Source organism: Kitasatospora sp. NPDC022785 (genome assembly GCF_055561295.1).
The window spans coordinates 221141-274268 of sequence record NZ_JBVHHB010000010.1; the positions used below are offsets into that span (position 1 = coordinate 221141).

The following is a 53128-nucleotide window of genomic DNA, read 5'->3' on the forward strand; positions in this document are numbered from 1 at the left end:
ATCTTGTTACCGGCGTCCTCGAAGGCGGCGTACTCGTCGTGGTCGTTGCCCCAGCCCCAGTTCGGGTCGTTCCAGGTGTCGCGGCGGACCTCGTTGCGCAGGTCGGCGCCGACGACCCGCTTGTTGCCCTGGTAGCGCTTGACGAGGAACAGCCAGTCGTTCTGCCACTGCTGGGTCGACTGACCGCTGTTCCAGCGCTCGTTGCCGTCCAGGCCGCAGCAGAAGCGGTAGCTGGTGGTGTGGTTGTTCAGGATGACGGCGAAGCCGTCGGCGGTGAGCGCCGCGACCACCGCGTCGAACACCTGCAGCGGGGTCTTGCCCTTGAGCTGCGGGTTGGCCGCGACGGCGGAGTCGGGCACGACGGTGGTGTCGTGGATCAGCGCGTTCGCGTACGGGAGGCGGATGCTGTTGAGGCCCAGCGCGTGGAAGTCGGCGAGGAGCTTCGCCATCGGCGCCCGGTCCAGGCCGAGCGGGATGTTGTGCGACACCTGCCGCGCCTGGTTGTCGGCCGGGTCGTTGACGTCCCCGCTGCCCTCCCAGGTGCCCTGGGCACCGGCCCAGTTACCGGCCTTCAGCTTGAAGCGGTCGCCGTTCGCGTCCACGATGTACCGGCCCCGGGTGCTGAGCGGGCCGGTCCAGGACGCGGCGAGCTGAGCGCCCGTCATCGGGGTGGGTGCGGCGACCGTGGCGGCGGTGGCCGCAAGGGGCGCCGCGACGGTGCCGGGGCTCCCCCCGATCAGGAGCCCGGCCGTGGCGAGCACGACGGGAACGAGGCGGGTGACGAATCCTCGGGCCGTGAGCGCCGATCTGTCGGATCTCATGGGTGGTCCCTCCCTTGGAGTGGGGTGAACGGTGCGGGTCGAGCGGGGTGGTGCCGGGTGGGGCGGGGTGCGGTCTGGGCGGGGTGCGGTCCGGGCGGGGACGGCCTCGGCAGGGACGGTCTGGGCGGGTGCGCTCAGCCCTTGAGGCCGCTGGTGGCGATGCCTTCGACGATGTGGCGCTGGGCGACGAGGAACATGGCCACCAGCGGTGCGATGGTCACGACGGCGCCGGCGAACAGGCCGGGCAGGTTGATGGTCTGCGAAGTGAGGAACGTCGACAGCGCGATCTGAGCGGTCCAGGCGGACGGGTCCTGGCCGATGACCAGGGGCCACAGAAAGGAGTTCCAGCTGTCGATGAAGGCCAGCGCGCCGAGGGAGGCGAGCATGGCGCCCGAGGACGGGAGCGCGATCCTGCGGTAGATGCCGAGCCAGCCGAGCCCGTCTAGCCGTCCGGCCTCCTCGATCTCGGCGGGGAACTGCAGGTAGAAGTTGCGGAACAGCAGTACCGCGAACGGGTTGAACAGCCCGGGTGCGATGACGCCCCAGAGGGTGTTGACCCCGCCCATCGAGCCGACCACGACGAAGGTCGGCACGAAGGTCACCGAGCCGGGGATCATCAGCGTGGCCACCACCAGGGCCAGCAGCACGCCGCGGCCGGGCACCGGGATCCGCGCGAGGGCGTATCCGGCGGCGGAGGCGAGGAGCGTGGAGACCGGGGCGGTGATCGAGGCGATCAGCAGGGAGTTCCCGAGCGCCTGGCCCATGTGGAGGGTGGGGTCGTCGAAGAGCGCGGTGAAGTTCTCCCAGTGCATGGTGGTGGGCCACCACGTCCAGTGCGGGGAGGTGAGGCCCCGGGAGTCCATGAGCGCGTTGCGCAGCATCAGGTAGAACGGGGCCAGGAAGACCAGCGTCAGCAGGCCCACCAGCGCGGCGCGCACGACCTGGCGCAGAGTGCTGCCGAGTGGCGTCGTCACGGCATGCTCACTCTCCCTTCCCGAATCCGGTGACGCGCCCCTGGATCAGGGTCACGCCGACGATCAGCGCGGTGAGGACGAACGCCCCTGCCGATCCGAGGCCGTAGTTCTGAGCACTCATCGCGGTGTTGTAGAGGTAGACCAGCGGAGTCTGTACGGGGGCGGTGCCCGTCCCGGAGAGGCCGCTGTTGAACAGGTTGTAGAACTCGTCGAAGGCCTGGAAGGCGGCGATGAACTGCAGCATCAGCACGGCGACGGAGGTGTTGCGCAGCATCGGCAGGGTGATCCGGCGCAGCCGCCGCCATCCGGTCGCACCGTCCAGCGCGGCGGCCTCGTTGATCTCCTGCGGGATCGCCTGCAGGCCGGCCAGGAAGAGCACCATGTAGAAGCCGACCTGGAGCCACAGCCGGACGGTCACCAGGACGATCCAGTACAGCGGGGGCGAGGTGGTCTGCAGCCACGGGACCGCGGACATCCCGAACCAGCCGCCGATCGTGTTGGCGATGCCCGCCGGCAGTCCGTTGAACAGGCACATCTTCCACAGCAGCGAGGCCGCGACGTAGGAGACGGCGGCGGGGATCAGGAAGGCGGTCCGCACCAGGGCCCGGCCGCGCCGGACGCGGTGCACCAGCAGGGCGAGGCCGAGCGAGGCGGCGAAGGTGACCGGGACGATGGCGACGGTGAACAGCAGGATCTGCACCAGCGAGGTCCGGAACCCGGCGTCGGAGAGCAGCTCCCGGTAGTTGTCCAGGCCGACCCAGTGGCCGAGGGCGATGGTGCCGCGGGCGTCGCTGAGGCTGAGCAGGAAGCTCCAGCCGATCGCGACGTACTTGAAGATCCCGAGGCCGAGCAGCATCGGCGCGGTGAGCAGGGCGAACGCTCCCCAGGCCCGGTGGTCGGCGCCGCGCCGGCGGGTCGGGGCGGGGCTCCGTGGCCGGGCTGGTGGGCGTCCGGCACGCTCGGAGCGCACGGTGGTGTCCGAGGGACTGTTCATCACGGGCGCTGCTTGTCCACGGCGGTCTGGGCCTGCCCGGCCGCGTCCGCCAGGAGCTGCGCGGGGTCGCCCTGCCCGGCGGCGATCTTGGTGGCAGCGGCGTTCAGCGGCGTGCTGACCGCGGTCTCCCAGGTGTTCGGGGTGGACCGGCCGTACTTGGCGGCGAGCTCGACGGTCTCCCTGGCGGTCCCCCGGGTGAGCTTGTCGGCGCCCGCGGTCACCGACTTCCGGGGCGGGATGTGGAAGCCGTAGCTCTCCGACCAGTCCTTCTGCAGCTCGGTCTGCTCGACCCAGAGCCACTGGACGAACTTCTTGGCCGCGTCCACGTTCTTGCCCTTGGCGTTGACGCAGCTGGTCCAGCCGCCCACCCGCACCGCCGGGGTGCCACCCGGCTTGAAGGCGGGCCAGGGCAGCACCCCGAAGTCGTCGCCGAGCGCCGTGCTGATCGCGGGCATAGCCCACAGGCCGCACCACTGCATGGGGACGACGTCCTGGGTGAACGCGGACGGGTCCCACCAGTCGGTGGTGAAGCCGAGCAGCAGGGACTGGTCGTCGTGCAGGCGCTTGAGTCCGGCGACCGCCTCGACCGCCTGCGGGGAGGCGTACGCCACCCTGCCGTCGGTCACCAGGTCACCGCCGTTGGAGAACACGGCGAGGACGGCGCTGTCGCCGATGCCGTCGTTGCCGAGGAACAGGCCCTTGGTGTTCTTGGTGGTGAGGGCCTTGGCGGCGGCGACCAGCGCGTCGAAGCTGTCCGGCGGGGTGATCCCGGCCTTGGCCAGGGCGCTCTTGCGGTAGTAGAGCATCATCACGTCGTCGATCATCTTGATGCCGTGAAGCTTGCCGTCGATCGTCACGTAGTCGAGGTCGCCCGGGTTGAAGTCGGCCTTGGCGCTTCCGTACAGGTCGTCCAGTGCGGCGATCTGGCCGCGCCGGGCCATCGCGGCACTGAGCTCGCCGATCTCGAAGACGTCGGGGGCGGCGTCGGTCAGCAGGGTCGCGTTGAGCTTGCTGGTGTAGTCGCCGGGCACCCAGGTGACCTTGACCGCGATGCCCGGGTGGGCCTTGGTGAAGGCGGCGGCGTAGCGGGTGAGGGCCTGCTGGGTGCCGGCCTCGCCGTAGGCGTGGGACCAGACGTTCAGGGTGGTCTTCGCGCCGGAGTCCCCGCCGGTCGGGCTGGTGCTGCAGCCGACCGCTACGCCGGCGGTGAACAGCAGCGAGCCGCCCAGGAATCCCCTTCGGCTAAGCTCTGCTCTGTGTGCGCTCATGTCGCATCCTCGTGGGTGGGGGTGGGAGATGGGTGTGTTCGGGTCTGGCCGGTGTCCGGTATCAGTGCTTGCAGGCAGTCGAGGACACTGGTCAGGCCGGTCTGTGGTGGTGGCGTCGGTGTCGGCGTCGCGGGGGTTGCGGGAAGCCGGCCCGGAGAAGCGGCTCCGGGCAGTCGTTACGGGAACAGCGCCTGGATGCCCACGATGGCGGCGCCGCGGGCCCACTCCTCCCAGGGCAGCGGGCGCAGGGTCAGCGGGCATTTCGCCGCCGCCTTGAAGCAGTGGCTGGTGTAGGCGTCCTTGATGTGGACTCCGAAGAGGTCGTAGGTGTCGAGCCCCTCCCCGCTGACGACGACGCGCTCCGGGCCCACCAGGTTCACCAGGGTGGCGATGCCGACGCCGATCGCGCGGCCTGCCCGGGCGAACGCCGCACCTGCGGCGGGGTCTCCGCTGCGGGCGAGGTCCACGACGCCGTCGAAGTCGAGGTCGGGGCGGCCCGTGTCGCGCCGGACGGCGTCCCGGATCGCGTCGCTCGACGCGATGGCCTCGACGCAGCCGACCGCCCCGCAGTGACAGCGCGGGCCCGACGGATCGACGCAGATGTGCCCGATCTCGCCGGCCACACCGTAGGCCCCGGTCACCAGCCGGCCGTTGACGACCAGTCCGGAGCCGATGCCGGCGCCGATGGTGACCAGCGCGAAGTAGTCGGTCCCGATGCCCTCCCCGAACCAGTACTCGGCGACGGTCAGGGCCTTGACGTCGTTCTCCACGGTCACGCTCAGCCCGGTCGACCGGGCCACCGTCTCGGCGAGCGGGATGTCGCGCCAGTCGGGCAGGACCGAGTACCGCACCCGGCCCCGGGGGCGGTCCACGTCCCCGGAGACCGCGATTCCGAGATGCCGGGTACGGCCACGGAACGCGGGGTCGCCGTCGAGGAGCTCGGCGACCATCTCGGTGAGCAGCGCGCACACGGCCTCCGGCCGGCGGTCGCCCAGCCGGTGGCCGGCGGTCGCCCGGACCTGGGCCCGCAGGTCGCAGACCGAACCGTAGAGCATGTCGGCGCTGATCTTCACGCCGAGGAAGAACTCGCGGTCCGGGGTGACCGCCAGCGGGTTGACCGGGCGCCCGGCCCCCGGAGCGGTCCGTTCCGGGGGCAGTTCGTGGAGGTAGCCGTCCTCGAGCAGAGGCCTGGCCGCCTTGGTGACGGCCGTCGAGGACAGACCCGTCCGGCGGGCCAGCTCGACCCTGCTGAGCGGGCTCTCGGCCAACAGCATGGCGAGGATCGTGGTTTCGGCCGGTGCGGTGACCAACGGCTGCGACTGGTTCGGAAACACGGGTGCAACGTACCGGCAAATAAATAACTTCGTCCAGTATTGATTTTGGCCAGCCCCGCTCCTACGCTCGCCCCACCTCCGTGCCTGTCCGAGATTCCTCAACTCCGAGGCCGGCGCCCGCTCCTGGCCTCCTTCCTGTCCGTGCTCCGCTCCGCACCCCTGGGACCGTCCGTGCTCGCCACACACTCGCCCGTATCCTTCGACGCCGCCCGCGGTCTCGCCGTCCTCCGCACCCCGAACAGCTTGTACGCGCTCCGCATCGGCGCCGACGGCAGCCCCCGCCACCTCCACTGGGGATCGGCGATCGACACCGACGCCCTGGGCGGCCTGCCCGCGGCCGCCTCACCCGCCGAGAGCAGCTTCGAGGCGGACCCGGCGCCGGACGAACTGGCCCCGCAGACCGGTGCACGGTTCGGGCCGGCCGGCCTCCAGGTGCGGTTCGCCGACGGCACCCGCGGCGCCCAGTGGTCCTTCGCCGGGCACACCGTCCGGGACGGGGAACTGCGCCTGCTCCTGGCCGACCGCCGCTACCCGCTGGCCGCCGCACTGTGCTACCGCGTCCGCCCCGGCAGTGACGTCGTCGAGCGCTGGGTGGAGCTCACCCACACCGGGGCCGGCGGCTCCGGCCCGATCGCCGTCGACCGGCTGGACTCGGCCGCCTGGACGGTGCCGGCCCTGCCCGACTACCGGCTCAGCCACCTGGCGGGCGGCTGGAACAGCGAGTTCCAGCTGCACCGTGACCGGCTCCCCGTCGCCGAGACCGTGCTCACCAGCCGCCGCGGCCTCACCAGCCACCACGCAGGCCCCTGGCTCGCCCTCGACGACGGCACCGCCGACGAGGACCGCGGCGAGGTCTGGAGCACCGCCCTGGCCTGGAGCGGAAGCTGGCGCGTCACCGTGCACCGCGACCCGGTCGGCCGGACCACCTGGACCGGCGGCTTCGGCCACGAGGGGCTCACCTGGACCCTGCAGCCCGGCGAGAGCCTGCACACCCCCGTCTTCGCCGGCCTCTACTCCGCCGGCGGCTTCGGCGCCGCCAGCCGCGCCTGGCACACGCACGTCCGCCACCACGTCCTGCCCGACCCCGACCGCGACCGGCCCGTCGTCTACAACTCGTGGGAGGCCACCGGCTTCGACGTCGGCCAGCCCGGCCAGCAGCGCCTGGCCCGGCTGGCCGCACGAGTGGGCGCCGAGCTCTTCGTCCTCGACGACGGATGGTTCGGCGGCCGTACCAGCGACCGGAGCGGCCTCGGCGACTGGACGCCCCGGCCCGAGGCGTTCCCCGACGGGCTGCGCCCGCTGGCTGACGAGGTGCACCGCCTGGGCATGGCCTTCGGCCTGTGGGTGGAGCCGGAGATGGTCAACCGCGACAGCGACCTCTACCGGGCCCACCCCGACTGGGTCGTCCACTCGCCCACCCGGGACGCCACCGAGCTGCGCAACCAGCTCATGCTGAACCTCGCCCGCCCCGAGGTCGAGGCCTGGGCCCACCGGACCCTGGACCGGCTGGTGCGCGACCACGACGTCGACTGGCTCAAGTGGGACGCCAACCGGGTCGTCACCGAAGCCGGATGGCCCGGCCACCCGGACCCCGACCGGCTGTGGATCGACCACACCCGCGCCGTGTACCGGATCATGGACCGCCTCCGCGCCGACCACCCCGGTCTGCGCATCGAGGCCTGCGCGGGCGGCGGCGGCCGGGTCGACCTCGGCGTCCTCGCCCGCACCGACCAGGCCTGGACCTCCGACAACACCGACCCCGTCGACCGGATCGGCATCCAGCACGGCTTCAGCCAGCTCTTCCCCGCCCAGGCGATGGCCGCGTGGGTCACCGACAGCCCCAACGTCGCCACCGGGCGCACCACCCCCCTGCGGTTCCGCTTCCACGTCGCCATGGCCGGCGCACTCGGCCTCGGCGGCGACCTGACCGGGTGGACCGACGCGGAGCTCGACGAGGCCGCCGACCTCGTGACCGCCTACAAGGAGATCCGCCCGCTGGTCCAGCACGGCCGCCAGCACCGCCTGACCGGCCCCGGCGGAGTGACGGCCGTGCACTACGCCGCCCAGGACGGCACCGAACACGCCGTCCTCGCCTGGCGCCCGCAGACCCGCTTCGGGCACCCGGCCGCCCCGCTGCGTCTGCCCGCCCTCGACACCGGCGCCGACTACCTCGACCTCGACACCGGGCTGATCCACCGCGGCGCGCTGCTGGTGGACCGCGGCATCGACCTGCGCCTGCCCGCCGGCGACCACGCCAGCCGCCTGATCCGGCTGCGCCGCACCGGCTGAGCCCCGCCCTCCCCCACTACCTTCTCCGACCGGCCCTCCCCCAGCCCCTTCTCCGACCCCCTCCCCGGAAGGACTCGAGCACCTTGGCCACCCCCCGCGTCCTGGTCGTCGGCATCGACGGCGTGCGCCTCGACCTGCTACCGCTGCTGGACACCCCCCACCTCGACGACCTCGCGAACGCCGGCTTCCTCGCGCCCGTCCACATCGACGACGACACGCCGACCATGTCGGGCCCCTGCTGGACCACGATCGTCACCGGTGTCGGCGTGGCCAAGCACGGCGTCTGGGGCAACAACTTCTCCGGGCACCGCCTCGACGTCTTCCCCGACTTCACCACCCGGCTGGCCGCCGAGCGCGGGCTGCGGACCTTCGCCGTCGGCGGCTGGGAACCCCTGTTCCTGGCCCGACAGGGCGGTCCGGTCTTCGCCGCGCCGAGCAGGCTCGCCTACATCGCCCCGCGTGAGGACACCCCGGAGGCCTGGGAGGAGTGCGACGAGAGCGTGACCGCCGAGGCCGTCCGGATTCTCGGCTCCGGCGAGGACCTCGCCGCGTCCTTCGTCTACCTCGGCGCCGTCGACGAGACCGCCCACTTCCTCGGCTGCGGCACCGAGTACCGGCGCGCCATCGAGGCCGCCGACCGGCGGCTCGGAGAGCTCCTCGCCGCCGTACGGGGCCGTCCCGACGCCGACTCCGAGGAGTGGACCGTCATCGTGGTGACCGATCACGGCCACCGCGAGGAAGGCGGCCACGGCGGCCGGAGCGATCAGGAGCGCACCGCCTGGATAGCCGCCTGCGGGCCCGGCATCACCCCGCTCACCCGGCCGGAAGGCCTCCGCCACGCCGATGTCGCCGCCCACGCCTACGCCGCCCTCGGCATCCCGGCCGACCCCCACTGGACCCTGGACGGAACCGCTCTCACCGTCAGCTGATCCGACCGAGGCGGGCCGAACCCGGCGGCCTCCCGACCTCGCCCAAATCCTCGGAGCGCCTGCTGCGTGAACAGCCTCCCCCGACGCCGATCACACCTGACGCCTCATCAGCCCTGGGCGGCAAGGGTCAGCATCGGTCCGAGCCCACCCGCACAGATGCGCGCATACCCGAGAGCTCGCGCAGACAGGCGTGCAGCGGACAGGGGCCGGGGGTCCGCTCAGACGACCAGGGCAGACACCGAGGCTCGGGTGGTGGCGGAGAGGAGAGCTTCGCGAGGTACCCGCGCTGCGGCGGCCAGGGCACGGCCCAGCGGATAGGCGTGCGCGGCTGACGGAAGTCGGCCGGGGCGACCGCTGAGTACCACGTCGATGGAGCCCAGGACGCCACGCCTTTCCCTGGTGCGGTCCAGTCGTCGCAGCACTTGGCGGGCGACTGCTTCCGCGCTGTCGTACAGGATGGTTCCGGCGGGCAGGCTCTGCAGAATCTCCGGAGCCACCAACGGGTAGTGCGTGCATCCCAGCACCACGGCGTCGCAGTTCCGGGGGGTTCGCTCGGCCGCGTCGGCGATCGCCTCCGCTGCGGCGGCCACGTCACCGTGGTCGATCGCTTCGGCCAGGCCGGGGCACGCGACCCGGGCGACTGGCACGCCGTTCGCGAAGTCTGCGATCAGCCGTTCCTGGTAGTCACTCGCGGTCGTCCGGACGGTCGCCCATACGGCGAGGTTCCGACCGGTCGCCGCGGCCGGCTTCACGGCGGGGACGGTCCCGATCACGGGAATGCGAGGCTCGAACCTCTCGCGCAGGGCGTCGATCGCGGTGACGGTGGCGGTATTGCAGGGCACCACGATGGCCTCCGCGCCGCGCTCCGTGGCCAGATCCGCGGCGGTGAGCAGACGGTCCGTGACGAAGGAGGCGGATTTGGGTCCCCAGGGGGCGCCCTCGGGATCCAGAAGCAGGAGCAGATCGAGGTCCGGGGCAAGATGCCGAAGCCAGCCGGCCGTATGGAGAAGGCCGAATCCCGAATCGATCAACGCCACCGTCATGGGGGCCAACGTACCAGTCGGGTCTCGCCGCACCCGTGGCGGCCAGGACCGTCAGGTCGGCAGCGTGATCGACTGCGCGTGGTGGAACACGTTCTTGTCGTCCCAGGTCTTCTTGGCCTTCTGCAGGCGCGCGTGGTTCTGCCCGCCATCGGAAGGCCGACGCCTCTGCCCGGCTCAGGGGCATGCGCCATGAGGTGGCGGCAGCGGAGCCACCCGCCCCCAGAGGTCGTCCGGAACAAGATCAGCAGGCACCCCGACACCTTGCCGACCAAGATCGCCAAGCGCACGACCTCCGGCTTGGCTCATTCTGAAGCGATCCGACTAAGTGTTATCGCCACCGAGGCCACCGGTCTCCTCTGGTGTCGGCGCACGAGGCGCCGACCGGCGGGACAGCAGGTGCGGTGTCAACAACCGCGGTGCCGCTCCCAGCCGCCGGGCGAAACCAGGGAAGTCCGTCTCCACTCATGCAATCCATACGTCGCAATCAGGGAGTGGCGGTTGTCGTGACCGTCGGGGTGATAGCAGCCGCGCTGAGCGCATGCGGTCCGGAGGCCGACGAGACGGCCGCAGGCAGGGCCGGTGTCGTGGCAGCAACGGCGACGGGCACCGGCCACTCGCCATCCGCAGCCGTCTCCTCGGCGGCGGTCGCGTCGCCTTCGGCACCCGAGCAGGCCGGCGCCACGACCTCGGCCACCCCGTCCCCGGCTGCGAGCACGGCGACCGCCGGCGCGTCGACCCTGCCGGCCACCAAGGCTCCTTCGAGCCCCGCCGCGGCGAAGGCCCCGAGCAAGCCGCCGACCGGCGCCGCACCGAGCCCCGTCACCAAGGCGCCGACCGCCGGCACAGCGCGACCCGACACCACGGCGCCGCCCAGGACCGTCCCGAACCCCGACACCTCGGCATCGGACTACTCGGCCGGCAGCGCCGAGGCGCTCTCGCTGCGGCTGATCAACGAGGAACGCGCCCGCAACGGCGTCCCGGCCCTGGTCGTCAAGGCCGACCTGACGGACTTCGCGGTGAAGTGGGCCCAGCACATGCGCGAGACCGGTTTCGCCCACTCGGCGAACGCCTCGGGTGCCGGTCCCAGCCTCACCGGCAGCCGGACGCTGACGGGGGAGTGCATCGTGATGTGGAGCGGCGCCTCCCTGACCGGGCAACAGGCCGCCGAGCAGTTCCAGAAGATGTGGACCGAGTCGCCCGGGCACCACGCGGCACAGATCAACCCCAAGTACAAGGAGATCGGCGTCGGCCTCTTCCACGACTCCACCGGCTGGTGGGGCGTGCACGAATTCGCCGGCTGAAGCCGCCGGGACGGGCCGGGCCGGCCGGGGTGAGGGCGACGTCCACGGTGCACGGTGAACCTCACAGGTCAGCACGGCCACCGAGAACCCGGGACGGCTGGTACCGGCGGCCCGCCTGGCCAGGGGGTCAGTCGGCCGGGTAGGTGCGGCCGATCTTGCCCTTCGGGTCGGCCCAGAAGTAGCCGGAGTGGCCGTGGTCGCCCGAGAGGTAGACCCGGATGGACGGGGACCCGTCGAACGTGTCGGGGCCGATGATCAGGTAACGGCTCGGCGGGTCAGGGACGTTGAGGAGTTACCGGCCGCCTTCAGGAGGTCGGGCAGGACGTTCCAGTCGTACTGGGCGAGGTCGACCGGCTGGTTCCGGCCGGCCACCGCTACCGCTGCCCGGCCCAAAATGGAGTGACCGTGTCGCGCCGGTAGGGGCTCCGCCAGGGGGCCGCAGAAGGTCATGGAGCAGGTGGAGGGCTGCCAGGACCGTGTGGTCCTGGATCTCGTCACGGTACCCGCGGCGCGGGTGGGGGGCGGCCGTGACGGTGGTGGCAGGGGTTGCGGCGGCGACGTAGACGGTGCCGACCGGTCGGCCGTCCTGCGGGGCCGGGCCGGCGACGCCGGTGGTGGCAAGGGCGTAGGTAGCACCAGTGACGGCGCGGACGCCTTCGGCCATCTGGGCGGCGACATCGGGGTACACGGCCCCGTGCGTGGCGAGGAGGGCGGCGTCGACGTGGAGCAGGTCTGCTTTGAGGTCGGTGTTGTAGGCGACGATCGCGCCGAGGAACGTCTGTCCAGCACCGGGCGCGTCCGCGAGCGCTGCGGCAAGCCGCCCGGCGGTCAGCGACTCCGCGACGGCGACGGTGTGCCCGGCGGCTGCCAGGGCCGCCGTGATCTGCCGGGCCAAGACCCCCGCGGAGTACGGTTCCGATTCTCCGGGCACAACCTGCTGCTGCCTGCCGGGCGGGTCGGCGGGTGGTTCTGGATCGGGCCAGTGCGGCATCGCAGTCAGTGGGGGTGGTCAGGCCTCGACGACGACACGCACGGTGTCCAGAGCAGGGTCGGCGCTGTCGGGGACGAGCATGCCCGCCGTGGTGCCGCTGCGCAGGTAGTCGAGGACGTCGACGGTGAGGCGTTCGCCCGGCAGGGCGGCGGGGATGCCGGGCGGGTAGGGGGTCAGCATCTCGGCGGCGATCCTTCCGGCGGCCTTCTCGACGGGCACCTGTTCGGTGGGGCCGAAGAACGCGTCACGCGGCAGCAGAGCCTGCTCCAGCCGCAGGTCCTGCGGGTCGGGGAGGTGGACGCGCGGTGCGGGGCGCAGGTCCTCGGCGATCGCGGCCAGTTCGGTCAGTCCGCGTAGGAGTGTCTCAGTGGTGGTGGTGTCGTCGGCGTGGGTGAGCTGGGCGCTGATGCGGCGGTGGTCGCAGATGTGCAGGGTGAGCTGGTGGTGGGAGCGCAGCCAGTCGCCGGCGCGGTAGCCGGTGGTGCCGAGGGCGGAGATGTCGATGATCACCTGGAGGGGGTCGAGGTCGGCGGCCAGAGAAGGGCCGCAGAAGTCGTGCCGGTCGTGGACGTGCAGGCCGTCGATCCGCTCGATCCGTGTCCGGACGCTGTCGTCGAGGGCGAGGGCGTGCTCGTAGAGGTCGCGGCCATGTTGCACCATCTGGCGGCGCCAGCCGTCCAGGGCGGCGTATACGAGGGTGGAGGGGCTAGTGGTGGCGAGCAGATCTTCGCGCTGCTTGAGGGTGGCCGCGTCGACGAGGTCACCCTGGAGGTGGAAGACGGAGCTCTGTTCCAGACCGGAGCCCATCTTGTGGACGGAGGTGACGCAGACGTCCGCGCCGGCGTCCATCGCCCAGCGCGGCAGGCGGGGGTGGAACGGCAGGTGCGCGCCCCAGGCTTCGTCCACGATCAGCGGCTTGCGGCGCTCGTGGCAGGCCGCGGCGATCGCTTCCAGGTCGGCGCACGTCCCGTACGGCGTGGGCGAGGTGACCAGAGCGCCTCGCACGTCCGGGTGCCGCTCGACGCCGGCGCGGAAGGTGTCGGCGGAGGGCGGGTGCGCCAGGTGCAGGTCCGGGTCCCACTGGGGTTCTACCCAGATGGGGCGGATGCCGGCCAGGATCAGTCCGGCGATGACCGACTTGTGGGCGTCCCGGCCGACCAGCAGCTCCTCGTGGGGGCCGGCGACGGCGAGCATCGCGGCCTTCACCGACAGGGAGCTGCCGCAGGTGGAGAAGAATGTGTGCTCCGCGCCGACGGCTTCGGCCATGAGCTCCTGCGCATGCTGGAGGATGCCGCGGGAGTCGAGGCGGTCGTCCAGGCCGCCGGTGGCCAGCACGTCCGCGCGGAACACGTCAGCGCCCAGAGCTTCGAGGACGCGGGGGTCGGCGCCGCGGCCCTGCTTGTGGCCGGGCGGGGTGAAGGTGGTCAGCGGGTTGGCGTGGAAGGCGGCGAGCGCTTCGAGCACCGGTGCCTGCGACTGGTCCATGCCGGGCGTGTGCCCGGCGCGCCGGCAGGGAAACGGGGGCACCCCACCAGCGGTGGGTGCCCCCGTTTCCCTGGCCGGACGGGGTCAGCTTCCGGGCCTGATCCGGCCGCGCCAGCCGCCTTCCTCCACGCCGCGCTCTTCGTGACGGACTTGAAGCGCCGCAGGTCGCCCTTCACCCTGCGGTCCACCATCCCCATGGCGTCGGCGGCCTTCTCGGCTACGCCCCCGGGCTCGAAGTCGATCGCCAGCCGGACCTGGGTCCGCTGCTCGTCCAGGCGCTCGAACGTGACGACGCCCATCTGCTGGACCTCGCCGCCCAGGGTGCGCCAGGCGATCTTCTGGTCGGGCAGCTGGTCGACGATCTCGGTGTCGAACTCGCGAGTCACCCCGGCGACCTTCGTCGTCCAGTGGTTGTGGCGCTCGTCCAGCTGGGTGACCTGCTCGACGCCCTCCATGAAGCGGGGGAAGTCCTCGAACTGCGTCCACTGGTTGTAGGCGGCGCTCAGGCGCCGACAGCCCCGGTATCAGACCTGGGTGGCGTGGGCGGGCGGTCCGCCGGTGGTGGCCGGCACTTCTGCGGGCTCGGCGGGGGCGGAGGCGGTGGTGGTGAGCGCGGGTTCGGTGGCCCCGTGCGCAGCCGGGGGGCCTGGCCGAGAAGCTCGGCGGCCTCCTCGATCCGGGCGGCGGGGATGTCGCAGTCCGACACCATCGCGCCGTTCGGCCACAACACACGCCCGCGCGGCGGTAGGGGGTTCGGCCGCCCCACGGCTTTTCGATCCGGTTCCACCACGGGTTCCATCACCGTTACTCACCCGGCCCGGGCGCCGACAGGGACTCGGCACGCTCACCGCGTCCACCCGGATCCACCCGAACGGACCGCCGTCAGGCCGGTCCCGCACGATGCGCCGATTGCGGACACAGAGTCGGGGTAGCCGCCAGGCGTGATCACTATGGGTGTCGAGGAGGAGTACCTCCTTGTCGATCCGGTTACCGGGTTGCCGGTGGCCCGCGCCGCCGACGTCCGCCGGGCAGCCGACCTCCAGGACGCGCTGGCTCCCGGCGAGGTCCAGCGCGAGCTGCTGCAAGCGCAGCTGGAGATCGCCACCCCCGTGTGCCGCTCACTGGACGAGGTCGGCGGACACCTGCTGCGGATGCGCCACAGCCTGGACGCAGCGGCCCGCGAAACGGGCTGCCGCCTGGCGGCCTGCGGCGCCGCGCCCTTTAGCTGGCGGCGGCCGGTTCCGGTCACCCCCACCGCCCGCTACCGTGCGATGCGCTCACGCGCACCCCGGCTGACCGACGAACAACTGATCGCGGGCATGCACATCCACGTCGGCGTCCCCAGCCGGCAGGCCGGCGTTGTCGTGCTGAACCGGCTGAGACCGTGGCTGCCGCTGCTGGTCGCCCTGGCCGCGAACTCGCCGATGTGGCAGGGCCAGGACAGCGGCTTCGCCAGCTGGCGCACCCTGGTGTTCGGCCGCTGGCCCGTCAGCGGCGCACCGCCGTCCTTCGCCGACGCCGCCGACTACCGGCAGCGGGTCGATGAGCTGGTGGCCGGCGGCCTGATCCCCGACACCGGTCAGGTCTACTGGCACATCCGGCTGTCCGAGCACTACCCGACGGTCGAGGTCCGGGCCATGGACGTGCAGCTGCGCCGGGACGAAGCGGTGATGCTCGCCGGCGCCGTCCGGGCCCTGGCTACCCGCGCCCTAGCGGACGAACGCGAACACCGTCCGGCAGCGGACGTCAGGTCCGAGACCCTCTCCGCGGCCCTGTGGCACGCCGCCCGGTACGGTCTGGCGAACACGGTCTTCGACCCGTGGGCCGGCCGGCTCGTCCCGGCGGCCGAAGCAGTGGACACGCTCCTCACGATCATCGAAGACGCCCCGGCGGCCGACCGCCGGCACACCGCCCCTGTACTGGAGCGGCTGCTGCGCGAGGGCAACGGCGCCACGCGGCAGAGGCGCGCCCTGCGGATCGGTGGCAGAGCTCGGCTGCTGCGGATGATCACTGACGGGACAGGCGGCGCCTGACCGCTTCACACGGCGCCACCGGACCGCTCCGCCTGTCGATCAGACCGTGCGCCTCAGCGCCGTCGAAGCGGCACGCTCGTCGCCGGGGCCGCTGACATGACGCTGGGGACCGAAGTGGGCGGCCGCCGGAGACCACCCGCTCCCCGCGGCGAGCACCGCACGCCGCCTACATCCCTGACGGTGCCCGTGCGCCGCGCTGGTCGCGGCGCGAGCCAGGGCAGGAGCAGCCAGGAGACGGCGAACCAGGGCACACGGCGCCCGCGATGGCTCCCGCGACCGGTGATCCGGTCGCCACAGGAGCAGGGCCGAGGCGGCGCCGACGGTCAGGCCGAGCAGGACGCTCCCCGGAGTGGCCGGCTTAGCGCGGGCGCTGACGAGTCCGGGCATCATGCAGGCGCTGGCCAGAAGCGTTGGAAAGCGACCGGTGCGATCAGCGCCGGTGGCCAGGCTCCGCAGATCACCGTGGCGTCGCACAGGGTGCGGTCGCCGGGGCTGATCTGCGCATAGCGCGGTGTGACCACCACGCGGATCAGGAACCCGAACAGGACCTGGGCGCAGGTCCGCGCGACGCGACCTCTTGCAGCATCTCGTTCCACGGGCGATCAGCCTTCTCCTCCGTGCCTTCCTCCTCGCTCTCGCTCACCCTTCGCCCCTTCCCGCTCGCGGTCGCCTTGTTCGGGTCGATCATCGGCGGTCATCGGCAAGGGGCGCCGACGTCCCGGCCCCGGTCGGCCCCGCCGGACCCGTCGCCGCGTGCGTCGCGCTGCGCTACGGCGAGGAATTGCTGCGCTGCGTCCGGGCACGCCGGACGGCGGCTGGGTGACGTGCCGGGGACCAGTGCAGCAGGCCTTCGGAGGGCTCGTTCCCGGCAGGCCCGGCGACGGCACCGTCCGCCGCGTGCCCCTGGGCGGGTTACCGCTCCCACCTATTCGGGCACGCCTGCCCGCAGGCGGGGCGAGCCTTCGCCATACTGCCGCCACGACTCACGAACCCACCCATTCCACCCGAAAATCGCCGACAAGCGGGTTTCGGGCCCGCCACCGGCGGTTAGCCGAGCGTGCAGCGGGCGCACCCCGTCCCGCCCGACGGCCAGCACCGGGACCAGGAGGAACAGACGATGAAGGTTGCCGACTACCTGTTGCAGCGGCTTCGCGCGTGGGAGGTCGAGTACGTCTTCGCCTACCCCGGCGACGGCATCAACGGTCTGCTCGCCGCCTGGGGCCGCGCCGAGGACCAGCCCCGCTTCATCCAGGCCCGGCACGAGGAGATGGCCGCCTTCGAGGCGGTCGGCTATGCGAAGTTCGCCGGCCGCACCGGCGTGTGCGCCGCCACCTCTGGCCCCGGGGCGATCCACCTGCTAAACGGCCTGTACGACGCGAAGCTCGACCACATCCCGGTCGTCGCGATCGTCGGCCAGACCGACCGCACCGCGATGGGTGGCTCCTACCAGCAGGAAGTCGACCTCCAGTCCCTGTACAAGGACGTGGCGTCCGAGTACTGCGAGACGGTCACCGTCCCCGAGCAGCTGCCGAACGTCCTTGACCGGGCCATGCGGATCGCCACCACGCGCCGCACGGTTGCCGCACTGATCATCCCCGCGGACGTGCAGGAGCTCGACTACGAGCCGCCCGCGCACGCCTTCAAACAGGTCCCCTCCAGCCTCGGTATCCCCCACTACGCGCCCGTCCCCACCGACGAGGACCTCGGGCGGGCGGCGGAGATCCTCAACACGGGCGAGAAGGTCGCGATGCTGATCGGGCAGGGCGCCCGCCATGCCCGCCCGGAGGTCGAGCAGGTCGCCGAGCTGCTGGGCGCCGGTGTCGCGAAGGCGCTGCTCGGCAAGGACGCCCTGCCGGACACACTGCCGTACGTCACCGGCTCGATCGGCCTGCTCGGTACCAGGCCCTCCTACGAGCTGATGCGCGACTGCGACACCCTGCTCGTGGTCGGCTCCAGCTTCCCTTACAGCAATTTCCTGCCCGACTTCGGACAGGCCCGCGCGGTGCAGATCGACCTAGACCCATCCATGATCGGCCTGCGCTACCCCTTCGAAGCGAACATCGTCGGCGACGCGGCCCAGACCCTGCGCCGCCTGATCCCGCTGCTGGAGCACAAGGCCGACGGAACCTGGCGCAAGGCGATCGAGGAGAATACCGCCCGCTGGTGGGAGGTGATGCAGCGCCGCGCCGAGGTCACCGCGGAGCCGATCAATCCCGAGTACGTCGTCCACGCCCTGGACGCCCTGCTGCCCGAGGACGCCATCATCGCCGCCGACTCCGGGTCGGCGGCGAACTGGTACGCCCGCCACCTGCGAATGCGCGGCACCATGCGCGGCTCCCTGTCGGGCACGCTGGCCACGATGGGGCCCGGGGTGCCGTACGTGATCGGCGCGAAGTTCGCCCACCCCGACCGGCCCGCGATCGCGATCGTCGGCGACGGCGCGATGCAGATGAACGGCCTCGCGGAGCTGATCACCGCCGCCAAGTACTACCGCGAGTGGACGGACCCGCGGCTGGTGGTGGCGGTGCTGAACAACCACGACCTGAACCAGGTCACGTGGGAGATGCGCGCTATGCAGGGCGCCCCGCAGTTTGAGCCCTCGCAGAGCCTTCCCGATGTCCCGTACGCCGACGTCGCCCGGTCGTTCGGCCTGGACGGGGTGCGGGTGGAACGGCCCGAGGACGTGGTCCCGGCGTGGAGCCGGGCGCTGGCCGCGGACCGGCCGTTCGTGATCGACTTCCGCACCGACCCGGCGGTGCCGCCGATCCCGCCACACGCGACCTGGGACCAGATCAAGGCCGCCGCGGCCGCAGTGCTGCACGGCGACAGCGACCGCGGGTCCGTCATCCGGCAAGGGGTGAAGGCGAAGGTCCAGGAGTTCCTCCCCGGCAGCGGTGGGAACTGACCGTGACCAGCGAACACACGGGCGAGGATCTGGACCTCGCTGCCCTGGAGCGGGCCCTGAGGGACGAGGTGGACGGTGAGGTCCGCTTCGATTCGGGCAGCCGTGGCGCGTACGCGACCGACGGCTCCAACTACCGGCAGGTGCCGCTCGGCGTAGTGGTGCCCCGCACGGTCGAGGCCGGGGCAGCCGCGGTCGCGGTGTGCGCGCGGTTCGCCGCGCCAGTGCTCTCCCGGGGCGGCGGCACCAGCCTGGGCGGGCAATGCACCAACACCGCCGTGGTCATCGACTGGACGAAGTACTGCTACCGGCTCGTCTCGGTGGACCCGCAGGCGCGGACCTGCATCGTGGAGCCGGGCATCGTCCTGGACGACCTGAACCGTCAGCTTGCCGAGCACGGGCTGAAGTTCGGGCCCAAGCCGTCCACCCACACGCACTGCGCGCTAGGCGGCATGATCGGCAACAACAGCTGTGGCGCCTCCGCCCAGGCCTACGGAAAGACCGCCGACAACATCGCACGGCTGGAGGTCCTCACCTACGAAGGGACCCGCTTCTGGGCCGGCCCCACCAGCGACGACGAGTACCAGCGGATCGTCACCGCGGGCGGGCCGCAGGCACACCTCTACCGTGGCCTGAAGAACATCGCCGGCCGGCACCTGGCCGAGATCCGCCGCGGCTACCCGAAGATCCCCCGCCGCGTCTCGGGCTACAACCTCGATTCCCTGCTGCCGGAGAACGGCTTCGACGTGGCCCGGGCGCTGGTCGGCAGCGAGGGAACCCTGGTCACCGTGCTGCGCGCAGAGCTGCAGCTGGTGGAGGTGCCTCCTGCGGAGGCGCTGCTGGTGCTGGGCTTCGACGACATCTACCATGCGGCCGACGCCGTCCCCGGCCTGCTCGAACACAGCCACCCCGCCCAGTTGGAGGCCATCGACGGACGCATGGCGCAGCTGATGCGCGAGGAACACGCCTACCTCGACTCGCTCGAGAAGCTGCCCGAGGGCGACAGCTGGCTGCTCCTCCAGTTCACCGCAGACACCCAGGAGCAGGCGGACGCCCAGGCGTACGAGCTGCTGCGGTCCCTCGGCCGCACCGCGAGCGATCCGTCGGTGGCGCTGTCCGACGATCCGGCCCGCGAGCAGGAGATGCTCAAGGCCCGCGAGGCGGGCCTCGGGGTGACCGCCCGGCCGCCTGACGGCTCCGAGACCTGGGAGGGCTGGGAGGACTCCGCGGTCGCCCCGGAGAAGCTGGGCGACTACCTGCGCGACCTGGAGCAACTCTTCGACCGGTACGGCTACCAGCAGGCCTCCCTCTACGGGCACTTCGGACAGGGCTGCGTGCACACCCGGATCCCGTTCGAGATGCGGGAGGGCAAGGGCGTCGAGGCATTCCGGGCGTTCCTGTGCGACGCGGCCGACCTGGTCGCCTCATACGGCGGGTCGCTCTCCGGGGAGCACGGCGACGGGCAGGCCCGCGGCGAGCTCCTGCCGCGCATGTTCGGCCAGGTGCTGGTCGACGCGATGGGTGAGGTCAAGGCGCTGTTCGACCCCGGGAACCGGATGAACCCGGGCAAGGTCATCCACCCGCACCGGGTCGACGAGAACCTGCGCCTGGGCGCCGACTGGCGACCCGAGCCGCACCGTGACACGCACTTCGCCTACGCTGACGACAGCGGCGATTTCGGCCAGGCCGTGATGCGGTGCGTTGGCATCGGCAACTGCCGCACCCGCCAGGGCGGGGTGATGTGCCCCTCCTACCGGGCAACGCAGGAGGAGGAGCACTCCACCCGGGGCCGGGCCCGGCTGTTGTTCGAGATGCTCGGCGGCCACCAGGACTCGCCGGTCACCGACGGGTGGCGTGCCACCGAGGTCCGCGACGCCCTCGACCTGTGTCTGGCCTGTAAGGGCTGCAAGTCCGACTGCCCGGTCGGTGTCGACATGGCCACGTACAAGGCCGAGTTCCTCGCCCACCACTACCAGGGCCGGGTGCGCCCGGCCGCCCACTACGCCATGGGCTGGCTCCCGCTGTGGACTCGGCTCGCCCGCACCGCGCCCGGGCTGGCCAACGCCGCTCTGCACGCCCCCGGCCTTGCGCGCCTCGGCAAGCTGGCCGCTGGCATCGACCCGCGACGGCACGCACCGCTGTTCGCGGCCGAGGCCTTCCAGGACGCCTGGCACCGGGCCGGCCGGCCGCAGCCGGATCCAAGTGATCAGCGCACCGTGGTGCTGTGGCCGGACACGTTTACCAACCACTTCCACCCCCACATCGCTCGGGCGGCGGTGAAGGTCCTGGAGGACGCCGGCTTCCAGGTCGCCGTTCCCGAGGGGCCGGTCTGCTGCGGCCTGACGTGGATCTCCACCGGTCAACTTGCCACCGCGCGCCGGGTCCTGAAGCGCACCACCCAGGTCCTGAGGCCGTGGCTGGAGGCCGGCACGCCGATCATCGTGCTGGAGCCCTCCTGCGCGGCCGTGTTCCGCGCCGACGCCCCCGACCTACTCGCCGGGGACCAGGACATCGTGCGCCTCGCCGCGCAGGTGCGCACGTTCGCCGAGCAGCTCGCAGGCCACACCCACGACGGCTGGAAGCCGCCGCAGGTCGGCCGGGCGGCGACCGTGCAGACGCACTGCCACCAGCACGCCGTGCTCGGCGCCGACCCCGACAGCGAGCTGATGCGCCGGGCCGACATCGACGCCAATGTGCTGGATGAGGGCTGCTGCGGACTGGCTGGCAACTTCGGCTTCGAGCAAGGGCATTACGACCTGTCGCAGGCGATCGCCGAGCAGGGCGTCCTGCCCGCCGTCCGCGACACCGCACCAAGCGCCTTCGTCGTGGCGGACGGCTTCAGCTGCCGTACCCAGATCGACCAGGCCGGCACCGGCCGCCGAGCCGTGCACCTGGCAGAAGCCCTCGCCCTGGCGCTCGACGGTCCGGCGCCCGCCGACCACCCTGAGAAAGCGGTCGCCCGCCCGCGGCCCCGCCCCGCGGCCGCTCGGCTGCTGGCCGCCGGGGCCGCCGGCGCGCTGGCTGGCCTGGCCGCGGGGGCTGTTCTGGCCGCCCGCCACCGTGTGAGGAGGATGTCGTGAAGTCACCCACCGCCCTTCGGGGCTCGCTGCGCGAGTGGCTGCACCGCCAGGCACATGCCTATGCCGGGGATGCCGACCGCCCGCTGGCCGCCTACACCGGCCTGATGGGCGCCTACGCCGCCACGGTCGCGGGCGTGTCCTTCACCGCCCGGGCCACCGGCCGCGAACTGCCGGACCCGAACCCGTGGGACGTCACCCTCGCTGCCCTGGCGACCCATCACCTCGGCCGCCTGATCGCCAAGGACCCGGTCACCAGCCCGCTGCGCGCGCCGTTCACCCGCTTCGAAGGCACCTCCGGTCCGGCCGAGCTGCAGGAGGAGGTGCGCGGCACCGGCGCCCGCAAAGCGATCGGCGAACTGCTCAGCTGCCCGTTCTGCACGAGCCTGTGGATCGCCACCGGCATCACCACCGGGAGCCTCTTCGCGCCGCGCGCCACGCGCCTGGCCACCGCCACCCTGTCCGCGCTGGCAGTGGCCGACCTCCTGCAGTTCGCCCGGGCCGCCCTCCAACGCGCGGCCGGCGAAGCCTCGTGAGCACCCCGACGACGCTGACCGTCGACGGCCTGCGCGTGTGGGTCCTCGACTTCCCCACCGACGCCGCGGAGGCCGACGGCACCGCCGCGTGGACCAGCACCACCATGGTCCTCGTCAGGGTCGACTCCGGCAGCACCGGCGGCTACGGCTGGACCTACGGCGCCGCAGCCTGCGCGGACGTGATCACCGGCGTGCTCGCCGAGCACGTCATCGGCCGCGGCGCCTTCGACGTGCCCGCCGCCAACGAGGCCATGCACCGGGCGCTGCGCAACACCGGGCGTCCCGGCATCGGCGGCTACGCCCTGTCCGCCGTCGACATCGCCCTGTGGGACCTCAAAGCGCGCCTGCTCGGCCTGCCGCTCGCCGACCTGCTCGGGCGCGCCCGCGGCAGCGTGCCGGTCTACGGCAGCGGCGGCTTCACCACCTACGGCGAGCAGCAGCTCGAGTCGCAGCTGCGAGGCTGGACCGAGGAGCAGGCGATCCCCCGTGTCAAGATCAAGATCGGTGAGGCGTGGGGCACCCGGGAACGCCGGGACCTGGCCCGCATCCGGCAGGCGCGCGAGATCATCGGGCCCGGCGCGGAACTCTATGTGGACGCCAACGGCGCCTACAGCGTCAAGCAGGCGATCCGTGTGGCCCGGCGCTTCGAGGAGTACGACGTTCGCTGGTTCGAGGAGCCGGTCTCCTCCGACGACCTTCCGGGCCTGGCCCGGGTCCGGGCGGCCACCGCGGCGGACCTCGCGGCCGGCGAGTACGGCTTCACCCTGCCCTACTTCGCCGCGATGGCGCCGGTCGTGGACTGCCTGCAGGCGGACTCAACCCGCTGCGGCGGCATCACCGTCTGGCTGCGCGCCGCCGCGCTGGCCCAAGGCCATGGGCTGGAGCTGTCCGGTCACTGCGCCCCGCACGTCCACGCCCACGCCGCGGCCGCCGCGGCGAACCTGCGCCATCTGGAGTGGTTCCACGATCACGTCCGCATCGAGAACCTCCTCTTCGACGGCACCCTCGACCCCGTCGGCGGCGAGCTTCACCCCGGCCGGGACGGCGCCCCGGGCCTGGGACTTGCGCCACGCGCCGACATCCTCGAGCGCCACACCACCACCAGCGCCTCCGCGGGCCACCCGTAGCCGCCTGCTCGTTCCGGCCGGCGCCTGCCCGGGGCGCCGCCGTCAAGCCGCCACCCCCGCCCCGGACAGGAGGGACAGACCCCGAGTGCCGAAGAACACCGACGCACCGGCCCCGCACGCGCTGCGCGACTACGCCCTGCTCGCCGACGGCCACCGCGGCGCCCTCGTGGGCCCGCGCGGCGACATCGTGTGGATGTGCGCACCGCGCTGGGACAGCAACGCCGTCTTCGCCGCCCTCGTCGGCGGCCCCGGCTGGTACACCGTCACCCCCACCGGTAGTTACGTGTGGGGTGGTTACTACGAGGACAGCACCTTGATCTGGCGCAGCCGCTGGGTCACCACCGGCGGGATCGTCGAATGCCGCGAGGCCCTCGCCTACCCCGGCCAGGTGCACCGTGCCGTCCTGCTGCGCCGGCTCGTCGCTGTGGACGGCCCCGCCGAGGTGACGGTGAACCTCCAGGTGGCCGCCGGATTCGGCGAGCACCGGCTGCGGAAGGTAACCCACGAGGAGAACGGGTACTGGACCGCGCGGGCCGGTGGCCTGCACCTGCGGCTGACCGGCCTGGCTGATGCCAGGGCCGACAAGGGCGCAGACCGCCCGGTCCTCACGGCCAGGCTGCGCCTGGAGGCCGGTCAGCGGCACGACCTCGTCCTTGAGATCGCCGACCGGCCGCTGGGCCGGCCGGAGGAGCCTGAGCGGCTGTGGCGGGCGACGCAGGCGGCGTGGGCCGAGCACGTACCCGAGATGGGCAGGGTGCTGGGCCGGCGCGACGCCCGGCACGCATACGCGGTGTTGCGCGGCATGACCGGCCCTAGTGGCGGTGCCGTCGCCGCGGCGACCACGAGCCTGCCGGAGCGCGCGGAGCAGGGCCGCAACTACGACTACCGGTACGTGTGGATCCGCGACCAGGCCTACATCGGCCAGGCCGCGGCCGCCGCCGACTGCGAGGCACTGCTGGACGACTCGGTGCGGTTCGTCACCGCCCGCCTGCTCGAGCACGGCTCGCGCCTGGCCCCCGCCTACACCGCCGACGGCGGCCCCGTGCCGGACCCGCGCACCCTCGACCTGCCCGGTTACCCGGGCGGCTTTGACGTCGTCGGCAACCGGGTCAACCGCCAGTTTCAGCTCGACGGCTTCGGCGAGAGCCTGCTGCTGCTCGCCGCCGCCGCCCGCCGGGGCCGGCTCGATATCGACGGCTGGCGCGCCGCCCAGGCGGCCGCCGACGCGATCGCCGCCCGCCACGGCGAGGAGGACGCCGGGATCTGGGAACTCCATCCTGACCGCTGGACGCACAGCCGGCTGACCTGCGCGGCCGGCCTGCGTGCCCTGGCCGGAGCCCATCCAGTGGCCGGACGTGGCCTCGCCGCCGCCTGGGAGGCCTTGGCCGACCGGATCGTCGCCGAGGCCGACCGCGACTGCCTGCACCCCACCGGTCGCTGGCAGCGCTCCCCCTCGGAAGCCGGCGTGGACGCCGCCCTGCTCCTGCCCGCGCTGCGCGGCGCGATCCCCGCCGACGATCCGCGCACCCGCGCCACCCTGGGCGCCGTCCTGGCCGACCTGTGCGAGGACCACTACTGCTACCGCTTCCGCCACGACGAGCGGCCTCTTCAGGACGCGGAGGGCGCGTTCCTGCTGTGCGGGTTCTTGGTCGCCCTCGCCCACCACCAGCAGGGCAACACACGGGAGGCGTTGCGCTGGTTCGAACGCAACCGCGCCGCCTGCGGGCCGCCGGGCCTGTACGCGGAGGAGTTCGACGTCGCCCAGCGCCAGCTGCGAGGCAACCTGCCCCAGGCCTTCGTCCACGCCCTGCTGCTGGAGACCGCCCACCGCCTCGCGGGCAGCCGCTGATCGTCGGCGGCGGTCGGGTGTCCGACCGGGCGAATCCGGCCAGCCGCTCGGTGGTCCACTGCGGGGGACGATGCCGGGAGGCCCTGCGATGTCCAGGAGCGGCGCGTACACGCACCACGCCCCCATCCACGCACCGGCGGCGCCGATGGTCGCGGTCGCGGCGTGGCGCAGGTGCCGACTGTTCTCCCGGCTCGTGTTCGCACCCCTGGCCGTCGCCAATGCCCTGTCCTACGGGGCGGTGGGCGCCGTGCTGGTCGTCCAGTCCTGGCTGGTCGGGGTGGGCTTCACCCTGGATGCGGGAGCCGCCGCCGGCCGCGTCCTCAGCTCCGGATCCCCACCGGCGGCCGCAAGCGGCGATGAGCCGTCTCGTTGACCCGATGACCCCACCACCGGTGCGCGACGGACACAGTGAATGAACCTCCTCACAATCCGGCTCCCCCGACAGGGAGTTGACCTGCCGGGGCGGGGCAGGCGAAGGCCCGGCATCTCGCCCGCTCCACGACCCGTACAGGAGGCAGCACCTATGCAGGAAGCCACCGCCCAGTTGCCGCTGCGGCTGATCACCAGCCCCACCCAGTGCCGGCACGTGCCCACCACCTGCCGCTACAGCGCCGCCGACCCGTATGCCGTCGCCATGGACTTCGACGACTCCGCCGGCCAGGCCCGCTGGCTGTTGTCCCGGGACCTGCTGCTGGCCGGCCTGGAGAGCCCGGTCGGCGACGGTGACGTTCACGTCGCGCCCGCCGGGAACGGAGAGACGGTGATCGCGCTGGACGGCCGGAGCGGCGTGGCACTGCTGCACACCCCGACCCAGCCCCTGGCGAACTTCCTCACCGCCACGCTGCGCCTGGTCCCGCTCGGCAGCGAGGGGCGGCACATCGACTGGGATGCCGGTATCGCACGGTTCCTGACGGCCTGAACCGCCGGCCCCTGCCCGGCGTTAGGCCGCGCGGGCGGTGACGCAATGACCGGCGCGGTGGCGCCGCACGGCCCGGGGGCGGCGTGGGTGAGGCTGGTGTCCCCCAGGCGGCGGCGAGGTAGCCGCGGCACAGACCCGCACCGAGGACGAGCGAGGGAGCGCGACGCGATGACCGAGTACGGCTACTTCCTGTCCTGCGAGGAGTTCACTCCCGCCGAGCTGCTGGAGCAGGCCCGGCTCGCCGAGCAGGCGGGCTTCACCCGCCTGGCGATCTCCGACCACTTCCACCCGTGGAACGACGCCCAGGGCAACAGCCCGTTCGTCTGGTCGATGATCGGCGCCCTCTCCCAGGCCGTCGACCTACCCGTCACGACACTCGTCACTTGCCCCACGGTGCGGCTGCATCCGGCGGTCACCGCGCAGGCCGCCGCCACCTCATCCGTCCTGCTGGAGGGGCGGTTCATTCTCGGGGTGGGGACCGGCGAGGCGCTGAACGAGCACATCCACGGCGACCGGTGGCCCTCCTTCGAGGACCGCGCCGCCATGCTCGAAGAGGCGATCGAGGTCATGCGGGAGCTGTTCACCGGCCGAATGGTCAGCCTCCACGGGCAGCACTACACCGTCGACAACGCCCGCCTCTACACTCCGCCGGCGGGGCCGCTCCCAATCTACGTGTCCGGGTTCGGGCCGAACGCGGCCGAGCTCGCCGGGCGGATCGGGGACGGCTTCGTCACCATGAGCCCCGACACGGACCTCGTCCGCGCATTCCATGGCGCGGGCGGCCGGGGCAAGCCCGTGATCGGCGGGGTCAAGGTGTGCTGGAGCCCGGACCGTGACCAGGCCGTCGACACCGTCCACCGGCTGTGGCCGACCGAGCTGCTGCCCGGCGAGCTCGCCCAGGTCCTGCCCACCCCGGCCCACTTCGAGCAGGCTAGCGAACTCGTCACGCGCGAGATGGTCGCCGACACCGTTACCTGCGGCGACGATGTGGACGAGCACGTGAAGACCGCCCGGGCTTATGCCGAGGCGGGCTTCGACGAGGTCTACGTCGGCCAGATCGGGCCCGACCAGGAAGCCTTCTTCGACGCCTACCGGCACCACGTCTTGCCCGCACTGCGCAGCTGAGCTCTGGAGCACGGCGGCCTGAGCCGGCAGGGATACCCGCACGGTGGCCGTGCCCACGTCACAGCCACCGTCCGTCAGCGGCGGCCGGCGGAGCGGTGTGCGACCGCTCGATCGCGGTCAGGGCCGGTCGGGGTGGGCGAGGGCGCTGGTGTCGAGGCTGGCGCGCAGCAAGCCGACGTCGGCGTGGACCTCGAGGGCGCCTGCTGCCCGCAGGGCGCGTTCGCCGAAGCCACCGGAGAGCACCGCGATGCAGGGCACGTGGGCCGCGGCTGCGGCCTGGACGTCCCAGAGGGTGTCGCCGACGAACAGGGCCCGGTCGCTGTCGACGCCGGCCTCGGCGAGGGCGGCGTGGACCAGGTCCGGTGCCGGTTTGCTGGCGTCGACGTCGTCGGCGCAGGTGGCGGCGGTGATGGCGTCGTCGGCGTCCAGGACTCGGCGCATGACGGCAAGGTCGCGTGCGGAGGCGGAGGAGGCGAGCACGACCGTCCAGCCGCGGCGGGCGAGGTCGCGCAGCAGGTCGGCTGCGCCGTCGAAGGCCCGCAGGGTGGGCCAGTAGCGGGCGAACAGCACCTGGTGCGCCTGGTTGATCGCCGCGTCCTGGCCCCAGTCGCGGTCCTCGGGCAGGAGGTGGTCAAGCAGTTGGTCGCCTCCCATGCCGATCGCGCCATGGATGCGTGCCATCGCCGGAGTGTGCCCGAACTGTGCCAAGGCCTCGGCCCAGGCCATGGTGTGCAGGTAGGCGGTATCCAGCAGCGTCCCGTCCACGTCGAACAGCGCTGCACCCGCCATGACCACACGCCCCTTCCTTCCGATGTCCTTGACGCTACGGCGATCCGGTCCCGGCCGCACGGTGGCGAGGGGCCACCGTCCCGCGGCGCGGCCCTGGATCGCGTGGAGAACGCCGGAGCAGCGACGAGAAGCGGGGGCGGCTGGAGGCCGACCACTCTGATGGACGGCCTGCCGAGGACCTTCTTCCAGTACCTCCTGGAGAGCCTGCGGACCCACGCCGTCTCGGTGGCCCGGCGCGTCGTCTACCTCGTCCACCGGAACTGGTGTCCGCAGACTTCGTCCGATAGCGCACCCGAACCGGGTGAGGGAACGGGCGGGAAGGTTTGCCTTCGCAGGAGCGGGGTTAGCCGAAAGGCATGACACGTCAAGCTCACCCCCCGCGCACCGTGGTGGTCACCGGAGCGAGCGGCGGAATCGGCCGGGCGAGCGCACTCGCCTTCGCCGCCCGCGGTGACCGGCTCGCGCTGATTGCCCGCGGCCGGGCCGGCCTCGAGGCGGCAGTGCGCGAGGCCTCGGCGGCGGGCGCGGCGAGGGCCGTCGCCGTCGAGGCGGACGTGGCCGACCCCGAAGCGATCGAGGCGGCCGCGCAGCGCATCGAGGACGAGCTCGGGCCGATCGATGTGTGGGTCAACGACGCGTTCGCCTCGGTGTTCGCGCCGTTCACCGAGATCACGCCGGAGGAGTTCCGCCGGGTCACCGAGGTCTCCTACCTGGGCTACGTGTACGCCACCCGGGCGGCACTGGCCCGGATGCTGCCCCGCAACAAGGGCGCGATCGTTCACGTCGGGTCGGCGATCGCCTACCGTGGCATCCCGTTACAGAGCGCCTACAGCGGCGCCAAGCACGCCATCCAGGGCTGGCACGAGGCTCTGCGCTGTGAACTGCTTGCCTCCGGCACTGCCGTGCGCACCACGATGGTGCAGATGCCAGCGGTCAACACCCCGCAGTTCGACTGGGTCCGCTCCCGCCTGCCGCGGCGGGCCCAGCCGGTGCCGCCGATCTACCAGCCGGAGGTCGCCGCGCGCGCGGTGGTGTTCGCCGCCGACCATCCCGGGCGGCGGGAGTACTGGGTGGGCGCCAGCACGGTGGCCACCCTGGTGGCGAACGCGATCGCCCCCGGTCTGCTGGACCGCTACCTGGCTCGCACGGGCTTCGACTCGCAGCAGAGCGGTGCACGCCGGCGGGCCGACGATCCGGACAACCTCTTCCAGCCGGTCGACTCCTGGCAGGACTTCGGCGCGCACGGGCGCTTCGACGACCAGGCCCGTAGCTGCAGCGTCCAGCAGCAGGCCGCCCAGGGCCTCGCCGCGGCGGCGGCGGGGTTGTGGCGGGCGGCCGGGCGGGTGAGGGTGGGTTTGGCGCCGGGGCCGTGCGGCTTCGCATCAAGGTGGCGGGGCAGACGCCTTCCGCGGACCGGAACGCCGACATCGACCAGGAGCGCGTGATGCCACGCGGATCGAGCCCGAAGCGGGAACGCCAGTACGAGCACATCAAGGACAGCGCGTTGGAGCGCGGTGAGACCAAAGAACGGGCCGAGGACATCGCCGCCCGGACCGTGAACAAAGAACGCGCCCGGCACGGCGAGTCGAAGACCGCCAGCCGCAGCTCGGTCAAGGACACCTCCTCCGCGCGGCGCGGAGGCCAGCGCTCCCACAGCGGCTCCCAGGGCCCGACGAAGGAGCAGCTGTACCACGAGGCCAAGCAGCGCAACATCCACGGCCGCTCGAAGATGAACAAGAAGCAGCTCGCCGACGCCCTCGGCCACTAGCCAGTGCGGCTGAAGGCGGGAGGGGCGGCTGTGCGCGGCGCGGTGCTGGAGATTGCGGCGTGGTTCGGCGTGCTGGTGGGGATGACGGTGGTCTTGATCAGTTCCGTCTCCCAGGTCGAGTTGCTGGTGGCCAGCGTCGCGGCGCTGGGCGGCGCGTTCGCGGCCCGGCGTCACCCGTGGTTCTCCTCGCCGTCGCGGCGATCGCTGTCCCTGGTGGGGCGGCGTATCGTCCTGCTCGCCCACTTCCTCGACCAAGCCGTCGAGATCACCGACCCCGACCAGCAGGAGGCGCGCTGACATGGGCATGGGCACCCTTGTCTATCTCGCCGCCGGATGGGTCCTGCTCATCGCCCTGTACGGCCTGGTCACCAGCCGCAACCTGATCCACGCCATCGGCTGCCTCGCCGTCGCCCAGTCCTCCACCTACCTGCTGCTCCTGGCCGTCGGCTACCGGAAGGGTGCCACCGCCCCGGTGTTCTCCGACCTCACCCCCGGCAGCCGCCCGGTCGTCGACCCCGTCGCCCAAGCCCTGGCCCTGACCGACGTCGTCGTCGGCGCCACCGTAGTCCCTGCCCTCCTCCTCGCCACCGCCCTCCTCCTGGGCTGCGTGCCCGCTGCTGCCACCGCCGCCACGCGAGGCGCGCACACCTTCACCGACCCAGCCCTCTACGGCCACGCCGTCACCTCCGCCCCGTCCGCCGCAACCGCCCATACCGCTGAGGCCGGCTGGACCGGGGCGGGCATCGCCCATGGCCTGCTCTCCGCCGCACTGGCGTGCGCCTTCGCCGTCGCAGCCGCCCGGCGGCCCACACCCGCCCGACCAGCGACGGCTGCCGTGCGGGTGCTGCGCCGCCTGCACTCCGGGCACCTCGGCGACTACCTCGCCTTCCTCGCACTAGGCATCGCCGTGCTCTGCACCGCCATCGCAACCCAGACCTGACCCGTCGACCGGACCGACGGCGTAGACCGGGAAAATGACGGTGAAGAGGTTACAGGCGCTCTTCCATCCGGATGGCCTCCTTCAGATGCTCGTGCGCTTCGCCCCGCTTGCCCTCCTGCTGCTCCAGCAGCGCGGCGGCGATCGCATCCGGCTTGCACTGAAGGCGTGCCCGGCCCGGCGCTCCGCGTTCTTCAACAACGCCAGCAGCAGCGTGACCGCACTCATCGCGTCCCCCACAGGCAACTGCCAGTCCGCGGACCACCCGGCAACGTGCACCGCAACGAACAGGGCCACCAACGCGAGACACAGGACGGCGAACAATGGCGAGCTGGTGACAGCTCGGCCGCCTCCTCGAACCGGCCGCGCCGCCCGTCGCCACGCCCTCCGCCTGGCCCACCGGATGTTGACCCGGATGCCGTCGGGGGCGAGCTGGAGCGCGAGGCCCTGGGTGAGCGCGACGATCCCAGACCTTCGTCATCGCGTAGTCGAGCAGATGCGGGCTCGGCTTGTAGGCCTGCACCGAGGCGCTGTTGATGATCACCGCACCCGGCTGCAGGTACGCCAGCGCGGCGCGGGTGAGCCAGAACGTCCCGTACAGATTGGTCCGCATCACCGGTCGAACCGCTCGGTGCTGATCGCGGCGAGGCCGTCCGGCTGGGACACCTGGTAGGCGGCGTTGTTCACCAGCACGTCAAGAGCGCCGAGTTCGGCGGCGCACCGGGCGACGAGGCCGGTACAGAAGGCCTCGTCCCGGAGGTCGCCCGCGAGCGGCAGAGCGCGCCAGCCTGCCTGTTCGATCAGGGCGGTCGTGGTGTCGGCGTCGTCCTGCTCCTCGGCCAGGTGGCAGAACGCCACGTCCGCTTCCTCCCGGGCGAAGGCCAGGGCGACTGCGCGCCCGATCCCGGAGTCCGCGCCGGTGACGAGCGCGACCCGGCCCGTCAGACGGCCGGTGCCCCGGTGGGAGTCCTCGCGTGGCCGGGCCCGGGCTCCATCCGCTCACCCGTGCCCGGGTGCGGCTGCGACTGCTCCGGCAGCGGCAGCCTCGGATGCAGCCTACTCGGGTCGCCGGGGCGTGCCGGCCGCTCGTCTGCCCCGTCAGGCCCTGCAACCGGGCTCTTGCCACCTGCCGCGCCTGGCGGCGGCCGGGATCGCCGCCGGTGTCACCCCGCCGGTGGCCCGGATGGTGGAGGTGGACCACTGTTCACCCGGCCGGAGCCCTTGTCCGGGGCCGGACGGAGCAGACGACCGCGGGCTATGCCGCGGCGGCGCCACCCGTGTCCAGCAGCTCGACGAGCTGGGACCGGTGCAAGGCGGCGACACCCTCGAGCAGGTCCGGGTGGCGCAGCAGGACGGCGGCTTCCCGGTCGTGGGAGCCGGGTTCGCTCAGGCGTCGGAGGCCCTTGACGTCGGGTATGCCAGCCTGGATCCGATGGGCGCGTGAGGCGAGGGCGGGGTCGGCCAGCAGGCAGGCTGCCCAGCTGACGACGGTCTCGTCGACCCAGGTCCGCCACGCTGTGTCGGCGTGGTCGGGCTGCGGCTCGCACCCTGTAAGCCAGTCCAGGCGGGCCGATCCGCTGGGGGCGAGCAGGTGGAGCAGCTGAACGTCCATGGCGGTGGGATAGCGCAGATGTGCCGCGGCGGTGGCGGCCTGCCGGGCCTGGGCCTCGGCGAGCGCGGCGTTGAGCGCGCCCGACGGCGGCGGGTAGGCGTTCAGGAGCCAGCGGGAGGAGGCGGCTATGACGGGTGTCAGGTCGTTGGGCACGGCGATCGTTCCCTCGCGGCGGGCCCGCCCGTGTCCGAGAGGTCGGGTGTGCGAGCTGCTGGTGCGGGGCCGCGCTGCCCCGCCGGGTGGCCGACCAGTGTAGGCAGACCCGTGGGACCCGGGGCATGACCAGCGTCACGTCTGCCCGAAACGGCACCCGGGGCTCGCGGCCGGCACGCCCGCGGCCCCGTGTGCCGGTCTCCGTGCGGACGGGGGTCAGGACTTCCCGCGGCCGCTGACGAAGTCGCGAGCCCGGTCCACCAGCCCCGCCCCCGGCGCCAGCAGCTTGCTGGCCACCGGGCTGCTCGGAGCGGCAGGGTGCGGGCGGGTGGGCGCCATCGCCTTGGCCCGGCGGATCTTGTCACCGAGGTCGTCCAGCTGCTCCGGGGTGCAGGCCCGGCTCAGCATGGGGAAGAGGTTGTCCTCCTCGTCCTGGACGTGCGCGGAGACCTCGTCCATTAGCTGCTGCAGCATGGGGCTCATCTGCGCGTCGGACGTGTCCATCTGCTCCAGCTTCTTGAGGATCTCCTCGACCCTGCTGTGATCCGCGATCTCCTTGTCCGCGAGCCGGTCCCCGCCCTGGACGTGCTCGCGCACCGCCGGGTACAGGTACTGCTCCTCGGCGACCGAGTGCCGCACCAGCTCGATGGTGACCTGGTCCACCAAGTCACGCAGCTCCTGCCCGCCGCCTGTCATCGCCTGGATCCGGCCGAACATCTCCTCCACCTCCCGGTGGTCGGCCTTCAGCTCCTCGATCACATTCCCGCCGTGGCCCATCGCGCATCCGCCTCTCGTCCATCCGGTCCGGGTCCCTCCCGGTCCAACCGGAAGTGATCCCCATCCGGAAGCAGCCTCGTGAGCCGCAGGCCCGGGACTCACCCGATCGGAGCCGGGCGCGCGAGCCGGAGCAACGAGCATCCCGACGGGCTGACCCGCGCCTCCCCCGCGGGGAGCGGCCGATCTGCCGGATGCGTCCGGGGCCGACAGGTGAGGGCGTCGGCGCGCACGTTTCGGGTAGACGCCCTGACGCGTCCCCACCAGTGCGAGGGGGAAGAAGACCATGCGTGCCGGTTCGAACAAGAAGCGTGAACGCCAGTACGAGCACGTCAAGGACAGCGCCCTGGACCGCGGCGAGAGCGAGCGGGCCAGGGAGATCGCCGCCCGACCGTCCTCACCTCCGCCCCCGACGCGACAGCGGCGAGGACGGCGGCGATCGCGTGATTGTGGAAACGCAACGCCTGACGTCAGTACCGGGTGCGCTGCACCGGAAATCGGTCGTGAGGTGGTGGGTTGAGCCTTGCCCCGGGTAGCAGCAGTCCGGGCGCGGGCTGGCCTGCGGGGCTGGGAAGGTCAAGCGCGTGGTGCTGTCCGGCCTCGGCCAGGCGGGAGGCGTGCTCCTGGGACGAGCACGCGACGTCGGCGACGTGGTGCCGTCGCGGATGGCGGTGACGCGCAGCCGGGGCCCGTACCGATCCGCGTGCAGTGGCCACCTTCACCAGGTCTCCGTCGCCGACGCTTGCCCGGTCCCCTGCCCCGCCGCCGTTACCTGCACCGATACCGCCTCCAGCGCAGATGCGCCCGTGCTTACGCCCAGGCCGAGCGCAGGGCCTCGCGATGGGCGGCGAGCCAGGTGGCGAAGTCCTGCAGGTCGGGGTTGAGCTCGCGGACGGCTTCGAGGTCCCGGGCCGCGGTGAAGCGGTCCTCGCAGTCGGCGTAGTACTGGAACATGTTCCCCACCTCGTGCGCGCCGGGGAAGTCGAGCGCCCGGAAGGCGACCGGGGTCATCGGAAGGTACTTCACCGGCTTACCGGTGGCCTGCGTGATGGCCGCCGCCATGTCGGCGACTCGCAGGTGCTCGCCGGCGATGCTGACGGTGGCGCCGATGAGGTCGGTGCCGCGCTTGAGGATGGCCAGCGCGGTCTTGCCGATGTCCTCGACCGCGATGCCCGAGAGCCTGCTGGTACCCATCGGGAAGGAGAGCTGGAGGACACCGTCCTCGGCGCGCTGCGGGGCGAAGGTGTCGAGCAGGTTCTCCCAGTAGAACGTGGTGCGCAGGAAGGTGGTGGGCGCGCCCGCGTCCGTGAAGTAGTGGTCGGCCTCCGCCTTGGCGTCGAAGTGCGGCACCTTGTAGGAGCCCTGGAGGGTCGGCATCCGGTCGTCGTCGAGGGGGATGCACTCACGGGTGTCGTCCAGCGTGGACCAGATGGCGTGCTGCACGCCGGCGTGTCCGGCAGCCTGGGCGAGGGCGGCTGCCTGGGCCTTCTCCCGTTCGGCGGACATGTGCTCCCAGAAGTTGGTCACCAGGTACGCGCCGTACGCGCCCTCGAAGGCTGGTCCGAGACTCGCCTCGTCGTCCATGTCGGCCCTGACCACCTCGGCGCCTCGGTCCGCCAGCTCGCGGGCGCGGTCCGAGTCGGGGTTGCGGGTGACGGCGCGGACCGCGAACTCGTCGCTCGTGTCCGCCAGGATCGCCCTCGCGAGGGACCCGCCCTGGGAACCGGTCGCACCGAAAACCGTGATGATCTTATTCTCCGTCATGCCGTCGCCGCCTCTCGTGAACACGCTTCGCCTGCGCCCCGACATCTCAAGCGCAACCCATCGCGCCGTCCTCGGCAAACCGGGCGAGTCGGGATTCCCGCGGTCGTGAGCGGGCGGGCACACCTTAGACGTGATGTCCCCGCAGGGCCGGTGCGGGCACTCGCCGTCATGACGACGCCGCACGCCTCGCCAGCCGGCCCGCACCGCGGCAGGTACCCACCAGGAGCGATGCCTGCGGTGGCCCTCCCACCATGGCGGACGTCACGCGCGGAGGGGATCGAAGCCGAGGATCCAGCCCAGCGCATGGGCCGTCCCCCGAGCCCGGGCGCGTTCCGGCGGCGCGAGGCTCGGGTTACGGGCGGCGTTGATCGCGGCGCGTTCCTCGACGGCGAGGTCGAGTTCGGCCAGGGGCAGGGTCACGGCGCGGCCGGTCACCGGTGCGGGGCGGGAGGGGTCAAGCGCCCACCGGCACGCACGAAGAGCGCCGCGGGCGGCGGCATCGGCGTGACCGGACAGCTCCTCGGCAGTGGCCTCGACGGCGCGGCGCGGCCGCACCGCGATGAACGTCTCCCGTCCCTCGCCGGACATGCACATCACCCTTTCAGGCCGAAGACTCCGCCGCGATGCAGGCGTACCCAAACCACTCTGCCGCCTGCCCGCCCGAGGAGCACGACAGCGCGTCCAGGGCTCGGCCGCCCGAGCGAACCGCATCCGCTGACCCACTATCGGCTGTCGGCGGGAGGCCCAGGCGGCGGGCCGACTCAGGCGCGGCGGCCGGACGTCTCACAACCGGTAGCCCTGGACATACACTGCTGCCAGCGATCCCGTTGGCGCGGCCTCGTGGGGAAGGGTCGCTGATCGCGCGGCCGCGCTCGGCCGGTTCGGCGCCTCGGCCCTCGGCCCGGGCCTGGGCGTGGTCGCCCGGGACTACGACGGCTCGGCCAACCAGCGCTGGTTCCTCCAGGACATCCAGGAGGGCACCGACCTGACCGAGGTCGTCGCGATGGACGCCGGCCGCTCGGCTCCGGTACTCGTGGCGCTTCTCCCCAGTCCCGACCCGACAACTCGCGGCGGGCCCACGGCATCACGGGTCGGAAGTCAGGACGTCAGTTCCGTGGCGGGAACCGGTCCCACATGCGGTGGGCGCCAAGCATGTCCACGAGCTGGGAAACAGCGTCGGCGTCCTCCGTGGCAGTGAACACGCCGGGTGCCCGTGGGTCGACTCCCGCTGCGGCCCACAGGGCGCGGGCGTCAGCAAGGCCGGCGATCGGCTTGGCGTGCCGCCAGGCCTCGTTGACGAGCAGGACGGCTCGGGAGTCGAGTGTGGGCTGCCCGCCCGCGACGGCTCCGGACTTGGCATCCCGGGCGCCTCGGTCGTCCGCGGCTGGCGCGGGCTCGCCAACCACCAGGAGCGCGTCGAACTCGACGGACCGGGCCGCGGCGTAGGTCCGCTGGACGCTGAGGTCGTCTGCCAGGGGAGCACCCGTGGGGGCGATGACGAGTGGCAGCAGTCCGGCGACCAGGGCCGCTTCCCGTAGTTCCCGCACGGCGGAGCGGTCGCTGGTGGCGCCGGTGAGGATACCCAGGACCCGACCGGTTACCGGCCAGTGCCGTCCGACCTGGGACAGTGCCGGACTGGGCGCGACATCGATGCTGGCTCCGGCGACGGCCCGGGGCGCGGGCAGCCCGAGGCCTGCGGCGACCTCCCCGCAGAGCACCTCGTCGACCTCCGCAAGGACGGTCAGGACCCGCTCTCTGATGGCCGGCTCGAAGACCTTGGACAGTTCGAAGGTGTAGGCGGCGATGATGTGTTCGCGCTCGACCGGGCTCATACTCAGCCAGAACAGCCGCGGCTGGCTGAAGTGGTCGGCGAACGAGGCCGGCGCTTCGCGGACCTTCGAGGCCGCCGCGATCGGGGTTGGGTACTCGATGAAGGCGCGGTCGGAGGCCCCGGCGAAGAACGGGCAGCCGCCGTCGAGGGAGTTCGGCTTGTACGGGGCGACGCCGCTGTGCACAGCGTCCTGGTGGAACCCGTCGCGCAGCATGTCGTTCACCGGGGCGTGGGTGCGGTTGATCGGGATCTGGGTGAAGTTGGGGCCGCCGAGACGGGTGATCTGCGTGTCAAGGTATGAGAACAGGCGGCCGGCGAGCAGCGGGTCGTCGGTGATGTCGATGCCGGGCACCAAGTGCCCGGGGTGGAAGGCGACCTGCTCGGTCTCCGCGAAGAAGTTCGTCGGGTTCGCGTTCAGCGTCATCAGCCCAATCGGCTGCACCGGTGCGAGCTCCTCCGGGACGAACTTCGTGGGGTCCAGCAGATCGATGCCCGCGAACGTCTGTTCCGGAGTGTCCGGAAAGGTTTGGATGCCGAGCTCCCACTGCGGGAAGTTCCCGGCCTCGATCGCATCCGCGAGGTCGCGGCGGTGGAAGTCTGGATCCATGCCGTTGATCAGCTGCGCCTCCTCCCAGACCAGCGAGTGCACGCCGGCCGTGGGCTTCCAGTGGAACTTGACCAGCGTGGAGGTGCCTTCGGCGTCGACCAGGCGGAAGGTGTGGACGCCGAAGCCCTCCATCATCCGGAAGGAACGCGGGATGCCGCGGTCCGACATGTTCCAGATGGTGTGATGGGTGGCCTCGGTATGCAGGGAGACGAAGTCCCAGAAGGTGTCGTGGGCGCTCTGCGCCTGCGGGATCTCGCGGTCGGGGTGCGGCTTGCCGGCGTGGATGACGTCGGGGAACTTGATGGCGTCCTGGATGAAGAACACCGGGATGTTGTTGCCGACCAGGTCGAAGACGCCCTCGGAGGTGTAGAACTTCGTCGCGAAGCCGCGGGTGTCACGCACCGTGTCCGCCGACCCGCGCGAGCCGAGCACGGTGGAGAACCGCACGAACACCGGTGTCTCGACGCCCTCCCCCAGGAAGGCGGCCCTGCTGATGCCGGCCGCCGTTCCGTAACCGCGGAAGACCCCGTGCGCGGCAGCACCCCGGGCATGGACCACCCGCTCGGGGATTCGCTCGTGATCGAAGTGCATGATCTTCTCGCGCAGGTGATGGTCCTGCAGCAGCACGGGCCCGCGCGGTCCCGCCTTCAGCGAGTGATCGGAATCCGGCAGCCGCGTGCCATTCGCCGTGGTGAGGTAGCCGCCGTTCTGCCCTGCCGTGTCGGCCGGAGCGCCGATGCCACGGCCGGTCGGGGACAGGGCGGCCGGGGCCTGCTGGTCCCGCTTCGGTGGCAGCGGCGCCCGCGGTTCGACGGGCTCCGCGACAGGCGGCGGCTGACCGCCCGGGGCTCCGGGCACCTCTACGGTCGGCCGGTTGTCGTCACGCACCGCGTCGGCAACGGCGTCGACGATCTTCTTGATGGGTCCGGGCTCGGACATGGTTCCTCCGTTGCGGGTGGCCGCCCGGCACGGGCAATCCGACGCGGATTGCCCGTGCCGGGCCTCTTGGTGTTGCACGAACGACTACCGCGGTGAAGCGGCCCGGCCGAGCGACGACCACAGCCACTCGGCCAACGCAACGCGACTCTTCACTCGCGCACGGGGCGGGGATTCAGGGGAGCTGGGTGCCGCCGGTGGCATTGACGATCTCGCCGGTGATGTAGGAAGCCTCGGCGGAAGCGAGGAAGACATAGGCGGGAGCCATCTCGGCGGGTTGCGCGGGACGGCCCATCGGGGACTGCTCGCCGAAGTGCGCGACCTTCTTCTCGTCCATGGTCGCCGGGATCAGGGGTGTCCACACCGGTCCGGGAGCCACGGCGTTGACGCGGACGCCTTCGGCGGCGCACTGCACGGCCAGCCCCTGGGTGAACGCGACGATGGCGGCCTTGGTCATTGCGTAGTCGAGCAGGTGCGGGCTGGGCTTGTACGCCTGCACCGACGCGGTGTTGATGACCGACGCGCCCTCCCCCAAATGCGGCAGGGCCGCCCGGGTGAGCCAGAACATGCCGTACAGATTGGTCTTCATCACACGGTCGAACTGGTCGCTGGTGATCGCGGCCAGGCCGTCGGGCTGAGACATCTGGTAGGCCGCGTTGTTCACGAGGACGTCCAGACCGCCAAGGTCTCGCACGCACCGCTGCACGAGGTCCGCGCAGAATCCCTCCTCGCGGACATCGCCAGCGACGGCCAGGGCGCGACGGCCGGCCTCCTCGACAAGGGCCACCGTCCCGTCGGCGTCCTGCTGCTCGGCAGGGAGGTGGCAGAACGCGACATCTGCCCCCTCCCGCGCGAATGCCAACGCGACAGCCCGCCCGATCCCGGAGTCGCCACCGGTGATCAGCGCGACCCGCCCCGCCAGTCGGCCCGACCCGCGATAGGTGCCCTCCCCGTGATCAGGCGCAGGATCCATGGCTTCACCCCTACCGGGGTGGGGCTGCGACTGCTTCGGCAGAGGCGGCTCCGGCCGCTTCCGGGCCGGGCCGGGCGCGGTGGAATGATCGCTCGTCACAGTACTTCGACCTTCCGAGATCCAGAGCGAGAGGCGCAACCGCGTCTACCCACCGGCGCACCTACTACTCGTTCCGTGCCGATCCTGGCGCCGCCGGACCTCCAACCGCGCGGCGAACTGCTACACCCGGGTGACCCGGCAGCGTCGGCGGGGTGAGCCGAGGAATACCGGGTGCGCGTGCGCCGCAGACGGCCTCACTCGCCCTCGCGTCACTGGAGGATCGCATGGACGCGATCGTGCTGCTCAAGGACGACCACAAGACCGTCGAGAAGCTGTTCAGGGCCTTCGAGAAGGCCGGCGACCTGGCATACGCGGCAAGCGGCAGACCGCCGACCGTCGCGGCCGCCGCTGCGGCGGTCGCGGGCGACTACCTCACCCACCGCACAGGAGACCTCCTGGGCGACCGCCTGCTCACTGGCTGCATCGGAGCCCGCATCCCCCGCACCGCCTGTCAGCAGGCCGAGACCCTCATGACCCGCCAGGCGGTGGGCTGTCTTTCTCGGCCGCTGCCCGCCATGGTCCGTGGCCTCGTCCCTCCACCTCGCCGGTGCCACACGCCCGCCCTACCGCCGTGTCGCCCCGTACAGCGCCGCCGGACCGTGGGCCGCCGCCGAAAGCCAGCACCGTCTACGCCGCCGCGACCTCCTTCCAGCGGCCTCTCACCCTCGGCGGCCTCGTCCTCTCCACCGTCGCCCTCCGCGGCAGCCTCAGGGCATCGGGATCGTCTCGAAGCACTGCCTCGACACAGTGAAGTCCGCCGGCGCCACGAGGACCTCCGCGACGGAGCCTTTGATCTGGAACCGGAACATACCGCGGATGTCGTCGTAAACCGGTTCACGGGCCGGTCGGTGCGGTGCACGATCACGGTCCGCGCCCTGCCCTGCACACCGCGGACCGCCACCGTGTACCGCGGACTGCCGTTCACCGCTCGCCTCCCTCGCCGGCGGCCACCGGACCGGCCAGGCCCGCGAAGACGAGGCCTCGTCGGTTCACATCGGTCCTCACCCGGACGGGCAGCGGCGGGACGAACCAGCGGACCACGCCGCGAACCGGCCGGGCGGTCGCTGAGAGCAGTTGGTCGAGGTCGTGGGAGGTGAGCGGGAGACTGATCGAGCGGCGGTCGCCGCTCAGGCGAAGCAGGAGGCTGAATCCGCCGTGGTGCTGGTGAATGCCGACTGCGAGCGCCGTTGCGGGCTCGGGTGTGGCCACTGTCGTGGGCGTAGGGGCAGGGAGGGTAGTCATGGCAGGTCTGCTTCGTCGTGGGAACGGATGTGCGTCCGGGTGGTGGTGGCCTTGTGGCGGGCGGTGCCGTTGACCGGGGCCGCGAAGAGGGCGGTGGTCCCGGTGAGGGCGAGGAGCCTCTCCACCCGGGGGCTGGCGCTGGTGATGGCGAGCGAGTGTCCGTCGCGCAAGACGTTCAGACGCAAAGTCAGGAGCACGTTGAGGCCGTAGCTGTCGAGGAAGGTGACGCCGGACAGGTCAATGTCCAGGCCGGTACCGCCATCGCGTCGTGCTCGCTCCAGAACGTCCCGCATATGCCCGGCGACGTCCATGTCGATCTCACCGAGAACCCGGGCCAGGGGCCGCTGCGGGCCCGGTGTGACAACGACGGTCAGTCCACCGGCCGCGTATGTCGGCGCGGGTGGCGAATTCAGGTCGAGATCGGTGCCGGCGATGGCCGGGAGGGCGCTGCAGGGATACTCGGTCATGGCCAGGTCCTTGCCAGGGAGACGGCGGAGACGGAAGTACTTTCATCGTCTCCCTCGCACATATTCACGTCAAGGGATACCCGAATCGCGATGCAGGTGTGGTCAAGCGCGAATCCACCGTCCTATGGTGGAGGTATGGCGCTCGAGGACTCCGCCCGCACGAAATGGACGTTCGTAACCAGCCACGCCCGCGTACTCGCCACGATCGCCCGTGACCCTGGCGCCCGACTGCGGGACATCGCCGTGAGAGTCCAGCTCACAGAGCGCACCGTCCAGGCAATCGTCACCGACCTCGAACAGGCCGGCTACCTGGTCCGCATCCGCACCGGACGCCGAAACCACTACCGCATCGCTACCGACACCTGGCTCAGACACCCCGCCGAATCCGGCCTGAGCATCAACGCCCTGCTCGACCTGCTCGTCCCTGCCCCCAACCACAGGGACCACCCCGGCGACAGCCCCGGCCACCGTGACAACGGCCTGGCCCCACTGACCGCCCCAGAAGACCACCCGGCGTCCGCCGGGGGTCGGGACCGCGCCAACCGCCCCCCGCTACCGCGGCCGTAGAATCGCGCGCGACCCGCTGTGCCCGCCGGCAGCCCGGTCTCCATGTGCCCAGGCGCGGCCAACCGCGACCCGCACGGTTCCCCGACCCGGCCGACTCGATCTCGGCCGCGCCGACGCCGCCGGCCACCTCGCCTTCGGCGACGGGATCCACCGCTGCCTCGGCGCACCACTGGCCCACGCGGAAGTCGAGATCGTGCTCGGCGTCCTCTTGGAGCGCTTCCCCGGTCTTCAGTTGGCGGTCCCTGCCGACCAGCTCGTCTGGCGGCACCCGGCTGGTCTGCGGCCTCGTCGCCCTGCCGGCGAGCCTGTAGGCGCTCGCGGAACGGGGACACAGATCCTCCCCGTCCTCGCTCGCGCAGAGAGCGCCGCTCGCGGGCCATGCTCGTCGCCAGGCGGCTGCCGTATTGCCGGGCGCGACGCTGCCGACGGCCACGCAAGCGCTCTCGGCACGCGTTTCTTCGCACCGGGACTGACAGCTCGGTCGGTCGACGGAGCGGTCGAAGGTGAAGCGTCTGACCGCGCAGGGCTGGCGGACGAAGAAGCGCCGGGGCCGGCGGTGTCAACCGGGCGGTGACCGGCGCCGTAGGGCGGAACCGGTCCACGCGGCGTTGACGTTCTCCGGGGTCACGGCCGGGTGGCGGGAGGCGATGAAGAAGGCGATCGAGGCCAGGATCAGCATGATGAAGATCGCCACCACGCCGGCGGTCCCGCCGATCCCGTTCGCAGCCCAGTAGGCGAGGGCACCAACCACCCCCGCGGCCGGCAGGGTGAGCAACCAAGCCGCCGCCATCCGGTGGGCGACCTGCCAACGCACCACCCCGCCCTTCTTGCCCACCCCCGAGCCCAGGATCGATCCGGTGGCCACGTGCGTGGTGGACAGGGAGTAGCCGAAGTTCGTCGAGGAGAGGATCACCGCCGCCGAGGCCGACTCGCTGGCCATCCCCTGCGGCGACTCGATGTCCACCAACCCCTTGCCCAGCGCCCGGATCACCCGCCAGCCGCCGACGTATGTGCCAAGCGCAATCACCGTCGCGCAGGAGGTAATCACCCAGGTCGGCGCCGTCGATCCGGCACTCAGCGTACCTGCGGCGATCAGCGCCAGGGTGATCACACCCATGGTCTTCTGCGCGTCGTTGGTTCCGTGGGCCAGCGAGACCATGCAGGCCGAACCGACCTGGCCGATCCGGAAGCCGTGCCCCCGCGGACGCTCGGCCACCCCGCGGGTGAGACGGTACACGAGGTAGGTGCCGAGAACGGCCACGGATCCCGCGATGAACGGCGACAGTGCGGCAGGAACGATCACCTTGGACACCAGCCCCTGCCACTTGACGGCGGCCGTGCCCGCCGCCGCCATCGTCGCCCCGATCACGCCACCGATCAGCGCATGCGAGGAGCTGGAGGGGATTCCGAGGAACCAGGTGGTCAGGTTCCACAGGATGCTTCCGGTCAGACCGGCGAAGACCACAGTCAGGGAGACGTCGTTGCTGTTGACCAGGCCACCGGCGATGGTCGCCGCAACGGCGGTCGACAGAAACGCGCCGACCATATTCAGTACTGCCGACACGGCAACCGCAATGCGCGGGGGCAGGGCTCCGGTGACGATCGAGGTCGCCATGGCGTTGCCAGTGTCATGGAAGCCGTTGGTGAAGTCGAAGGCCAGCGCAGTGACCACCACCAGCGCCAGGATCACGTCGTTGCCGGTCACGCGCACGAACATAACCCGCCCCTCAGGCCCGCCCGGGACTGCGACACCCAGCGCCCCGGTACTCCTGACGCATCACCCGATACGCCCAACCACGAGATCGCGCGCGCCGAGATCGCGGCACTGATGCTCGAGACGGCAGCTCGCCTCGCCCCCGGCACGGCGACGCCTTCACGGCACCACTGCGGCGGCACCGCAGCCGTGTCTGCCGACCGCAGGGCCCGTAGGAGCCCGAGAGGTCGGCTGTGGTCGAGAGGACGTTTTCCGACCGTGGGCCCACACCGGGAATTCGCACGTCGGCCGAGCAAAAGCGTCACGACCCCCATCGAGTCGCCCACCAAGGCCAGCTCAGTCGGGCCATGTGCCTGTCAGGCGACGGGTACCGACCGCCCCGCCTCGGTCGACCGCGGCCTTGACGAGGGCGTAGACCGCCCCCTGCACGGCAGCGGCAGTCAGCACCTCTTTCCAGGTGCGGTCCCGGTCGGTGGCCTGGGGCGCGTCCTCCTCGTGTCCGAGGAAGGCCCACAGACGCTTGAAGACGGCGCCCGCAATGACCCCACCGAGGGCGCCGAACAGCAAGCCGAGTGGCTTGTAAAGGATCTTGATCATCGCGATCTCCCAGTGCTCCACTGACTGACCGCGAGCCCGTTCTCGGCGGGTTCGTGGCGCTTGAGGCTGCGGCCTCGGCTTGGCTCCTCTCCGGCCTGGGTCAAGGACCTGCCGAGTGCGCCCGCCAGCCGAGTCTCCGGCATACCCATCGAGGGGGTCGGCTTCTGACTGACCGGCCGCTTTGGCGCCTTGGACGTCGTGCCGCGGCCGGTCTCCGGCGGCGGGCGGCGAGGCCGAGCAGTCGCGCGGTGGTGGAGGGGGCCAGTGCCTGCATCCGGACGCCCAGTTTCGCCCCGGCGGTGAGGACCAGCCCGGGCGCCGTGGCGGCCCAGTTCTCGGGCGACGAGCAGGCTGAGGCCTCGGGAGGAACCGGTGACCAGGGCGGTGCTGCCAGCGAAGCGGTGAGGTGGTGCGGTCATGGCGGCCTCCCAGCGGTTCGGGGCTGTCGGTGGTGACTCTGGGCGCGTGCGTGGTGGTACTCAGGGCTTGAAGAGCACCTTCACGGCGCCGTCGTGTTTCTTCTGGAACATCTCGTACGCTGCCGGCGCTTCGGTGAGCGGGAGGTGGTGGGTGGCGAAGGTGTCGACGCCGAGCGGATCGTCGTCGGTGAGCAGGGGGAGGATGTCGTCGGACCAGCGGTGGACGTTGGCCTGGCCCATGCGCAGTTGGATCTGCTTGTCGAACATCGTGAGCAGGGGCAGGGGGTCGGTCTGGCCGCCGTAGACACCGGAGAGGGAGATGGTGCCGCCGCGCCGCACGATGTCGATGGCGAGGTGGAGGGCGCTCAGGCGGTCAATGCCGACGTGCTCCATGATCTTGGCGGCGAGTGCGCCCGGGAGCAGGTTGGTCGCCTGGGCGGCGAGTTTCGCTCCGGGCGAGCCATGGGCCTCCATCCCGACTGCGTCGATGACTCCATCGGGCCCGCGTCCGCCGGTGAGATCGCGAATGGCGTTGGGGAGGTCCTTGCCGTGTTCGTGGAGGTCGAGTACGTGCACGCCGCGCCTGCGGGCGCGCGTGAGACGTTCGCCGACGAGGTCGACGCCGATCACCTGACCGACGCCGTGGTGCAGGGCGATCCGGCAGCTCATGTCACCGATCGGCCCAAGGCCCAGGACGACGAGGCTTCCGCCTGTGGGCACGGCGGCGTACTCGACGGCCTGCCAGGCGGTGGGAAGCACGTCGGAGAGGAAGACGAACCGGTCGTCCGCGGGACCGTCCGGCACCTTGATGGGCAGGTTGTTACCGAAGGGAACACGCAGCAACTCGGCCTGCCCGCCTGGGACCTGCCCGTAGAGCTTGGTGTAGCCGAATAGCGCGGCACCGCTGCCGTACTCCCTGACCTGGGTGGTCTCGCACTGCGAGTACAGGCCCTGCCCGCACGTGTGGCAGGTGCCGCAGGAGACATTGAACGGGATGACAACCCGGTCGCCCACGCGAACGGCGGTCACATCAGGTCCGGCCTCCTGGACGATGCCCATGGGTTCGTGACCGAGGATGTCCCCAACGTCGAGGAACGGACCGAGAACCTCATAGAGGTGGAGGTCTGATCCGCACAGTCCACTGGTGGTCACTTCGATGATCACATCGGTCGGATCCTCGATTACCGGATCGGGGACGGAATCGACTCGGACGTCGCGCCTACCGTGCCACGCCAAGGCCCTCATCATCACTCCTCGTAAGGTGGCCTTCGGCCCCCGCCCCTATCGTTTCTCCACATCCATTTCCACAAAACAGACAAATCCTCCCGGGATGTCTTCACAGAGATGGCAGGAGACAGGGGCGGCCACCACGTCGGTCGGCACCGTCGGCGACCAAGAGTGCGTCGATCGAGCGGACAGCGGCGAAGGTCCGCTGGGCGGCGAGGTCGCTGGCCAGCGGCGCCCCGGTGGGGGCGATGATCAGCGGCAACAACTCTGCAGCGAAGGCGGCTTCACGCATCCCACTCCACCGCGGCCAACCGCCCAGCCAGCCCCTCCGCCCCTGTGGCTGACCGCGTCGGCCCAGGCAAATCCCCTGGGCAGGCCTGTTGTTCCCGAGCTTTGAAGCCGCAGGCCCGCTGGCGGAGCCGATGCGCAGGTGGCGGCGAGCGGCTCGCCGCAGCGAGCGCCAGAGTGAAATGGCCGGACCGTTCCGCTACCTCACCGCTCCCCGCTCAGCGACCTGATCGAGCTGGAGATGCTGCGTACCGGTATCGAGGGCAAAGCCGCGCTGTGGCGGGCGCTGCGCGCCATAGCCGACACCGATGAGCGCCTCGACCGAGTGGAGCTTTCCCGCCTCGCCGACCGGGCCGCCGAGCAGGCTCGCACGTTGAACGGCTGGCATCAGGCGGTCAGCGCTGCTGTGCTTGCGCACCAGCCTGGGCCGCGGCCGGGCGCCGGTTCGGGCATCGTCCTGTGAGCGGCTCCGTGCCCGTGGGCGAGGCCGACCAGAGCCGGGTGGTGCGTGAGCTCCATGCGGCGCTTCAGGCGACCGGGAGCGCGGTGGCGGTGGCGGAGTCCCTCACCGGTGGCCTGCTAGCACTCGTCCTGTCCGATGCTCCGGGCGCGAGCGAGGTGTTCGTCGGCTCGGTCACGGCCTACACCGACGACGCCAAGCACAGCCTCCTCGGCATCCAACGGGCGCTGCTGGAGCGGCACGGCGCCGTGAACGGCGAGGTCGCCCAGCAGATGGCCCAAGGGGTGAGACGGCTGATGGGCAGCGCATACGCCCTTTCCACCACCGGGGTGGCCGGTCCGCAGTCGCAGGACGACCGGCCGGCCGGCACCGTCTTCATCGCTCTCGCCGACGCTCACGGCGCGCGGGTCATCTCCCGCACCTGCACGGCGATCGGCACACCATCCAGCAGCAGCGCGTGGCCGAAGCGCTGCGCCTCCTGCAGACCCGCCTCCGCCCCACGCCCTGACCGTATGGCGAGCCCGGGGAGAGTGGCGCCGCGTTGCGTTCAGCGGTGGTGTCCGAGCCGGGCCAGGCGGGCCGTGGCGGTCTTGAAGACGGGCTGCTTGGAGACGGGGTCCAGGCGGGTGGGGATGAGTTCGTTCGCGGCGCGGTCGTGGCGCGGCGGGCTGCCGGCGTGGTCGGTGCCGTGGTCCCAGTAGCCGTAGTGGAACGGCAGGAAAAGCAGACCTTCGCGGATACCGGTGATCCGGACCCGGGCGGCGACGGTACCGCGGGCGGTGGTGACGGCGGCCATATCACCGTGGGTGAGGCCGTGGCGGTGGGCGTCGGCCGGGGAGCATTCGACCCATACCTCGGGGGCGGCGCGCTGTAGCTCGGGGACGCGGCCGGTCTTGGTGCGTGTGTGGAAGTGGTAGATAGTGCGCCCGGTGGTCAGCCACAGCGGGTAGTCGTCGTCGGGAGATTCGGGTGGCGGCTGGTAGTCGGCCGGCCGCAGGACGGCTCTGCCGTGCGGGTTGAGGACGCGGTACTCGGGTTCGGTCGCGGGCTCGCCGGTGTTGAGGTCGCGGCCGTAGGTCTCGCAGGTGTCCGGGTGGGCCCAGAAGCGGCCGTCGGCATACAGCCGCTGGGTGCCGAAGGGCAGGGCGGGCGTGGCGGGCCACTGGGTGCCGCCGTGTTCGCGCAGCAGTTCGTGGCTGAGGCCGGTGTAGTCGCACGGGCGTCCCTTGCTGCACAGCTGCCAGGCAGCGAACGCGGACGGGGCGTCGTGCCAGGTGATCAGCGGGCGGCCGGTGCGGTCGCGCAGCTCCATGCGGCGGGCGAAGTCGAGGAAGATGTCGAGGTCTGGCCTTGCCTGGCCTGGCGGGTCGACGGCCCGGTCCGAGAGGTGGACGGTGCGGTCGGCGTTGGTGAAGGTGCCGGCCTTCTCGCCCCAGGTCGCGGCCGGCAGGACGACGTCGGCGAGCGCGGAGGTCTCGGTGGGGAAGATGTCCTGCACGACGGTGAACAGGCCGGGCTGGGCGAGGATTTCGCGGATCCGGGCGAGGTCGGGCAGGGAGACGGCCGGGTTGGTGGCGCTGATCCACAGGAACTTCAGCGCCCCGGTTTCGGCGAGGCGGAACATCTCCAGCGCGTGGGTGGGCGGGGCTCCGTGGTCCAGCACCGCGGGGTCGATGTTCCACAGGTCGGCGAGGTCAGCGACGTGGCGCGGGTTCGCCCAGTTGCGAAAGCCCGGCAGGTCGCCGTTAGCGCCGCACTCGCGGGTGTTCTGGGCGGTGGGCTGGCCGTTCATCTGCAGGACCCCGGCGCCGGGGCGCCCGAGCTGTCCACGCAGCAGGTGAAGGTTGTTGATCTGCACCGCCGTGGCGGTGGCCTGGTGGGACTGGTAGACGCCCTGGAGCACGGTGGACACGAGCCGGTCGGTGCCGGCGAGCAGCTCAGCGGTGCGGCGGATTTCGTCTGCCGGGATGTCGCAGATCCGGGCGGCCCACTCGGGTGTGCAGGGGGAGACGCGTTCGGCCAGGTCCTGGAAGCCGACCGTGTGCGCGGCGACGTAGGCGTGGTCGACGCGGCCGGTGGTGATGATCTCGTTCAGGAGGGCGTTGAGGAGGGCGAGGTTGGTGCCCGGGCGCGGCGCCAGGTGGATGGCCGCCTCGCGCGCGGTGGGAGTCGGGCGGGGGTCGAGGACCAACAGCGTGGGCCGGTCCGCGCCGTGGAGCCGGTCGAGGATGCGCATCCACAGCACCGGCTGGCACTCGGCGACGTTGTGGCCCCACAGCGAGATCACCTGGGCGTGGTCAATGTCCTGATAGGAGCCGGGCTGGCCGTCACAGCCGAAGGACTCCTTCAGTGCCTCGCCCGCGGTGGCGGTGCACAGCCGGGTGTTGCCGTCCAGGTGGTTGGTGCCGATCCCGGCTCGGGCCAGCACGGTCAGCGTGTAGTACTCCTCCAGGAACAACTGCCCCGACGTGTAGAAGCCGACCGCGCCCGGACCGTGCTCCGCCAGGACGGACTGGCAGCGCTCGGTGATCGTGTCCATGGCTGTGTGCCAGTCCGTTTCCACCAGCTGGCCGCGTTGGCGGATCTGTGGCGCGGTGAGCCGGTCCGGGGAGGCGTTGGCCTGCCAGCCGAACAGGTCCTTGATGTCGAGGCGGCCGTGGTTGACGCGGTCGCCGGCCCGGCCGCGGACGCCGACGATTCGCCCGTCACGCACCGCGATGTCCATGGCGTCGCCGTTGGAGTGCAGCAGCGACGCGGAGGGCACCCATCGCTGCACGTCCGACTCGCTCAGGCCGTCGGCCAGCTGAAGGTCGACACGGGCGGGCCAGACGGTGCCGGGCTCGTAAGGGGTCCTCACGCCCCACGGATCGGTGGTCCGGTCCATGGTGGTGGTTCCTCCTTCCTGCCGGGTACGACAGATCTGCCTACTCGGCGGCGCGGGGACCTCCAGCGGGTCGCGGGTGGCGGTCTCTTCTCGGCCTCTTCGAGCTGTTCGCCGAGTTCCACCAGCCGGTTGCGTCCTCGACGTGGTGGCGGACGTTCTCCATCAGCGCGGTCAACTTGGCGTCGAACCGCTCGTCCTTCGGGTCCAGACCGGCAAGCTCGGGCACCATCAATACCACCACATGGTGTTCCTCGACGCTCTCCAGCACGTGGTCGGTGGTGTCCGAAGCGGCTTCGCGGCCGCGGGGTAGAACACCTCCTCCTCGATCACAGCATGCACGGTGAGCTCCTCGATCACCTGGTCGGCGATGCGGCGCTTCTCGGCGTACGCGCTGTCGCCGGCCTTCTCGAACGCCTCGAACAGCTTCTCCACCGTCTTATGGTCGTCCTTGAGCAGAACGATCGCATCCATCACAACGTCTGTCCGTCGTACCGGTTCAAGCGAATCACCAGCGGGAAGTCCGGCCGGTCAGGGAGCCTGGACGTCGGCCGCGGGCGGCTCGGGTTCCTGATCGTCCACGTCGGCACCGTCGGCCTCGGCCCGGACGTCCTTCGGGGTGGGCGCCGTGATGCTGCGCCCCTCCGCGGACCGCTCCCGTACCGTGCCGTCGTCGCGCGAGGCATCGTTCTGGGGGGCTCCCTTGTCGTCGGTGCGCATGGCGCCGTCCTCCTCGTCAGTCAGCCGGCGGATTCGGTGCGCTCAACCCGGGCAACCGCCCGTGCGCGTACCCGCACGGGCGGGCGCAGACACTGCTGCGGCCCGTGGCCGGTCAGTGGCCGAGGGCGTTGGCGAGTTCCTTCTTGTTCATCTTCGAGCGGCCGTGGATGTTGCGCTGCTTGGCCTCGTTGTACAGCTGCTCCTTCGTCGGCCCCTCGGAACCGGAGTGCGAACGCTGTCCGCCGCGCCGGGAGGAGGAAGTGTCGTGAGTGGAGGAGCGGCTCGCTGTCTTCGACTCGCCGTGCCGGGCCCTCTCCTTGTTCACGGTCCGGGCCGCGATCTCCTTGGCCCGCTTCTCACTCTCCCCACGCTCCAACGCGCTGTCCTTGATGTGCTCGTACTGGCGCTCACGCTTCTTGCTCGAACCGGCAGGCATGACTCCTCCTTCAGGTAGTGCGACGCGTCGCCTACCCCGAAAGCGAGGGCCGACTCGTGGGCCCGCATGATGCAACCGACAGGCCCTGCCGTACCTGTCCCCCGTCCCGGCCCCTGCGGACTGCTGCCACGTGCTCTTCTGCCAGTTGGTCCGGGCGAGTTGGATAGCGAGTACCTGGGTAGCGCCAGGCGTGCCTGGATGCCTTCGCCGAGAGCGTCCGCCGGTGCCTCCTCGCCTTCGAGCTGGTAGCGCGTGAGCCGTCCCGCCAGGCTCGGTGTGGTGAACACCAGCCGATGGGAACGCCACCACCTCGGGGCGGTCGTTGAGGCCGGCCCCGAAGTGGCGGTGCAGCGCTGGCACCGGCTCTATGCCGGACCTGCGGTCACGGACGACGCGTGCCACCTCGCCCTGGTGGTCCGCGAACCGGTGCAGCACCAGGTCTTCCTTGGTGCGGAAGTACCGGAAGAGGGTCGGCTTGGAGATCTCGACTGCCGCGGCGATGTCGCTGACCGAGACTCGGTCGAAGCCGCGCTCCAGGAACAGCGAGATCGACGCGCCGGCGATGGCATCGCGCGTCCGCGCCTTCTTGCGGGCCCGCAGTCCCGTCGGCTCGTTCATCCGACCACCGTGATTCATGACCAAGTTGCTTTTTTAACTGAGTAACGTTTTCATGGACGGCATGAATCGGACAGACACTCCTCCTGTGCTCGTAACCGGGGCGACGGGCCGGATCGGCCGCCTCGTCATCGACCAACTCCTCGACGCGGGCGTACCGGTCCGCGCCCTCACCCACCGCCACGAGGCGGCGGCGACGCTACCGGGGAACGTCGAGGTCTTCACCGGCGACCTCACCATGCCTGAGTCGCTCGATCCGGCATTGAACGGTGCCGGTGCGGTCTTCCTCGTCTGGACCGCCCCGCCTCGGACCACCGCGGCAGTCGTCGAGCAACTGGCGGCCCACGTGCGGCGGATCGTCTTCCTCTCCTCCCCGCACCAGACACCGCACCCGCTCTTCCAGCAGCCCAATCCCATGGCAGCGATGCACGCCGACATCGAGCAGCTCATCGCGGCCACCGGACTCGAATCGACCATCATCCGGCCGGGAATGCTCGCATCGAACTCGCTGGCCTGGTGGGCGCCCGCGATCCAGGCCGACGAGGTCGTCCGGTGGCCTTACGGCGCTGCCGAGACGGCACCGGTCGACGACCGCGACGTCGCAGCCGTCGCGGCGCGGACGCTCTGTCAGGATGGACACGTCGGAGGCGACTACGTCCTTACTGGCCCCGAATCGCTGACCCAGGCCGCACAGGTGGGCGTCATCGGTGACGCCCTTGGGCGCCAGATCGACTTCGAGGAGATGACGCCGGAGGAGTTCTGCAGCCTTTCGGAGGGCACGGCACGCAGCTCGGTCGTCGACATGCTGCTCGCCGCGTGGAGCGCGGCGGTCGGACAGCCCGCGTACGTCACCACCGCGGTGGCCGACATCCTGGGGACGGCACCGCGAACGTTTCGCCAGTGGGCAGCCGACCACGCCACCGCGTTCACACAGGGTTCGTAACCTCATCGACCGCGCGCCCGGCCGCAGCTCTCAGTCCGGCGTCGCTCCGGATCCGCCTCCGGCGTAGGCCCGGCGCGTGGGCGCTGAAGCGTCGGACGGGCGACCCGGGGCCGCGCAGCGGAACCCATCGCGGTGGCGTCACCCTCTGCAACTGGTTCTCCCGGCGTCCCACTCGAACTGGCCGCCGGTGGGGGACCGATATCTGGCCGTACCTGGGGAAAAGAAGATCTTGGCCGCTGACACCTGAGCCCTGGCTTGATGTGTGAGCGAGCGAATGAGTGAGTGGGGGTGGGGGCTGGTTGGTGTCGGGCGGGTCGGCTGTTGCCCGTCGGCGGCCACCTGTCCACTTCTGGGGAGCTGCTGTTTGTCCCGCCCCGGCGTTGCCACAGGGCTGTCCCGGTAAGCCGGGCCGTTCGTCGGTCGTTTTCGCCTGGCCGAGCTCTGCTGCCTGCTCCTGCCGGCTCCTGCGGGCCGCCGGTGTCCCCGGGGCATGCCGTCCTGGCCACCCGTGTCTGCGGGCGCGTCAGCACCGCCGGTGTCGGTACCGCTGGTGTCAATGCCGCCGGTGGCGGTGGCGCGCGACGCGCTCCCGCAGACGGTTCACACCGTCCAGGACGGGGCGGAAGAACGGGACGGCTACCACCAGCAGGCACTGGGCGGTCGCCGCGATCGGCAGCCGCAGGAGAAACAGGCCGCAGGCACACGCGAAGGGCAGCAGCAGCGACACCACTGCCACGGCCCGGGCGACCCGTTTCAGCCCGGGTGTGATGCCGCGGCCCCCCTTGTCCGCCGCCCACAGGCTGATTCCGATGGCGAAAAAGGCGATGCCCAGTGCCACCATCTCCACGGTTGATTTTGTCGGGTCATATGGGAGCCACTGCTCCGGTGTGAACGGGAACCAGGTATAGGCCATTCGTGGCGGTGATGTACTCGACCCCGGTGGGTGTTCTTCGGCGAATTCGGGAGCCGTTCCGGCGAGATTGGGAGCCACTGATCGGGTGACCTGCTGGCCCCGGGCGGAGTGTCCATGGGGGCCAGAGTGGTGGCGTCGGCAGGGTGTGATTGCGGGCCCAGGTCGCCTCCCTGACAAGTCGCGGCCGGGGCCTCACCCTGGATATGCGGAAGGGCTGGACCCGTGGGGTCCAGCCCTTCCGGCTGTGGCAGCAAATTGGACAGTGAGATTCGTTCTTCTGGGGTTAGTACTCCAGCCGTAGATTGTGATCACGGATGGGAAGGTCAGGCCCGGGACGCTCCGAGGAACCGCAGCACGGCCAGGACGCGGCGGTGGTCCGCGTCGACCACGGGCAGGTCA

46 protein-coding genes and 7 pseudogenes (1 of these 53 only partly in view) are annotated in these 53128 nt (G+C 71.5%); 21 read left to right on the forward strand and 32 right to left on the reverse strand.

What is annotated here, in order from left to right; translation table 11 throughout:
- The 5 genes from ACZ3YO_RS18895 to ACZ3YO_RS18915 form a co-directional block, all read right to left on the reverse strand.
- A protein-coding gene (locus tag ACZ3YO_RS18895; RefSeq protein WP_465570426.1) for a glycoside hydrolase family 5 protein crosses the window boundary here: on the reverse strand, positions 1-821 show its 5' portion. 1159 nt of this gene lie to the left of the window's left edge; the window shows 821 of its 1980 coding nt (coding positions 1-821); the start codon lies at positions 819-821; its stop codon lies beyond the left edge, outside the window.
- Positions 822-955: 134 nt separating this feature from the next.
- The gene (locus tag ACZ3YO_RS18900; protein WP_465570429.1) at positions 956-1795 is read right to left on the reverse strand and encodes a carbohydrate ABC transporter permease; all 840 of its coding nucleotides are present in this window, start codon (positions 1793-1795) and stop codon (positions 956-958) included.
- A 7-nt stretch (positions 1796-1802) separates the two neighbouring features.
- Positions 1803-2789 (reverse strand): carbohydrate ABC transporter permease, encoded by a 987-nt coding sequence (locus ACZ3YO_RS18905; protein ID WP_465570431.1) that lies wholly within the window; start codon positions 2787-2789, stop codon positions 1803-1805.
- A complete protein-coding gene (locus ACZ3YO_RS18910) occupies positions 2789-4057 on the reverse strand; it encodes an ABC transporter substrate-binding protein (RefSeq protein WP_465570434.1) in 1269 nt (422 codons plus the stop codon). The genes ACZ3YO_RS18905 and ACZ3YO_RS18910 overlap by 1 nt, the downstream gene beginning before the upstream one ends.
- 176 nt (positions 4058-4233) lie before the next feature.
- Complete coding sequence (locus ACZ3YO_RS18915) at positions 4234-5391, reverse strand: ROK family protein (RefSeq protein ID WP_465570438.1); 1158 nt, start codon at positions 5389-5391, stop codon at positions 4234-4236.
- Between the two features lie 171 nt (positions 5392-5562).
- Here ACZ3YO_RS18915 and ACZ3YO_RS18920 point away from each other — a divergent pair, with 171 nt between their 5' ends.
- Together ACZ3YO_RS18920 and ACZ3YO_RS18925 are read left to right on the forward strand one after the other, a co-directional pair.
- Positions 5563-7680: an alpha-galactosidase gene (locus ACZ3YO_RS18920; RefSeq protein WP_465570440.1), complete on the forward strand. Its 2118-nt coding sequence runs from the start codon at positions 5563-5565 to the stop codon at positions 7678-7680.
- A gap of 83 nt (positions 7681-7763) precedes the next feature.
- Complete coding sequence (locus tag ACZ3YO_RS18925) at positions 7764-8609, forward strand: alkaline phosphatase family protein (RefSeq protein ID WP_465570442.1); 846 nt, start codon at positions 7764-7766, stop codon at positions 8607-8609.
- Positions 8610-8827: 218 nt separating this feature from the next.
- Here ACZ3YO_RS18925 and ACZ3YO_RS18930 read toward each other — a convergent pair whose 3' ends face one another.
- Together ACZ3YO_RS18930 and ACZ3YO_RS18935 are read right to left on the reverse strand one after the other, a co-directional pair.
- The gene (locus ACZ3YO_RS18930; protein WP_465570445.1) at positions 8828-9652 is read right to left on the reverse strand and encodes a glutamate racemase; all 825 of its coding nucleotides are present in this window, start codon (positions 9650-9652) and stop codon (positions 8828-8830) included.
- Between the two features lie 51 nt (positions 9653-9703).
- Positions 9704-9784: pseudogene (locus tag ACZ3YO_RS18935) on the reverse strand (BBE domain-containing protein); the annotation flags it as partial.
- 371 nt (positions 9785-10155) lie between these two features.
- On the opposite strand from ACZ3YO_RS18935, the gene ACZ3YO_RS18940 reads away from it, so the two are divergent.
- Positions 10156-10953: a CAP domain-containing protein gene (locus ACZ3YO_RS18940; RefSeq protein WP_465570447.1), complete on the forward strand. Its 798-nt coding sequence runs from the start codon at positions 10156-10158 to the stop codon at positions 10951-10953.
- 292 nt (positions 10954-11245) lie between these two features.
- On the opposite strand, the gene ACZ3YO_RS18945 is transcribed toward ACZ3YO_RS18940, so the two are convergent.
- From ACZ3YO_RS18945 to ACZ3YO_RS18955, 3 genes and pseudogenes are all read right to left on the reverse strand, one after another.
- Positions 11246-11944, reverse strand: a complete 699-nt coding sequence (locus tag ACZ3YO_RS18945) for a CinA family protein (RefSeq protein ID WP_465570450.1) — start codon at positions 11942-11944, stop codon at positions 11246-11248.
- Between the two features lie 18 nt (positions 11945-11962).
- The gene (locus tag ACZ3YO_RS18950; RefSeq protein ID WP_465570452.1) at positions 11963-13429 is read right to left on the reverse strand and encodes an aminotransferase class I/II-fold pyridoxal phosphate-dependent enzyme; all 1467 of its coding nucleotides are present in this window, start codon (positions 13427-13429) and stop codon (positions 11963-11965) included.
- Between the two features lie 84 nt (positions 13430-13513).
- Positions 13514-13935, reverse strand: a pseudogene (locus tag ACZ3YO_RS18955) (SRPBCC family protein).
- A gap of 444 nt (positions 13936-14379) precedes the next feature.
- On the opposite strand from ACZ3YO_RS18955, the gene ACZ3YO_RS18960 reads away from it, so the two are divergent.
- Positions 14380-15462 carry a carboxylate-amine ligase gene (locus ACZ3YO_RS18960; protein ID WP_465570546.1) on the forward strand — a complete coding sequence of 361 codons (1083 nt, stop codon included), beginning with the start codon at positions 14380-14382 and terminating at the stop codon, positions 15460-15462.
- A 386-nt stretch (positions 15463-15848) separates the two neighbouring features.
- Here the strand turns inward: ACZ3YO_RS18960 and ACZ3YO_RS18965 are convergent, their stop codons facing one another.
- Positions 15849-16058 (reverse strand): DUF6328 family protein, encoded by a 210-nt coding sequence (locus ACZ3YO_RS18965; RefSeq protein WP_465570454.1) that lies wholly within the window; start codon positions 16056-16058, stop codon positions 15849-15851.
- Between the two features lie 521 nt (positions 16059-16579).
- Here ACZ3YO_RS18965 and ACZ3YO_RS18970 point away from each other — a divergent pair.
- From ACZ3YO_RS18970 to ACZ3YO_RS19005, 8 genes are all read left to right on the forward strand, one after another.
- Positions 16580-18367: a thiamine pyrophosphate-requiring protein gene (locus ACZ3YO_RS18970; protein ID WP_465570457.1), complete on the forward strand. Its 1788-nt coding sequence runs from the start codon at positions 16580-16582 to the stop codon at positions 18365-18367.
- Positions 18364-21444 (forward strand): FAD-binding and (Fe-S)-binding domain-containing protein, encoded by a 3081-nt coding sequence (locus tag ACZ3YO_RS18975; RefSeq protein WP_465570549.1) that lies wholly within the window; start codon positions 18364-18366, stop codon positions 21442-21444. The genes ACZ3YO_RS18970 and ACZ3YO_RS18975 overlap by 4 nt, the downstream gene beginning before the upstream one ends.
- Positions 21441-21977, forward strand: coding sequence for a DUF1360 domain-containing protein (locus ACZ3YO_RS18980; RefSeq protein WP_465570459.1), 537 nt, complete (start codon positions 21441-21443; stop codon positions 21975-21977). The genes ACZ3YO_RS18975 and ACZ3YO_RS18980 overlap by 4 nt, the downstream gene beginning before the upstream one ends.
- On the forward strand, positions 21974-23104 hold the full coding sequence (locus ACZ3YO_RS18985) for an enolase C-terminal domain-like protein (protein ID WP_465570462.1): 1131 nt from the start codon (positions 21974-21976) through the stop codon (positions 23102-23104). The genes ACZ3YO_RS18980 and ACZ3YO_RS18985 overlap by 4 nt, the downstream gene beginning before the upstream one ends.
- Before the next feature lie 85 nt (positions 23105-23189).
- The gene (locus tag ACZ3YO_RS18990; protein ID WP_465570464.1) at positions 23190-24953 is read left to right on the forward strand and encodes a glycoside hydrolase family 15 protein; all 1764 of its coding nucleotides are present in this window, start codon (positions 23190-23192) and stop codon (positions 24951-24953) included.
- 88 nt (positions 24954-25041) lie between these two features.
- Entirely contained in the window at positions 25042-25326 is a 285-nt protein-coding gene (locus ACZ3YO_RS18995; RefSeq protein ID WP_465570466.1) for a hypothetical protein, read from the forward strand.
- 150 nt (positions 25327-25476) lie between these two features.
- The gene (locus ACZ3YO_RS19000) at positions 25477-25872 is read left to right on the forward strand and encodes an SsgA family sporulation/cell division regulator (protein WP_465570468.1); all 396 of its coding nucleotides are present in this window, start codon (positions 25477-25479) and stop codon (positions 25870-25872) included.
- Between the two features lie 168 nt (positions 25873-26040).
- Entirely contained in the window at positions 26041-26997 is a 957-nt protein-coding gene (locus ACZ3YO_RS19005; RefSeq protein ID WP_465570471.1) for an LLM class F420-dependent oxidoreductase, read from the forward strand.
- Between the two features lie 117 nt (positions 26998-27114).
- On the opposite strand, the gene ACZ3YO_RS19010 is transcribed toward ACZ3YO_RS19005, so the two are convergent.
- Positions 27115-27786 carry an HAD family hydrolase gene (locus ACZ3YO_RS19010; protein ID WP_465570474.1) on the reverse strand — a complete coding sequence of 224 codons (672 nt, stop codon included), beginning with the start codon at positions 27784-27786 and terminating at the stop codon, positions 27115-27117.
- A gap of 356 nt (positions 27787-28142) precedes the next feature.
- Between ACZ3YO_RS19010 and ACZ3YO_RS19015 the strand changes: the two genes are divergently transcribed.
- From ACZ3YO_RS19015 to ACZ3YO_RS19030, 4 genes and pseudogenes are all read left to right on the forward strand, one after another.
- Positions 28143-29231, forward strand: coding sequence for an SDR family oxidoreductase (locus ACZ3YO_RS19015; protein ID WP_465570477.1), 1089 nt, complete (start codon positions 28143-28145; stop codon positions 29229-29231).
- Positions 29231-29554 (forward strand): plasmid stabilization protein, encoded by a 324-nt coding sequence (locus ACZ3YO_RS19020; RefSeq protein WP_465570479.1) that lies wholly within the window; start codon positions 29231-29233, stop codon positions 29552-29554. The genes ACZ3YO_RS19015 and ACZ3YO_RS19020 overlap by 1 nt, the downstream gene beginning before the upstream one ends.
- 30 nt (positions 29555-29584) lie before the next feature.
- Entirely contained in the window at positions 29585-29851 is a 267-nt protein-coding gene (locus ACZ3YO_RS19025; protein WP_465570482.1) for a hypothetical protein, read from the forward strand.
- A 7-nt stretch (positions 29852-29858) separates the two neighbouring features.
- Positions 29859-30140 (forward strand): annotated as a pseudogene (locus ACZ3YO_RS19030) (NADH-quinone oxidoreductase subunit K); the annotation flags it as partial.
- Positions 30141-30896: 756 nt separating this feature from the next.
- Here the strand turns inward: ACZ3YO_RS19030 and ACZ3YO_RS19035 are convergent.
- The 9 genes and pseudogenes from ACZ3YO_RS19035 to ACZ3YO_RS19075 form a co-directional block, all read right to left on the reverse strand.
- Positions 30897-31486, reverse strand: a pseudogene (locus tag ACZ3YO_RS19035) (SDR family NAD(P)-dependent oxidoreductase); the annotation flags it as partial.
- 260 nt (positions 31487-31746) lie between these two features.
- Entirely contained in the window at positions 31747-32256 is a 510-nt protein-coding gene (locus ACZ3YO_RS19040) for a hypothetical protein (RefSeq protein ID WP_465570484.1), read from the reverse strand.
- Positions 32257-32472: 216 nt separating this feature from the next.
- Positions 32473-33033, reverse strand: coding sequence for a hemerythrin domain-containing protein (locus ACZ3YO_RS19045; RefSeq protein ID WP_465570486.1), 561 nt, complete (start codon positions 33031-33033; stop codon positions 32473-32475).
- Between the two features lie 807 nt (positions 33034-33840).
- Positions 33841-34794, reverse strand: a complete 954-nt coding sequence (locus ACZ3YO_RS19050) for an NmrA/HSCARG family protein (protein WP_465570488.1) — start codon at positions 34792-34794, stop codon at positions 33841-33843.
- A 261-nt stretch (positions 34795-35055) separates the two neighbouring features.
- A complete protein-coding gene (locus tag ACZ3YO_RS19055; RefSeq protein WP_465570491.1) occupies positions 35056-35382 on the reverse strand; it encodes a hypothetical protein in 327 nt (108 codons plus the stop codon).
- A 518-nt stretch (positions 35383-35900) separates the two neighbouring features.
- Positions 35901-38171: a catalase gene (locus ACZ3YO_RS19060; RefSeq protein ID WP_465570493.1), complete on the reverse strand. Its 2271-nt coding sequence runs from the start codon at positions 38169-38171 to the stop codon at positions 35901-35903.
- 172 nt (positions 38172-38343) lie between these two features.
- Positions 38344-39141: an SDR family oxidoreductase gene (locus ACZ3YO_RS19065; RefSeq protein ID WP_465570496.1), complete on the reverse strand. Its 798-nt coding sequence runs from the start codon at positions 39139-39141 to the stop codon at positions 38344-38346.
- A gap of 1020 nt (positions 39142-40161) precedes the next feature.
- Positions 40162-40482, reverse strand: coding sequence for a hypothetical protein (locus ACZ3YO_RS19070; protein WP_465570498.1), 321 nt, complete (start codon positions 40480-40482; stop codon positions 40162-40164).
- Positions 40479-40949 carry an STAS domain-containing protein gene (locus tag ACZ3YO_RS19075; protein ID WP_465570500.1) on the reverse strand — a complete coding sequence of 157 codons (471 nt, stop codon included), beginning with the start codon at positions 40947-40949 and terminating at the stop codon, positions 40479-40481. Before ACZ3YO_RS19075 ends, ACZ3YO_RS19070 begins: the two co-directional genes overlap by 4 nt.
- 135 nt (positions 40950-41084) lie before the next feature.
- Here ACZ3YO_RS19075 and ACZ3YO_RS19080 point away from each other — a divergent pair, with 135 nt between their 5' ends.
- Both ACZ3YO_RS19080 and ACZ3YO_RS19085 read left to right on the forward strand, forming a co-directional pair.
- Positions 41085-41516: a helix-turn-helix transcriptional regulator gene (locus ACZ3YO_RS19080; protein ID WP_465570503.1), complete on the forward strand. Its 432-nt coding sequence runs from the start codon at positions 41085-41087 to the stop codon at positions 41514-41516.
- A gap of 18 nt (positions 41517-41534) precedes the next feature.
- Positions 41535-41827 (forward strand): annotated as a pseudogene (locus ACZ3YO_RS19085) (cytochrome P450); the annotation flags it as partial.
- A gap of 248 nt (positions 41828-42075) precedes the next feature.
- Here the strand turns inward: ACZ3YO_RS19085 and ACZ3YO_RS19090 are convergent.
- The 4 genes from ACZ3YO_RS19090 to ACZ3YO_RS19105 all read right to left on the reverse strand — a co-directional run bounded on the left by ACZ3YO_RS19090 (position 42076) and on the right by ACZ3YO_RS19105 (position 45765).
- On the reverse strand, positions 42076-43221 hold the full coding sequence (locus ACZ3YO_RS19090; RefSeq protein ID WP_465570506.1) for an inorganic phosphate transporter: 1146 nt from the start codon (positions 43219-43221) through the stop codon (positions 42076-42078).
- Positions 43222-43566: 345 nt separating this feature from the next.
- Complete coding sequence (locus ACZ3YO_RS19095) at positions 43567-43827, reverse strand: DUF4235 domain-containing protein (RefSeq protein ID WP_465570508.1); 261 nt, start codon at positions 43825-43827, stop codon at positions 43567-43569.
- A gap of 479 nt (positions 43828-44306) precedes the next feature.
- On the reverse strand, positions 44307-45491 hold the full coding sequence (locus ACZ3YO_RS19100) for an alcohol dehydrogenase catalytic domain-containing protein (RefSeq protein WP_465570551.1): 1185 nt from the start codon (positions 45489-45491) through the stop codon (positions 44307-44309).
- Positions 45492-45582: 91 nt separating this feature from the next.
- The gene (locus tag ACZ3YO_RS19105) at positions 45583-45765 is read right to left on the reverse strand and encodes a hypothetical protein (RefSeq protein ID WP_465570511.1); all 183 of its coding nucleotides are present in this window, start codon (positions 45763-45765) and stop codon (positions 45583-45585) included.
- Positions 45766-46002: 237 nt separating this feature from the next.
- On the opposite strand from ACZ3YO_RS19105, the gene ACZ3YO_RS19110 reads away from it, so the two are divergent.
- Both ACZ3YO_RS19110 and ACZ3YO_RS19115 read left to right on the forward strand, forming a co-directional pair.
- Positions 46003-46224, forward strand: a complete 222-nt coding sequence (locus ACZ3YO_RS19110; RefSeq protein WP_465570514.1) for a hypothetical protein — start codon at positions 46003-46005, stop codon at positions 46222-46224.
- Positions 46225-46313: 89 nt separating this feature from the next.
- Positions 46314-46586: pseudogene (locus ACZ3YO_RS19115) on the forward strand (CinA family protein); the annotation flags it as partial.
- A 182-nt stretch (positions 46587-46768) separates the two neighbouring features.
- Here ACZ3YO_RS19115 and ACZ3YO_RS19120 read toward each other — a convergent pair.
- The 6 genes and pseudogenes from ACZ3YO_RS19120 to ACZ3YO_RS19145 all read right to left on the reverse strand — a co-directional run.
- Positions 46769-49105 carry a molybdopterin oxidoreductase family protein gene (locus ACZ3YO_RS19120; protein ID WP_465570516.1) on the reverse strand — a complete coding sequence of 779 codons (2337 nt, stop codon included), beginning with the start codon at positions 49103-49105 and terminating at the stop codon, positions 46769-46771.
- 40 nt (positions 49106-49145) lie between these two features.
- Positions 49146-49334: a hypothetical protein gene (locus tag ACZ3YO_RS19125; RefSeq protein ID WP_465570519.1), complete on the reverse strand. Its 189-nt coding sequence runs from the start codon at positions 49332-49334 to the stop codon at positions 49146-49148.
- Entirely contained in the window at positions 49334-49576 is a 243-nt protein-coding gene (locus ACZ3YO_RS19130) for a hemerythrin domain-containing protein (RefSeq protein ID WP_465570522.1), read from the reverse strand. The genes ACZ3YO_RS19125 and ACZ3YO_RS19130 overlap by 1 nt, the downstream gene beginning before the upstream one ends.
- A 57-nt stretch (positions 49577-49633) precedes the next feature.
- Positions 49634-49822 (reverse strand): hypothetical protein, encoded by a 189-nt coding sequence (locus tag ACZ3YO_RS19135; RefSeq protein ID WP_465570525.1) that lies wholly within the window; start codon positions 49820-49822, stop codon positions 49634-49636.
- 112 nt (positions 49823-49934) lie between these two features.
- Positions 49935-50258 carry a plasmid stabilization protein gene (locus tag ACZ3YO_RS19140; RefSeq protein WP_465570554.1) on the reverse strand — a complete coding sequence of 108 codons (324 nt, stop codon included), beginning with the start codon at positions 50256-50258 and terminating at the stop codon, positions 49935-49937.
- A 489-nt stretch (positions 50259-50747) separates the two neighbouring features.
- Positions 50748-50894: pseudogene (locus ACZ3YO_RS19145) on the reverse strand (hypothetical protein); the annotation flags it as partial.
- A 67-nt stretch (positions 50895-50961) separates the two neighbouring features.
- Here ACZ3YO_RS19145 and ACZ3YO_RS19150 point away from each other — a divergent pair.
- On the forward strand, positions 50962-51816 hold the full coding sequence (locus ACZ3YO_RS19150; RefSeq protein ID WP_465570527.1) for an SDR family oxidoreductase: 855 nt from the start codon (positions 50962-50964) through the stop codon (positions 51814-51816).
- A gap of 553 nt (positions 51817-52369) precedes the next feature.
- On the opposite strand, the gene ACZ3YO_RS19155 is transcribed toward ACZ3YO_RS19150, so the two are convergent.
- Positions 52370-52663, reverse strand: coding sequence for a hypothetical protein (locus tag ACZ3YO_RS19155; protein WP_465570531.1), 294 nt, complete (start codon positions 52661-52663; stop codon positions 52370-52372).
- Between the last annotated feature and the right edge of the window lie 465 nt (positions 52664-53128).

Bases quoted from the DNA above. Each gene is read 5' to 3' on its own strand.
- ACZ3YO_RS18995 (WP_465570466.1), top strand. From the start codon at position 25,042: ATGTCCAGGAGCGGCGCGTACACGCACCACGCCCCCATCCACGCACCG.
- ACZ3YO_RS18905 (WP_465570431.1), bottom strand. From the start codon at position 2,789: ATGAACAGTCCCTCGGACACCACCGTGCGCTCCGAGCGTGCCGGACGC.
- ACZ3YO_RS19140 (WP_465570554.1), bottom strand. From the start codon at position 50,258: ATGCCTGCCGGTTCGAGCAAGAAGCGTGAGCGCCAGTACGAGCACATC.
- ACZ3YO_RS19125 (WP_465570519.1), bottom strand. From the start codon at position 49,334: ATGGTGCCCGAGCTTGCCGGTCTGGACCCGAAGGACGAGCGGTTCGAC.
- ACZ3YO_RS18945 (WP_465570450.1), bottom strand. From the start codon at position 11,944: ATGCCGCACTGGCCCGATCCAGAACCACCCGCCGACCCGCCCGGCAGG.
- ACZ3YO_RS19060 (WP_465570493.1), bottom strand. From the start codon at position 38,171: ATGTCCGAGCCCGGACCCATCAAGAAGATCGTCGACGCCGTTGCCGAC.
- ACZ3YO_RS19020 (WP_465570479.1), top strand. From the start codon at position 29,231: ATGCCACGCGGATCGAGCCCGAAGCGGGAACGCCAGTACGAGCACATC.
- ACZ3YO_RS18960 (WP_465570546.1), top strand. From the start codon at position 14,380: ATGGGTGTCGAGGAGGAGTACCTCCTTGTCGATCCGGTTACCGGGTTG.
- ACZ3YO_RS18950 (WP_465570452.1), bottom strand. From the start codon at position 13,429: ATGGACCAGTCGCAGGCACCGGTGCTCGAAGCGCTCGCCGCCTTCCAC.
- ACZ3YO_RS19055 (WP_465570491.1), bottom strand. From the start codon at position 35,382: ATGTCCGGCGAGGGACGGGAGACGTTCATCGCGGTGCGGCCGCGCCGC.
- ACZ3YO_RS19065 (WP_465570496.1), bottom strand. From the start codon at position 39,141: ATGGATCCTGCGCCTGATCACGGGGAGGGCACCTATCGCGGGTCGGGC.
- ACZ3YO_RS19110 (WP_465570514.1), top strand. From the start codon at position 46,003: ATGCTGCGTACCGGTATCGAGGGCAAAGCCGCGCTGTGGCGGGCGCTG.
- ACZ3YO_RS19095 (WP_465570508.1), bottom strand. From the start codon at position 43,827: ATGATCAAGATCCTTTACAAGCCACTCGGCTTGCTGTTCGGCGCCCTC.
- ACZ3YO_RS19100 (WP_465570551.1), bottom strand. From the start codon at position 45,491: ATGAGGGCCTTGGCGTGGCACGGTAGGCGCGACGTCCGAGTCGATTCC.
- ACZ3YO_RS18910 (WP_465570434.1), bottom strand. From the start codon at position 4,057: ATGAGCGCACACAGAGCAGAGCTTAGCCGAAGGGGATTCCTGGGCGGC.
- ACZ3YO_RS19105 (WP_465570511.1), bottom strand. From the start codon at position 45,765: ATGCGTGAAGCCGCCTTCGCTGCAGAGTTGTTGCCGCTGATCATCGCC.
- ACZ3YO_RS18970 (WP_465570457.1), top strand. From the start codon at position 16,580: ATGAAGGTTGCCGACTACCTGTTGCAGCGGCTTCGCGCGTGGGAGGTC.
- ACZ3YO_RS19000 (WP_465570468.1), top strand. From the start codon at position 25,477: ATGCAGGAAGCCACCGCCCAGTTGCCGCTGCGGCTGATCACCAGCCCC.
- ACZ3YO_RS19070 (WP_465570498.1), bottom strand. From the start codon at position 40,482: ATGACTACCCTCCCTGCCCCTACGCCCACGACAGTGGCCACACCCGAG.
- ACZ3YO_RS18930 (WP_465570445.1), bottom strand. From the start codon at position 9,652: ATGACGGTGGCGTTGATCGATTCGGGATTCGGCCTTCTCCATACGGCC.
- ACZ3YO_RS19010 (WP_465570474.1), bottom strand. From the start codon at position 27,786: ATGGCGGGTGCAGCGCTGTTCGACGTGGACGGGACGCTGCTGGATACC.
- ACZ3YO_RS19080 (WP_465570503.1), top strand. From the start codon at position 41,085: ATGGCGCTCGAGGACTCCGCCCGCACGAAATGGACGTTCGTAACCAGC.
- ACZ3YO_RS19045 (WP_465570486.1), bottom strand. From the start codon at position 33,033: ATGGGCCACGGCGGGAATGTGATCGAGGAGCTGAAGGCCGACCACCGG.
- ACZ3YO_RS19135 (WP_465570525.1), bottom strand. From the start codon at position 49,822: ATGCGCACCGACGACAAGGGAGCCCCCCAGAACGATGCCTCGCGCGAC.
- ACZ3YO_RS19005 (WP_465570471.1), top strand. From the start codon at position 26,041: ATGACCGAGTACGGCTACTTCCTGTCCTGCGAGGAGTTCACTCCCGCC.
- ACZ3YO_RS19075 (WP_465570500.1), bottom strand. From the start codon at position 40,949: ATGACCGAGTATCCCTGCAGCGCCCTCCCGGCCATCGCCGGCACCGAT.
- ACZ3YO_RS19130 (WP_465570522.1), bottom strand. From the start codon at position 49,576: ATGGATGCGATCGTTCTGCTCAAGGACGACCATAAGACGGTGGAGAAG.
- ACZ3YO_RS19120 (WP_465570516.1), bottom strand. From the start codon at position 49,105: ATGGACCGGACCACCGATCCGTGGGGCGTGAGGACCCCTTACGAGCCC.
- ACZ3YO_RS19015 (WP_465570477.1), top strand. From the start codon at position 28,143: ATGACACGTCAAGCTCACCCCCCGCGCACCGTGGTGGTCACCGGAGCG.
- ACZ3YO_RS19050 (WP_465570488.1), bottom strand. From the start codon at position 34,794: ATGACGGAGAATAAGATCATCACGGTTTTCGGTGCGACCGGTTCCCAG.